This window comes from Runella sp. R5_40 (assembly GCF_057652295.1).
Window position 1 is genome coordinate 173,015 of sequence record NZ_JBYFCH010000004.1, and the last position, 57,671, is coordinate 230,685.

Annotated in this window: 48 protein-coding genes (2 of these 48 running past the window's edge); 28 read left to right on the top strand and 20 right to left on the bottom strand. The window is 44.3% G+C overall.

Annotated elements, in window-relative coordinates; all coding sequences use genetic code 11:
- A protein-coding gene (locus AC23N5_RS10025; protein WP_487755463.1) for an aldose 1-epimerase family protein crosses the window boundary here: on the top strand, positions 1-393 show its end. Its footprint begins 480 nt before the window's first position; 393 of the gene's 873 nt are visible here — the last part of the coding sequence; its start codon lies off the left edge, out of view; it ends in the stop codon at positions 391-393.
- 53 nt (positions 394-446) lie between these two features.
- Here the strand turns inward: AC23N5_RS10025 and AC23N5_RS10030 are convergent, their stop codons facing one another.
- Both AC23N5_RS10030 and mltG read right to left on the bottom strand, forming a co-directional pair.
- Positions 447-863, bottom strand: coding sequence for an acyl-CoA thioesterase (locus AC23N5_RS10030; protein ID WP_183972550.1), 417 nt, complete (start codon positions 861-863; stop codon positions 447-449).
- 9 nt (positions 864-872) lie between these two features.
- Positions 873-1,916, bottom strand: a complete 1,044-nt coding sequence (gene mltG, locus AC23N5_RS10035; RefSeq protein ID WP_183972548.1) for an endolytic transglycosylase MltG — start codon at positions 1,914-1,916, stop codon at positions 873-875.
- 164 nt (positions 1,917-2,080) lie between these two features.
- On the opposite strand from mltG, the gene AC23N5_RS10040 reads away from it, so the two are divergent.
- The 5 genes from AC23N5_RS10040 (at position 2,081) to AC23N5_RS10060 (ending at position 9,093) form a co-directional block, all read left to right on the top strand.
- Positions 2,081-2,644, top strand: coding sequence for a DinB family protein (locus AC23N5_RS10040; protein WP_028523170.1), 564 nt, complete (start codon positions 2,081-2,083; stop codon positions 2,642-2,644).
- Between the two features lie 21 nt (positions 2,645-2,665).
- Positions 2,666-3,571: an alpha/beta fold hydrolase gene (locus tag AC23N5_RS10045; protein WP_487755464.1), complete on the top strand. Its 906-nt coding sequence runs from the start codon at positions 2,666-2,668 to the stop codon at positions 3,569-3,571.
- Positions 3,549-3,740, top strand: coding sequence for a hypothetical protein (locus tag AC23N5_RS10050; RefSeq protein ID WP_183972544.1), 192 nt, complete (start codon positions 3,549-3,551; stop codon positions 3,738-3,740). Before AC23N5_RS10045 ends, AC23N5_RS10050 begins: the two co-directional genes overlap by 23 nt.
- Before the next feature lie 11 nt (positions 3,741-3,751).
- Positions 3,752-6,589 carry a TolB family protein gene (locus AC23N5_RS10055; protein ID WP_487755465.1) on the top strand — a complete coding sequence of 946 codons (2,838 nt, stop codon included), beginning with the start codon at positions 3,752-3,754 and terminating at the stop codon, positions 6,587-6,589.
- 425 nt (positions 6,590-7,014) lie between these two features.
- Positions 7,015-9,093: a T9SS type B sorting domain-containing protein gene (locus AC23N5_RS10060; RefSeq protein WP_487755466.1), complete on the top strand. Its 2,079-nt coding sequence runs from the start codon at positions 7,015-7,017 to the stop codon at positions 9,091-9,093.
- A gap of 1 nt (position 9,094) precedes the next feature.
- Here AC23N5_RS10060 and AC23N5_RS10065 read toward each other — a convergent pair whose 3' ends face one another.
- Positions 9,095-10,342, bottom strand: a complete 1,248-nt coding sequence (locus AC23N5_RS10065; RefSeq protein ID WP_487755467.1) for a DUF819 family protein — start codon at positions 10,340-10,342, stop codon at positions 9,095-9,097.
- Positions 10,343-10,958: 616 nt separating this feature from the next.
- Between AC23N5_RS10065 and AC23N5_RS10070 the strand changes: the two genes are divergently transcribed.
- From AC23N5_RS10070 to AC23N5_RS10095, 6 genes are all read left to right on the top strand, one after another.
- Positions 10,959-11,435, top strand: coding sequence for an Lrp/AsnC ligand binding domain-containing protein (locus tag AC23N5_RS10070; RefSeq protein WP_028522858.1), 477 nt, complete (start codon positions 10,959-10,961; stop codon positions 11,433-11,435).
- Positions 11,436-11,580: 145 nt separating this feature from the next.
- Positions 11,581-13,023 carry an MBL fold metallo-hydrolase RNA specificity domain-containing protein gene (locus tag AC23N5_RS10075; protein ID WP_487755468.1) on the top strand — a complete coding sequence of 481 codons (1,443 nt, stop codon included), beginning with the start codon at positions 11,581-11,583 and terminating at the stop codon, positions 13,021-13,023.
- A 12-nt stretch (positions 13,024-13,035) separates the two neighbouring features.
- Complete coding sequence (locus tag AC23N5_RS10080) at positions 13,036-13,989, top strand: acetyl-CoA carboxylase carboxyltransferase subunit alpha (RefSeq protein ID WP_183972535.1); 954 nt, start codon at positions 13,036-13,038, stop codon at positions 13,987-13,989.
- Positions 13,986-14,612 carry an HAD family hydrolase gene (locus tag AC23N5_RS10085; protein ID WP_487755469.1) on the top strand — a complete coding sequence of 209 codons (627 nt, stop codon included), beginning with the start codon at positions 13,986-13,988 and terminating at the stop codon, positions 14,610-14,612. The genes AC23N5_RS10080 and AC23N5_RS10085 overlap by 4 nt, the downstream gene beginning before the upstream one ends.
- Positions 14,613-15,767: a site-2 protease family protein gene (locus AC23N5_RS10090; RefSeq protein WP_487755470.1), complete on the top strand. Its 1,155-nt coding sequence runs from the start codon at positions 14,613-14,615 to the stop codon at positions 15,765-15,767. It begins immediately after the preceding gene.
- 47 nt (positions 15,768-15,814) lie between these two features.
- Positions 15,815-16,972 carry a pyridoxal phosphate-dependent aminotransferase gene (locus AC23N5_RS10095; RefSeq protein ID WP_487755471.1) on the top strand — a complete coding sequence of 386 codons (1,158 nt, stop codon included), beginning with the start codon at positions 15,815-15,817 and terminating at the stop codon, positions 16,970-16,972.
- Between the two features lie 17 nt (positions 16,973-16,989).
- On the opposite strand, the gene AC23N5_RS10100 is transcribed toward AC23N5_RS10095, so the two are convergent.
- Complete coding sequence (locus tag AC23N5_RS10100; RefSeq protein WP_487755472.1) at positions 16,990-17,670, bottom strand: hypothetical protein; 681 nt, start codon at positions 17,668-17,670, stop codon at positions 16,990-16,992.
- Between the two features lie 311 nt (positions 17,671-17,981).
- On the opposite strand from AC23N5_RS10100, the gene eno reads away from it, so the two are divergent.
- The 5 genes from eno to AC23N5_RS10125 all read left to right on the top strand — a co-directional run bounded on the left by eno (position 17,982) and on the right by AC23N5_RS10125 (position 22,430).
- Positions 17,982-19,259: a phosphopyruvate hydratase gene (eno, locus tag AC23N5_RS10105; RefSeq protein WP_487755473.1), complete on the top strand. Its 1,278-nt coding sequence runs from the start codon at positions 17,982-17,984 to the stop codon at positions 19,257-19,259.
- 135 nt (positions 19,260-19,394) lie between these two features.
- Positions 19,395-19,709: a septum formation initiator family protein gene (locus tag AC23N5_RS10110; RefSeq protein WP_183972525.1), complete on the top strand. Its 315-nt coding sequence runs from the start codon at positions 19,395-19,397 to the stop codon at positions 19,707-19,709.
- Positions 19,710-19,783: 74 nt separating this feature from the next.
- Positions 19,784-20,278, top strand: a complete 495-nt coding sequence (locus tag AC23N5_RS10115; RefSeq protein WP_487755474.1) for a low molecular weight protein-tyrosine-phosphatase — start codon at positions 19,784-19,786, stop codon at positions 20,276-20,278.
- A 15-nt stretch (positions 20,279-20,293) separates the two neighbouring features.
- On the top strand, positions 20,294-21,829 hold the full coding sequence (gene gpmI, locus AC23N5_RS10120; RefSeq protein ID WP_183972521.1) for a 2,3-bisphosphoglycerate-independent phosphoglycerate mutase: 1,536 nt from the start codon (positions 20,294-20,296) through the stop codon (positions 21,827-21,829).
- Between the two features lie 37 nt (positions 21,830-21,866).
- A complete protein-coding gene (locus AC23N5_RS10125) occupies positions 21,867-22,430 on the top strand; it encodes a hypothetical protein (RefSeq protein WP_487755475.1) in 564 nt (187 codons plus the stop codon).
- Positions 22,431-22,501: 71 nt separating this feature from the next.
- Here AC23N5_RS10125 and AC23N5_RS10130 read toward each other — a convergent pair whose 3' ends face one another.
- Positions 22,502-23,074 (bottom strand): DUF4136 domain-containing protein, encoded by a 573-nt coding sequence (locus tag AC23N5_RS10130; protein ID WP_183972517.1) that lies wholly within the window; start codon positions 23,072-23,074, stop codon positions 22,502-22,504.
- A gap of 101 nt (positions 23,075-23,175) precedes the next feature.
- Positions 23,176-24,204: a 3-dehydroquinate synthase gene (aroB, locus tag AC23N5_RS10135; RefSeq protein WP_183972516.1), complete on the bottom strand. Its 1,029-nt coding sequence runs from the start codon at positions 24,202-24,204 to the stop codon at positions 23,176-23,178.
- A 236-nt stretch (positions 24,205-24,440) separates the two neighbouring features.
- On the opposite strand from aroB, the gene AC23N5_RS10140 reads away from it, so the two are divergent.
- Genes AC23N5_RS10140 through AC23N5_RS10150 form a run of 3 tightly spaced genes read left to right on the top strand, consistent with a single transcriptional unit; the run spans position 24,441 to position 29,994 of the window.
- Positions 24,441-27,566 (top strand): SusC/RagA family TonB-linked outer membrane protein, encoded by a 3,126-nt coding sequence (locus tag AC23N5_RS10140; RefSeq protein ID WP_487755476.1) that lies wholly within the window; start codon positions 24,441-24,443, stop codon positions 27,564-27,566.
- A gap of 45 nt (positions 27,567-27,611) precedes the next feature.
- The gene (locus tag AC23N5_RS10145; protein ID WP_183972514.1) at positions 27,612-29,168 is read left to right on the top strand and encodes a SusD/RagB family nutrient-binding outer membrane lipoprotein; all 1,557 of its coding nucleotides are present in this window, start codon (positions 27,612-27,614) and stop codon (positions 29,166-29,168) included.
- A 43-nt stretch (positions 29,169-29,211) separates the two neighbouring features.
- Entirely contained in the window at positions 29,212-29,994 is a 783-nt protein-coding gene (locus AC23N5_RS10150) for a DUF4397 domain-containing protein (protein ID WP_487755477.1), read from the top strand.
- A 491-nt stretch (positions 29,995-30,485) separates the two neighbouring features.
- Here AC23N5_RS10150 and AC23N5_RS10155 read toward each other — a convergent pair whose 3' ends face one another.
- Both AC23N5_RS10155 and AC23N5_RS10160 read right to left on the bottom strand, forming a co-directional pair.
- Positions 30,486-31,199: a LytR/AlgR family response regulator transcription factor gene (locus tag AC23N5_RS10155; protein ID WP_028525695.1), complete on the bottom strand. Its 714-nt coding sequence runs from the start codon at positions 31,197-31,199 to the stop codon at positions 30,486-30,488.
- Between the two features lie 15 nt (positions 31,200-31,214).
- Positions 31,215-32,312 (bottom strand): sensor histidine kinase, encoded by a 1,098-nt coding sequence (locus tag AC23N5_RS10160; protein ID WP_183972508.1) that lies wholly within the window; start codon positions 32,310-32,312, stop codon positions 31,215-31,217.
- Between the two features lie 344 nt (positions 32,313-32,656).
- Here AC23N5_RS10160 and AC23N5_RS10165 point away from each other — a divergent pair, with 344 nt between their 5' ends.
- On the top strand, positions 32,657-34,915 hold the full coding sequence (locus AC23N5_RS10165; protein ID WP_487755478.1) for a S9 family peptidase: 2,259 nt from the start codon (positions 32,657-32,659) through the stop codon (positions 34,913-34,915).
- Positions 34,916-35,005: 90 nt separating this feature from the next.
- Here the strand turns inward: AC23N5_RS10165 and AC23N5_RS10170 are convergent, their stop codons facing one another.
- Complete coding sequence (locus AC23N5_RS10170) at positions 35,006-36,136, bottom strand: MalY/PatB family protein (protein ID WP_487755479.1); 1,131 nt, start codon at positions 36,134-36,136, stop codon at positions 35,006-35,008.
- A gap of 2 nt (positions 36,137-36,138) precedes the next feature.
- On the bottom strand, positions 36,139-37,347 hold the full coding sequence (locus AC23N5_RS10175) for an ATP-grasp domain-containing protein (RefSeq protein WP_487755480.1): 1,209 nt from the start codon (positions 37,345-37,347) through the stop codon (positions 36,139-36,141).
- Between the two features lie 87 nt (positions 37,348-37,434).
- Here AC23N5_RS10175 and AC23N5_RS10180 point away from each other — a divergent pair, with 87 nt between their 5' ends.
- Positions 37,435-38,655 carry an ABC transporter permease gene (locus AC23N5_RS10180; RefSeq protein WP_487755481.1) on the top strand — a complete coding sequence of 407 codons (1,221 nt, stop codon included), beginning with the start codon at positions 37,435-37,437 and terminating at the stop codon, positions 38,653-38,655.
- A 207-nt stretch (positions 38,656-38,862) separates the two neighbouring features.
- Here AC23N5_RS10180 and AC23N5_RS10185 read toward each other — a convergent pair whose 3' ends face one another.
- On the bottom strand, positions 38,863-39,711 hold the full coding sequence (locus tag AC23N5_RS10185; RefSeq protein WP_487755482.1) for a helix-turn-helix domain-containing protein: 849 nt from the start codon (positions 39,709-39,711) through the stop codon (positions 38,863-38,865).
- Between the two features lie 151 nt (positions 39,712-39,862).
- Between AC23N5_RS10185 and AC23N5_RS10190 the strand changes: the two genes are divergently transcribed.
- From AC23N5_RS10190 to AC23N5_RS10200, 3 genes are all read left to right on the top strand, one after another.
- Entirely contained in the window at positions 39,863-40,852 is a 990-nt protein-coding gene (locus AC23N5_RS10190) for a phytanoyl-CoA dioxygenase family protein (protein WP_487755483.1), read from the top strand.
- A 393-nt stretch (positions 40,853-41,245) separates the two neighbouring features.
- Complete coding sequence (locus tag AC23N5_RS10195; RefSeq protein ID WP_487755484.1) at positions 41,246-42,151, top strand: YwqG family protein; 906 nt, start codon at positions 41,246-41,248, stop codon at positions 42,149-42,151.
- Between the two features lie 224 nt (positions 42,152-42,375).
- Positions 42,376-42,822, top strand: coding sequence for an N-acetyltransferase family protein (locus AC23N5_RS10200; RefSeq protein ID WP_487755485.1), 447 nt, complete (start codon positions 42,376-42,378; stop codon positions 42,820-42,822).
- 581 nt (positions 42,823-43,403) lie between these two features.
- Here the strand turns inward: AC23N5_RS10200 and AC23N5_RS10205 are convergent.
- Both AC23N5_RS10205 and AC23N5_RS10210 read right to left on the bottom strand, forming a co-directional pair.
- The gene (locus AC23N5_RS10205) at positions 43,404-45,860 is read right to left on the bottom strand and encodes a TonB-dependent receptor plug domain-containing protein (RefSeq protein WP_487755486.1); all 2,457 of its coding nucleotides are present in this window, start codon (positions 45,858-45,860) and stop codon (positions 43,404-43,406) included.
- A gap of 129 nt (positions 45,861-45,989) precedes the next feature.
- Positions 45,990-47,684: a T9SS type A sorting domain-containing protein gene (locus AC23N5_RS10210; protein WP_487755487.1), complete on the bottom strand. Its 1,695-nt coding sequence runs from the start codon at positions 47,682-47,684 to the stop codon at positions 45,990-45,992.
- 113 nt (positions 47,685-47,797) lie between these two features.
- Between AC23N5_RS10210 and AC23N5_RS10215 the strand changes: the two genes are divergently transcribed.
- Together AC23N5_RS10215 and AC23N5_RS10220 are read left to right on the top strand one after the other, a co-directional pair.
- Positions 47,798-48,253 (top strand): hypothetical protein, encoded by a 456-nt coding sequence (locus AC23N5_RS10215; RefSeq protein ID WP_221225576.1) that lies wholly within the window; start codon positions 47,798-47,800, stop codon positions 48,251-48,253.
- Entirely contained in the window at positions 48,253-49,122 is an 870-nt protein-coding gene (locus tag AC23N5_RS10220) for an alpha/beta fold hydrolase (protein ID WP_487755488.1), read from the top strand. Before AC23N5_RS10215 ends, AC23N5_RS10220 begins: the two co-directional genes overlap by 1 nt.
- A 41-nt stretch (positions 49,123-49,163) precedes the next feature.
- Here the strand turns inward: AC23N5_RS10220 and AC23N5_RS10225 are convergent, their stop codons facing one another.
- From AC23N5_RS10225 to AC23N5_RS10240, 4 genes are read right to left on the bottom strand one after another with little or no spacing between them, the layout of a single operon-like run.
- The gene (locus AC23N5_RS10225; protein WP_183972478.1) at positions 49,164-50,216 is read right to left on the bottom strand and encodes a VOC family protein; all 1,053 of its coding nucleotides are present in this window, start codon (positions 50,214-50,216) and stop codon (positions 49,164-49,166) included.
- Between the two features lie 58 nt (positions 50,217-50,274).
- The gene (locus AC23N5_RS10230; RefSeq protein WP_487755489.1) at positions 50,275-52,560 is read right to left on the bottom strand and encodes a GH92 family glycosyl hydrolase; all 2,286 of its coding nucleotides are present in this window, start codon (positions 52,558-52,560) and stop codon (positions 50,275-50,277) included.
- Positions 52,561-52,593: 33 nt separating this feature from the next.
- Positions 52,594-53,184 carry an acyl carrier protein phosphodiesterase gene (locus AC23N5_RS10235; RefSeq protein WP_487755490.1) on the bottom strand — a complete coding sequence of 197 codons (591 nt, stop codon included), beginning with the start codon at positions 53,182-53,184 and terminating at the stop codon, positions 52,594-52,596.
- 1 nt (position 53,185) lies between these two features.
- Positions 53,186-53,665: a deoxycytidylate deaminase gene (locus AC23N5_RS10240; protein WP_122930674.1), complete on the bottom strand. Its 480-nt coding sequence runs from the start codon at positions 53,663-53,665 to the stop codon at positions 53,186-53,188.
- 64 nt (positions 53,666-53,729) lie between these two features.
- On the opposite strand from AC23N5_RS10240, the gene AC23N5_RS10245 reads away from it, so the two are divergent.
- Positions 53,730-54,830: a DUF922 domain-containing protein gene (locus tag AC23N5_RS10245; protein WP_487755491.1), complete on the top strand. Its 1,101-nt coding sequence runs from the start codon at positions 53,730-53,732 to the stop codon at positions 54,828-54,830.
- Between the two features lie 3 nt (positions 54,831-54,833).
- Here AC23N5_RS10245 and AC23N5_RS10250 read toward each other — a convergent pair whose 3' ends face one another.
- The 3 genes from AC23N5_RS10250 to AC23N5_RS10260 form a co-directional block, all read right to left on the bottom strand.
- A complete protein-coding gene (locus AC23N5_RS10250) occupies positions 54,834-55,607 on the bottom strand; it encodes an alpha/beta hydrolase (RefSeq protein WP_487755492.1) in 774 nt (257 codons plus the stop codon).
- A gap of 78 nt (positions 55,608-55,685) precedes the next feature.
- Positions 55,686-56,273, bottom strand: coding sequence for a Crp/Fnr family transcriptional regulator (locus tag AC23N5_RS10255; protein ID WP_487755493.1), 588 nt, complete (start codon positions 56,271-56,273; stop codon positions 55,686-55,688).
- Positions 56,274-56,392: 119 nt separating this feature from the next.
- Positions 56,393-57,671: the 3' portion of a SusD/RagB family nutrient-binding outer membrane lipoprotein gene (locus tag AC23N5_RS10260; protein ID WP_487755494.1), read on the bottom strand. 251 nt of this gene lie beyond the right edge of the window; 1,279 of the gene's 1,530 nt are visible here — the last part of the coding sequence; the start codon falls outside the window, past its right edge; it ends in the stop codon at positions 56,393-56,395.

Sequence of the window (57,671 nt, forward strand, 5' to 3'; positions counted from 1 at the left end):
TTTAATACAGAAGAAGAATTATGGCGTTGGCCTTTGTCCCCTGACGGACTTATTGAAACTCAACCTACGTTGGTTTCAACAACAAATAGTTTGGCTTTAACCAAGTCGCTTTTTTACGAAGATGCACTGGTATTTAAACACCTCAACTCTACTGCCGTTACGTTAAGCTCAGTAAAAGGTAGCAATTCACTTACGTTTGGCTTTCGTGGTTTTCCTTACGTGGGCATTTGGGCGGCCAAAGATGCCGACTTTGTGTGCATTGAGCCTTGGTGTGGAATTGCTGACAGTGTCGATTCTACGCAAGAATTGACGCAAAAAGAAGGAATTATTTGCCTAGAAAGTAACCAGACGTTTGAACGTACTTGGTCGGTTTCCATTGCTGAGAGAGACTAAAAAGCGCAAGCCTCCGAGTTGAAACAATTCGGAGGCTCGCCTTTTTTGTAATGCTATTTAGGTTCGTAAAACCCTTGCAGCCGCTCAATCATTTCTTTGGGAGCGCGCGTTGGGCGGTTGGTCGTTCGGCTTAAAAACAAAAGTGTCGTTTTTCCTGTGTTCAACAATGTACCTTCCTGGTTCCGTATTTCGTACTCAAAGACAATCCGTGCCATTGGTAACTCTGGAATCGTCACTTTGATGCTAAGTTCATCATCATAACGAGCGGGTTGGAGATAACGCGAATAGTTGTCATACACGGGCATCATTATGCCACTGTCCTCCATCTCGCGGTACGACATACCCAAACTACGCAAAGCTTCTACCCGACCAATTTCATAAAAACGGCCATAATTACCGTAATACACGTATCCCATTTGGTCGGTATCGGCGTAGCGAACACGGACGCCTTTGTACTCATAGACAAACATGGGCAGTGATTATTTGATGTTTAATTTATTAAGCGCTTCTTGGTATATTTTTGCGTTTTTGAGGTGATCTTCGTAGGTAACCGCGAAGTCGTGGTAGCCCAATAATTTACCATCTGGGTCGATTTTTACGCAGAAATACAAGTAATCATGCTGTTCAGCATTCAAAACGGCGTTGATGGCATCCGTGCTTGGGATGTTGATTGGCCCTGGAGGCAATCCCAAAACGCGGTACGTATTGTAAGGAGAATTGAGAGCCGAATATTTACTCGTTACCCGCTTAATGCTAAAATCACGCCACGCAAAAATCACCGTAGGGTCAGCCTGTAAAGGCATACTTTGTTTGATACGGTTGAGATACACACCCGCAATGCGCGGCATTTCGTCGGTTCGGTTGGTTTCGGCGTCCACAATCGAAGCCATTACCGATACCTCTGCTTTAGAATACCCCAACGCCTTGGCCTTAGCTATTCGTTCGGGCGTCCAAAACTTGTTATACTCATCGTGCATACGTCCCAAAAACTTATCCACTTTGGTTGTCCAAAATATCTCATACGTATTAGGCAAAAACATGCTTACGATGTTTGTGGTATCAAACCCGTACTTTTGGCATACCAGAGGATCATTCAACAATCGGCCTAACGTATCTGCGCCAAACGCAAATTTTGCCCCAATTCGCTTCACCAAATCCTCTTTAAGTCGAATATTATTGAAGGTCAACCGAACAGCATCTTGACTGCCATTGCGAAGTTTTTGGATGGCCTCTAAGTTTCCCATTTTACGGGTTAGAACATACCGTCCAGGTTTTACTTTTTCGGGTAAATCGAGCAATTTAGCCAAAAAACGAAACGACATCTGGTCATTTACTACGTCGTTTTTTTTGAGCGAGTCGAGCACCGTTTCGTAGGTAGCCCCCGCAGGAATCAACAGGGCAAAGTCTTTGTCTTTCCCTTGTTGAAAGTTGGGTGTTTTGGCCAATTGCCAAAAATAAAAGGAGAATGATGTGATGATTACCGTAACGGTAACAAACAAGCCAATTTGAAAATTACGAGACATGATAATGAGTCAATTTGAACAAATGAACGAGGCTGCCAATAGAATCTACGGTGCAAAAGTACACGTTCACTTTGGTTTTTCTACGAAAACAGTCGCAAGTTTACCGAACAAAACAAGAATTGAGTACCTTTGGAGTTTAACAAAGATTGTCTTATAACATCACAATGGACGCAAAAGAAGAGTTATTACGCATTATTGACCAATTTAATCTAATCTACGAAAGTGAAGGAGCATGGCATGGGCCATCGGTGGTAGAAGTATTGAGCGATGTATCGTGGGAAATGGCTGCCGAAAAAATCATGCCGAATACCCATTGTATCGCCGAGCTTCTTTATCACATGACCACCTGGCGCATTTTTGTCATCAAACGATTACAAGGTGACGGTGAGTATGAAGTAACAAAATCACGCGACTGGAAGACGTTCCCGATGTTTGATGAGTTTGAATGGGAAGCACTCCAAATGGAACTTAGTTTGAGCCAAGAAGAGCTTATTGCGGAGCTTGAAAAGCGGGAAGATGACGAATTTTTAGAAGAAATCGTACCAGGACGGGAGTACGATTATTATACCATGCTTCACGGAATTTTACAGCATGATTTGTACCACGCGGGTCAAATCTCCATTCTCAAAAAAGCACTTACTTACAAAGGTTTGGGCAAACAAAGCCGTAACGACGAAGACGACTATTACCGCTCAGGTGGTATTACAGACTTCAATGACATGTACTAAGTCGATATGCCTTAGCCAATTATGTATCCAACCCATCATTCACGACATTCTTTGTTGGCTTTGCTGTGTTGGCTGCTGTGTAGCAGCGTAGTTGCCCTTGCCCAATCTAAAACCGTCTCGGGTAGATTGGCAGTCAATGACACTCGGCTGTATTACGAAGCGGCAGGAAAAGGCGAAACAGTGGTCTTAATCCATGGATTTGCCCTCGACAACCGACAGTGGGATAGCCAATGGTCAAAATTAAATAAACGATACCGAGTTATTCGATACGACGTGCGTGGGTTTGGACAATCAGCCCGCGCACGCGACCCCCACGACCCCACCGACGACCTCAAGGCATTATTAGATTCATTGGGTATCACACAAACGCACCTTGTTGGGGCGGGAATGGGTGCTAACATTGCACTTCATTTTGCGGCTCGTTATCCTCAACGTGCCCTTAAAATCGTTGCTGCTAACACCGAGCTTGATGGTTTTGAGGAATATACCCCCGAATTATCGGCGTCGCTTCACAAAGCCGTTGGCATTATTTCTCAGCAAGGGTGGCACGACGAACAGCAAGAATTTTGGCTTCGTTCGCCTTTCACGCGTTTGTACGCGGCCGAAGACCGCGCGGTCATTCGACTGAGTGAAATGACCGCCGACTACCATGGTGACCACCTCATCAATCCCCGTATCAACCCGTACTTTGGCCCCCCTCATACCCTAGAACTACTTCCGCTCATTCAAGCCCAAACCCTTATTTTGACAGGAAGTAAAGAAGAGGAAACGTTTCATCGGATGGCGAAAGTGATGGCCGAGCGTATCCCGAATTCTTCTACCTTTGTCGTTAAAAACTCAGGGCATTTGTCCAACCTTGAGAAATCAACCATTTTTACTTCAACACTTCTTCACTTCTTAAAAAATGGAATTAGACAAACGCCGTAGATGGTCTAAAATCGCAGCCATTGGTATGGGCTTTGCCACCCTGGTCAGCATTTTTGCAGGCTTTTATGTAGAATGGAACTTCCCACGTATCTTGATGGTGATTTGCTTTGGCGCAAGTGCCGTTTTATATACGTACCAATACCGACAATTACAGAAAGAGGAAGAATAACATCCGCTCTTATGAAGTACACAAAACTTTATTTCGCCGCCCTTCTTAGCACAATGGGCACGTATTCGTTTGCTCAAGACCAATTTGGGGGACACATCACAGGCCAGCAGTGGCAAGTCATTTCTTCGCCATCGGCCAACATTATTTTTCCAAAAGGCATCGAACCGCAAGCTCAGCGAGTGGCTAACGTGGTGAATTTTATAGACCTTAACAACCGTCGTTCCATCGGCGATAAAAAAGGACGCATTAACATTGTTTTGCAGACCCAAACTGTTAACCCCAACGGATACGTAGCCCTAGCGCCCTTTCGGTCTGAGTTTTTTTGTACACCTCCCGCATCCAATCTCCTTTTGGGAAGCCAAAATTGGCTGGATGTGTTGTCTGTCCACGAATACCGTCACGTACTTCAAACCCTCAATTCGCGCCGAGGCATTACCAAGCTTGGTTCAATTGTGCAGGGACAAGGATTATGGGCTGTGATGAGTGCCCTGAGTATTCCTAACTGGTACAGCGAAGGTGATGCCGTTATTTCTGAAACCGCTCTTAGTAAAAACGGGCGTGGAAGAACCAGCTTTTTTACTCTTGAGCAACGTTCGTTGGCCAACGTCGGAGTAAATTATTCCTACCAAAAAAATCGGAATGGTTCTTATCGCAGTCTCGTGCCAGACCATTATCGACTTGGCTACTTGATGCTGACCCAAGCTCGTCAATTGAAAGGAAACGACATTACGGCCAAAATCCACGCCGAAGCTGCTCGCTACAAAGGAATTGTGTATCCATTTTCGAGAGCACTCAAACGTAACCTTGGCTATAATTCTACCAATTTGTACAAGCTTGCCTGGAAAGAAAATAAACAAGCGTGGCAAGAACGCCTCGATGCTACGGCGTTGATTCCAACGCAAGCCGTCACCCAAAAAAACAAGCGAACGGTGACTGACTACCGTTATCCACGGGCTTGGAAAAATGACATTCTCGTTGCTCGAAAAAGCAGTTACAAACAAACCGACCAGCTTGTCCAGCTCGAAAACGGCAAAGAAAAAGTACTGACAACCATCGGCTATAACAACGACGATTTCTTTAGCCTGAACGGAAACACTGTCGCCTGGGCCGAACTATCGCGCAACCCGCGTCGCGGTTATCAGGATTTTACCAACATCTATCTATTTGATTTACAAACCCAACAAAAAAGACAACTTACCCACAAAACCCGTTATTTTTCTCCTATCGCCTCGCCCGATGGCCGTAAAATTGCGGCGATCTATGTATCTCCGATGCTGAAAAACGAAATTCACGTGCTAGATGCCATTTCAGGAAAACTATTAGAAACCATCACTAGCCCTGACAATTATTTCTTTTCTCGGCTGGCATGGACCGAAAACGGGGACGCACTGGTTAGCATTGCCAAACACCAAAGCCAACTGGCACTTGCCAAAATTAACGTCAATGAAAAAGGAATTACACTTTTAACTCCTTGGACGTACCATACGATTGAATCGCCAGTCATTTCCAACGATAAAGTCTATTTCAATGCCTCCTTTTCAACCATCGATAATATTTATTGTACTGATTTAGCGGGGAGCAAAAAAATCTCAAAAGTCACCTCCGTTCCCGTAGCTGCTTTTGAGCCCGAAATAAGCAAAGACGGCAAAACGCTTTATTTTTCGGAGTTTACCAACATGGGCTATGTCATTTCAAAACAATCACTTGACGCCAGCAACCCTGCCGAATTTGTGGTGAAAGAACCTTTTGAATTACCCATTTTTAAAGCCTCTAATTTCCCCGAAGAAGGAGGTTCTATTTTTGAAAAACTACCGACTCAAGAATATGGCGTAAAATCTTACCGAGGGTTGTTCAAAGGCTTAAAGTTGCACAGTTGGAACATTATTCCATCACCAAGCAATCCGTCTTTAAGCGTCCAATTCGATAATTTCCTCAACGATGTTTCACTGAGTTTTGGGGGAAGTGCCAACTTTAACGAAGCGGGGAGTAATTCGTTTAATGCCTTGCTAAAAATTGCCCGTTTCTACCCTGATTTTACCTTCATGACGGAGTATGGACAACGTAGTACCGCCGTTTTGCGCAACAACCAAGTGGTTAATCAGCAGTTCAATGAGCTTGACCTTTCAGCCCAGGTAGCGATTCCTCTCCGCTGGCTCAAAGGCAATTTCTCTACGTCGCTGATGCCTTATGTCACACTCACCCAGCGAAATTTGACCAATTTTACCATTGATAACGTAGCTAGTAAGCCCGACAACTCGTTTTTGAGTAGTAATGTGGGGCTGACCTTTAGCACAGTTCGTCGTAGGGCCTACCAAAACGTTGGGCCACGACTTGGTTTTGCTCTCCAATTGGCCAGCATTTCTACCCTAAATGGGGACGACAATTCCAAAACCGTTGCTTCTAGTGCGGTGTATCTTCCAGGCATTGGTAAAAATCACGCCATTCAAGTCAGAGGAGCTTTCCAGAAAGAACTCTTGAGTAATTCTTACCAATTCTCCGATACCTTTGTCTATCCACGCGGCTACAACGCCCCTGCCAACGACCAAGTGACAAGCCTAGCGGTCAATTATGGCTTACCACTTTTTTACCCCGACGCGGGTTTGTTCGGAATTACGTATTTTAAGCGAGTAAGGGCCAATCTTTTTTACGATTACGCCATGACCGAACGACTTATAGCGAAAACCAAAACTACCTACCGTTCGGCAGGAGCTGAACTTATTTTTGACAATACTTTTTTAAATATCTTACCCCTCAGCATTGGGCTTCGGAATTCGTTTTTACTAGACAAAGACCCCATTAACCCAAGCCAATCTTTCCATTTTGGTATATTCGTTTCGACAGGTTTGTGATTTAGATTTGAAAAACAATCAAAAACAGATGTAGAAACAACACATTGTTCATAGTGGAATAGATAGATTCATATTATCTACAAACTCAATTGAATAATGGATAAGAAAATTACCATAGATTAACCATTTTCAAGCGATTCTGCCTGAAATACACTCAATCGCCACTATTCACACGTTAATTCAAGCAATATAAAATACAAGAAAACTAATTAAACATTGTATTTAGTAAATGCTTCCGTAAAATAAAATGTTACTTTCAAAGGATGCAAAGCGTCGTAAGAATAGCTATTTTTACGGCCAATAATCCATAAATATTCTTCTCAGAACCTGAACATATTTTGTTCATCAAAAAAACTATGAAGTTGTTTTATGGCTAGTCGTAATTAATTCCTTTCTGAATTGTGCTGATTATGAACCGTTTGAAGATGTACTGGAAGCTTACACTAGTTTTATTTTTTACGTATTTTATTCATTTGCACTGTTTCTCTCAGTGTAAGCAAGACTATTCTTGGGCGACGTGGAGTAACTTTAAAGGAAGGGAAGCCACTGGCACTATCCAAGTAAATGGCCGCCCTGTTAACGTCACCATGAGCGCCAATTATGAGTTTGGTTCTACTGACAAAATATATGGGTTTGAGAATTTTAGTGGGTACAGTGGCGTAACTGTAATCCCAAACGCTACTGTTCCGAGAACAGAGTGGACTGCTGGTGCAGGAGGAACAACAACCATGTGCTTTTCTGAACCAGTAACAAATCCACTCTTACTAATTGCATCGCTTGGTAGAGATTTCCCCAATACACCTGGCGAACAAATCACTCCTGTTAGTCTTCGTTTAGATCAACCATATGTAGTTGTATACAATGGTATTGGAATGAATTATACTAGTTCATATACTATTCGTGGTTTGGAGGGCTATTCCATATTACTATTTCCTGGCACTTTTACTTGTTTAACCATTTTCTCCGATACACCCGAGGATTATACAAATATCACTTGGGGGCTTCAACCTCCTATCTTTCCTGTTAAAATTACCGAAGACTCAAAATCATGCGGAAGTACTGTTTTAACTGCAAGTGGCGGCACTTCTTATAGGTGGTCTGGCGGAAAAACACCCACAAATGCAACCAACACCTTTGAAGAAAGTGGAGTTTACTCCGTAACCGCGACAGACGCTAATCGATGTACTTCAATCGCCCTAAAAGTTGTTAATGTCCCCCCCAAAGTACAAGACGCTACGATTAACAAAACCATTTGTCAAGGTGAAATCTATGATGGGTATTCCTCCAGCGGAACTTATAAAGATAACTTTAAAACAGCCCTAGGCTGCGATAGTAGCCGAACCTTGAATTTGAGTGTAATCGGTTTGCCTCAAGTCGCTTTTAACGCGACCAACGAATTCTGTGAGGGAAATATCGTAGAGTTATCACCAACTATTACTCCAAACAACCTCCCAGTTTCTTACAAATGGACGACAGGAGAGACTACTTCAAAAATCAACGTGGCAAAAACAGGAACCTATGCCATAACCGTTTCTAATGGTGCTTGTTCTAAATCATTTTCTACCACCGTTGTCGTTGGTAAACCACCTGAATTAAAACCAAATGAAACCCTTTGTTTTGCATCTCCTTCGATGGTATTAGAAGCAGGAGCACTAGGCACCAATACCTATTCGTATTTTTGGGCCTCTTCCAATACAACCAACCCTCAGTTAACTATTTTCCAACCTGGAACATACGCCGTAAAGGTGAGTACATTAGGTGGCGGATGTGTTACAAGCAGAACCATTACTGTATTGCCAACCCCACAAATTGATTTAGGACTTGACAAACTTACTTGTGAAGGCGAGGCTGTTACCTTACGTCCAAACGTCAACGCTTCTGGGGGAAACATTAACTACAGTTGGTCAAATGGCAGCACAGGTATCGAAACAAAGGTGTCTCAAAGTGGTCAATATATTTTAACAGCGACGCAAGGACCTTGTTCTGGCCGCGACACTATCATTGTTCGAAACCACCCATTACCTAATATCGCTAAAGAAGCTACTACTTGCAATGAAAAACCGCTTTTTGCTGCTGAAAACGACGATAGTGATTTGACCTATTTATGGGATTCAGGAGAGACAACGCGGTCGATACAACCACAACCCGATGGTATTTATCGCGTGAAAGTAACCAACCAACTTGGCTGTTCTCTATTCCGAACCATTACCGTTTCAGGGCCATGTAATCCCCGATTTTATGTTCCAGACATTTTTACTCCCAACAGCGACGGAGTCAACGACACGTTCAAAGCCATCATGGTAGGGGGGGAAATCGTTAGCCTTACAGTTTATAACCGCTGGGGGCATCCTGTCTATTTTGAACAAAGTAAAGATCCCCAATGGAACGGGACATTTAAAGATGCCGCCGCCCCCAATGGATCCTATGTTTACCTTTTACAATACAAAATTCAGAATAGTGAGTCAATTTCCGAGTTTAGAGGGGCAATTTTGCTCGAACGCTAGTTTATTCTGCTATCCATTGCATCATCAGTCCAGTCAAATACCCTCCGTACGTTCCCAATGCGTACCCCAATATTGCCAATAATACACCTACCGATGCCAGCGAAGGATGGAAAGCCGCGGCAACAACCGGTGCTGAAGCAGCACCTCCTACATTGGCTTGTGAACCTACTGCTGTAAAAAAGAAAGGCGCTCTTAACCATTTGGCAACCAACAAGGTAATCATTACGTGTATGGTCATCCATAGAATCCCTACTACAAATAACCCAGGGTTTTCGGCCACGGCAAAAATATCCATTTTCATACCAATGGTTGCCACAAGTACGTAGAGGAACAAACTACCAATTTTTGAGGCTCCCGCAAATTCGAGTTGGCGCAATCGGGTAAAAGAAAGCAAAATACCCAAAAATGTAACGACCGAAACAACCCAAAAAAATGATGAAGTTAAGCTAAACTTCTCAAGAGAAGGATAATTAAGTTTGAGCCATGGAGCAACCAAATCTGCCACAAAATGAGCAAGGGCCGTAGCACCAAAACCAACCGCGGCAATCATCATCAAATCATTGAGTGTTGGTATTCGCTGAGATGTTTTCTGTTCTAGTTCAAGCTTAGTTTTTAATTCATCAATGGCAGTAGCATCTGCTTTAAAATAATAATCAATTTTAGCTGCTTTTCCCGCGCCGTAAATTAGTACGGCCATCCAAATTTCCGCCACAATGACATCTACTGCAATCACTTGCGAAAAAAGACGATCACTTGGTTGAAAAACTTCTTTTAACGCCGTTTGATTTGCCCCTCCCCCAATCCAACTTCCTGCAATGGTAGATAGCCCCCTCCAAACAGCATCAGAGCCCGAGCCGCCAACCACCTCAGGAGCAAAAGTTTTAACAATCGCTACTGCTATTGGACCACCAAGCATAACTCCCAGCGTTCCTGCCAAAAACACAAGAAGTGCTTTAGGGCCTAAACGTACTACCGCTTTAAAGTCCATTCCAAGGGTAAAATAAACCAGACACGCTGGTAAAAAATATTGGGAAACCACTGAATAGAGTTTAGACTCCTCTCCTGAAATGATTTTAAAAGAATTTAAAACTCCTGGGATGAAATAACAAAGAAGTAAAGGAGGAAAAATTGCGTAAAACTTTATCCAAAGTGGGTGTTTTAAGGAAGCTGTATAAAAAACACCCGCCAAAATGATAAAAAGTAAGCCAAGAACGACGGCGTCTGAAGTAAAAACAGTGAGAAGTAACATATGTCAAGTTAAAAATCGAAAAGTTGGCAAATAAACCATTCTTTTGAGAATAACTAGGCATAGGCACAAAAAAAACACACAGGCCTCAAAGCTGAGCCTGCGTGTCGCAATTACACTTCATCAACAAACTAAAAACCAAATAGTTTTTCTTTTAAGTAAGTGTCAATTGGACACTTCATTTTATATTTTAAAAGGATAACTTGTTGAAATGAATCATTTAAACAAGCTATCCTTAGGGTCGTGAGAGGTAATTGTTTTACCATTCACATGAATGCTGTAGGAGGGGGATTCGAACCGCCCACGGTGCAGTTAGCCGCGATACAAAGTTTGGTGGTCTACCCCAGTCGACTAGAGTGCCGGCATTATATCGTGTTTATCCTGAACTCACCACCCCCGAGACAGGAGGGCATGGCTGCCAAGTTTCATCATCCTACACTATAAAGAACTAAAGTCAACTAATTTACTTGTTGCCAAGTGCCTTTTTGATTAATTGACAATGCAAAACTAATAGATATTATTTTTTGTTGCAAATTTTCCATAAATATTTTTAAAAATTTTGATTTCATTCAACAAAACAGCACTTTTGTTAAATGAAATCTAATTTTACCACTTCATCATGGAACGAAATTTAGAAATTGATAAAATTGACGCAACTGACTTAAAAATTTTAGCGCTTCTTTTAGAAGATGCACACCTAGCTTACACCGAAATTGGCAAACGGGTTCATGTTTCAGGAGGTACAGTTCATGTGCGAATGAAAAAACTTGAGCAGCTTGGAATTGTTAAAGGGGCACAATTATTGGTTGATCAAACTAAATTAGGCTGGGATATTAGCGCTTTTTTAGGTATATATTTAGACAAAAGTTCGCTCTATGAAGAAGTCGCTATTGAGCTCGAACGCATTCCCGAAGTAGTTAATATTCATTACACTACGGGTATTTACAGCATTTTTGCTAAAATCGTTTGTCGTGATACAGAACATCTGCGGCAAGTTCTTCACGATAAAATTCAAAAAGTAGGTGGTATTCAACGAACCGAAACATTTATCTCCTTAGAGGAACGAATCGCCCGTCCTATTCCGTTAGCAGAATAATGTTTTTTTAAGCTGTTTTTGATACTTTTGCAGAAACCCTTCTTCAATCGCTTATTCGCATTATTGTGTTTAAACCTTTGGAGGAAACGTAACGAACTCTCCTCTTGTTCCGCATTGAGTACATAAGAGGAATAACTGACTTCATATGAAATTAACTTTTTGGGGGGCTTCACAACAGGTTACTGGTAGCATGTACCTCCTAGAATTGGAAGACGATTATCGTATTTTGATTGACTGTGGTTCTGACTTTGAAAGCGGCGACCGAAGACGCGCGCTCAACGATACCCCACCCCCATTTCCAAACGCACTTTTCCCTTTTGAAGCTCCGTCAATTAACGTAGTATTATTGACTCACGCCCATATTGATCACTCTGGAAATATCCCAAACTTGTATCGAGATGGATACGAAGGACAAGTACTGTGTACCGATTCTACTTTTGCTCTAACCAGTATATTACTTAAAGATGCAGCAATGCTGAATCAGAAGCGAATCAATGAATTGAACAGTGCGGATTCGCAACGTAAACGAAAAAAAGGCAGAAAAAAAGAACTTCCTAAAGATTTATACCTCGAAAAACAAGTACGTCAAGCACTCGAAAACTTTGTTCCACTTGCCTTTAATCGCCGTTTTAGGGTATCCGACAACGTCATTATTACTTTTATCCCCGCAGGGCATTTATTGGGTGCAGCACATATCGTAGTTGAAGTTTGGGAAAACGGGCAGAAAAAAACCATTGGATTTTCGGGTGATGTGGGCCGTAAAGGCTACCCACTTCTTATTGATCCAGCTACTTTGCCCCAAGTTGATTTTTTGGTATGTGAAACAACCTACGGCAATCGTTTGCATGAAAAAGGCGTTTCGCCTGATTTGGCTTTGGCAGATGTTATCAAACGTACCTGTGTTGACATTCCAGGGCGGCTTATTATTCCGTCTTTTAGTGTGGGACGAACTCAGGCTTTATTATATACCTTAAATAAATTATATAATAATCATCAGCTTCCTCCCATCAAAGTTTTTGCCGACAGTCCGCTTGCTTTTGAAAGCTCGCGGGTCTATCAGCGGAACGTTCGAATGCTGAACCGCGAGGCCCGTGAGTTTAACGAAGAGAATGAATCGTTGTTTGACTTTGAAAATTTAATCTACCTCGAAAGTACAGACGCCAGCCGCGCTATTTCAAACCATGTAGAGCCTTGTATCATCATTTCTTCCTCTGGAATGGTGCAAGGTGGACGCGTCGAATACCATGTGGCTCAGAACATTAGCAATCCTTACTGCACCATATTGCTCATCGGTTATTGTGCCGAAGGAACACTCGGATGGAGGCTTCTGAATGGCCAAACAACACTACGCATTCGAGGGAAAGACGAGCAAGTATTGGCCAATATCGAAAAAATTGACGTATTTAGCGGCCACGGAGACAAAGAAGACCTTCTGACGTTTGTTCAGCAACAGGCACCTGCCGAGTTAAAAAAAATCTTCCTTGTCCACGGGGAAAAGCCAAGTATGGACCACTTTAAAAACACTTTACAATCAGTCGGTTACGAAAATATCGAGATCCCCACAAAGGGACAAACTTTTGAATTGTAAGCAACCAACTTTATGCCAACTTATTTAGATTTTGAAAAACCTGTGGCAGAGCTCGAATCCAAGCTTGCCGAGTTAAAAAAACTCGCCGATACAACACAAGTTGACGTTTCGGAAGCTGTTATTAGACTCGAAGACAGCATTATACAATTACGGAAAGATACGGCTCAAAACCTCACCAGATGGCAACGGGTGCAGCTTTCTCGCCACCCTGATCGCCCTTATACCCTCGATTATATCGAACTAATGTGTGAGGAGTTTATCGAACTTCACGGTGACCGTACCGTGCGCGACGACCCTGCCATGGTCGGTGGATTTTGTAACATTGATGGTCAAAGTATGCTCATCATTGGTCAGCAAAAAGGCCGTAATACCAAGCAACGCCAACACCGCAACTTTGGGATGGCTAACCCCGAAGGCTATCGCAAAGCCCTTCGGTTGATGAAATTAGCCGAAAAGTTCAACAAGCCTATCGTTGCACTTATTGATACCCCAGGCGCTTTTCCTGGCCTAGAAGCCGAAGAACGTGGTCAAGGTGAAGCCATTGCGCGCAACTTGAAAGAAATGTTTATGCTTAAAGTGCCCGTCATCTGTATTATTATCGGTGAAGGTGCTTCAGGGGGAGCGTTGGGAATTGCCATTGGCGACCGTGTTCTCATGCTCGAAAACACCTGGTACTCAGTAATTTCGCCCGAATCTTGTTCATCTATTCTCTGGCGTAGCTGGAATTTTAAAGAACAAGCAGCCGAAGCTCTCCGCTTAACGGCTTCGGATATGACAATGGCAAAATTGATTGATGGAATTGTAGAAGAACCACTCGGTGGTGCTCACTTAGACCATCAAGCCATGGCTAACATCCTGAAAAATGTCATTTTAGGCAGTATTAATGAACTCCAAAAGCTAACGCCCGAAGAACGAATCAATCAGCGGATTGACAAGTTTTGTTCGATGGGGGTCTTTACGGAATGAAAGCTATAAAAAACATCATTTTTGACCTCGGAGACGTCATTATCAACATTGACGTTCCACGGGCGGCACAATCTTTTGCGGAGCTAAGTCAACTTCCATTGGAAGATGTGCAACGGCTTATTCAGCACAATGAGGTTTTTAAGAAATTTGAGACGGGGCAGTTATCTGCCCCTGATTTTAGAAACTACATTCGTGAGCTCCTTGCCCATCCTGAATGGACAGACGGCCAAATCGACGAAGCTTGGAATTCACTCCTACTCGATATTCCACCCCAACGGGTTGAAACAATCGTCGCTTTAGCCAAAAAAGGCTATCGACTTTTTCTATTGAGCAATACTAGCTCAATTCACGTTGAGGAAGTAAATCGCATTCTTCACCGTACGACTGGCATTCCAAAACTAGATGTGTTGTTTGAAAAGCTTTTTCTTTCGTACGAAATGGGCGTGATGAAACCTCACCACGACATTTACCACGGTGTATTAACAGACGCTGGAATTTTACCGCAGGAGTCTTTGTTTTTGGACGACAATGCCGATAACATCAGAGCCGCAGGCGAAGTTGGTATTCAGACCATTCATGTTCAAAAACCAACCTCGATTGTCGAATACCTAAAAGATTTTTAAGTGAACTCTACCCGCACCTTACTCCTCCAGCTCCTTCTGTTTGTACTCACCATCATAAGTACGTCCTTAGCAGGCGCCGAATGGATGTTTGGGCGACCTTTTGACCTTCCATTTTACCAGATTGAAAATCCATTAGGCTGGGAACATTTTTGGCAAGGTTTCCGATTTTCGATTCCTTTTTTGGGGATTTTGACCGTTCACGAGTTCGGGCATTATTTTGCAGCCAAATACCACAAAGTCAAAGTTACCCTCCCCTACTACATTCCGCTCTGGCTTGGAATTGGACAAACCATCGGTACACTTGGGGCATTTATTCGTATCAAAGAGTTTATTCGCTCACGCGAAAAATACTTTGATATTGGGATAGCAGGGCCACTTGCGGGGTTTGTGGTTGCCGTCGGCGTTCTTTGGTATGGTTTTGCCACCCTTCCTACCCTTGATTACATCTTCAAAATTCATCCCGAATACCAAAAATATGGGATGGGCTTTGCACGCGTTGTCTATGCTAAAAACCAAGCTGGAAATATTTTATTGGGCGATAATCTGCTTTTTACTTTTTTTAAAACCTACGTCGCCGATCCAACTCGCCTACCTCCTCCTCAAGAAATCATGCACTATCCGCTACTTTTAGCGGGCTATTTGGCACTATTTTTCACGTCGCTCAACCTTATTCCCATTGGACAACTTGACGGTGGACATGTGTTGTACGGGCTTATTGGCAACAAAAACTACCGGATAGTTTCTCCCATTTTGTTTTTTGTTTTTATTACTTACGCAGGGCTTGGCATGTACCGTGCCGACGAGTTTGCCATTGCCAATGCAAACTTATTTTGGGAACAACTCGCCTCTCTGGGGATTTACATTATTTTCCTTCAACTATGTTATAGTCGAATCGACGAAAATAATGCGCTCACCAAGTGGATGTTAGCTCTTTTAACGGTCACCATTCAACTCGGGCTGTCTCTCCTATTTCCAACCGTAGAAGGTTACTCAGGATTTTTAGCGTTCGGGTTCTTGATTGGTCGTGTTTTAGGCGTTTATCATCCCTCAACAGACGACATTGCCCCGTTAAGTAACTCCAGAAAAGTCGTGGGTTGGTTAGCTTTGATTATCTTTGTACTCTGTTTTAGTCCAAAACCTTTCGTTGTATTGTAAAATAAACGACGTTGTTGAAACATTTCGACGCAACGTTGCACCCATCCATGGTTATTTCTCTTGCAAAACGCGCCACTCAAGCGCAGGAATACTACTTCTCGGTGAAGCTCGCCGAAGTTCGAAAGCTACTTGCCGCAGGACATGATGTCATCAATATGGGGATTGGAAACCCTGACCAAGCTCCCTCAGAAGCAACCATTGAAGCATTAAAGAATACGGCTTCACTTACTGATACCCACGGGTATCAATCGTATAAAGGCATTCCTGCCCTTCGTCAAGGTATATCAAAATGGTATGAGCGTGTCTATGGCGTACAGCTCGACCCCGAACACGAAATCTTGCCCTTAATTGGTTCCAAAGAAGGCATTACGCACATCAGTTTGACTTTTTTAGACGAAGGGGACGAAGTGCTTGTTCCCGAACTAGGCTATCCTGCCTATCGTGCTGTAAGCGAAATGGTGGGGGCAACGGTCATTGAATATCCCCTTCAAGAAAATAACCAATGGCAGCCCGATTGGGAAGCTATGAAAGGTATAGTAAGCGCCAAAACAAAAATTTTGTGGCTCAACTATCCACACATGCCTACGGGCGCACCCGCCACGCGCGAGCTTTTTGAAAATGCCGTTCGTTTTGCCAAAGAGCATGGCATTTTATTATGTCACGACAACCCTTATAGCTTGATACTCAACCAAAAGCCTCCCATTAGCTTGCTTTCAATTGAAGGGGCGAAAGAGGTGGCCATTGAGCTAAACTCCATGTCCAAGTCGCACAACATGGCGGGCTGGCGAATAGGCTGGTTATCAGGGGCTAAAGAATACGTGGATGCGGTACTTACCATAAAAAGTAACGTGGATTCTGGGATGTTTTTAGGCATTCAACAGGCCGCTGTAGCCGCCCTTAAAAATTCAGAAGAATGGCACGCCGCCCAAAATGCCGTGTATCACAGTCGATTGGATGCCGCCAAAACATTTTTAACAACCCTAAACTGCACCTTCGATTTGGCCCAAGAAGGTATGTTTCTGTGGGCCAAACTCCCTGATGAGGTTGCCTCGGCAGAACAGCTTGTGGACGATTTATTATACCAAAAACATATTTTCATTGCTCCTGGATTTATTTTTGGTCCTAAAGGCCAACGCTACATTCGGGTTTCACTTTGTATGCCTGCCGAACGAATTTGGCAAGCCATTGAGCGTCTGAAAAGCTAGAAAAAAATGGGCAACTTCTAATTTAAGTTGCCCATCAAAATAAAAGACGCACCAACAGATGGACTGCCTTCGTATTCCTTTGGATTATGATCCGCTTCTAACACATTATAGTATATAAGTACCTTGAGCCAACTCGCAATGCCGTTGTCTAGGTTGTTGTAATAACGGTATTCTTCCAATTCTTTTTCCCATCTTTTGGTTGATGTCGAAAACCTTCTCCGTAAGAAGTGCTCTAGGGTCATCAATTGCTCCCCATCTTGAACATAATACTGATAGCGCCCATGTTCGTGGGCTGTTTCAGGAGCATCATCGGTGGTGATTGAAGTAAAAGTAAGAAGCCGTTTTCGCGAATAAGGCTTGAGGAAACGTTGAATTTTCAAAGCCCCATCAGCCACATTTTCAAAAAGCACTTCACGCCCACTGTGCGGCAAATGGCTTTTAACAAAATGACGAGTCTGTTGTTTTTTGGCATCCCAAAATGAAAACGACAACAGCTGTCGGCTTCCATAGGCGCGGTGGCGGCCATCGTCAAGTTTTATTGATACGACCTCAACTTCGGGAGCATACAGCAGCTCTCCTTTCATTCGTTCACCCGTAGCGAGCTTAATTTCCCCTCTTGACCAATTATTCTTTGGTCGGGCTTCCACGGAAAGCAATACCATCCATGCCAAGCCAAGGCTCAGTAAAATTTTCTTCATGTAACTAATAATGTGCGTGTGTGTTGTGTGTAATCGACCAACTATTATACCAAATATAACAACTTTGACAATACAATCAACACCTATATTCTACTTTTTTAGAATTTTATTTGCTTAAAACAACAAGCTCTTGGCAAAATACAATTGGTATGTTAAATCGTTGGGTATGAATCTACTTTCGCCAATAAAATCACTCACAAAATTCATTTATAGTACTGATTCTTTTTCCCTCACGCTTTTTTTGCGTTACTTTGTATGCTAAACTATTTAACAGGCAACGTTTTATTATTAACAAAACCTACCTAACAAAGATGAGTACAATCCAATCGGTACACGCCCGTCAAATCCTTGACTCTCGCGGTAATCCAACAGTAGAAGTAGATGTTCGCACCGAAAACGGCTTCCTTGGCCGTGCAGCCGTGCCATCTGGTGCCTCTACAGGTATTCACGAAGCAGTCGAACTACGTGATGATGACAAGAGCGTATATCTCGGAAAAGGTGTATTGAAAGCCGTTCAGAACGTAAACGAAATCATCTATCCTGAACTTTTGGGACTTTCTGTATATGATCAAAATCTGATTGACAAAATCATGATTGAGCTCGATGGCACTGCCAACAAAGGCAAGTTGGGCGCAAATGCTATTTTGGGCGTTTCGTTGGCCATTGCTAAAGCCGCAGCGCAAGAAGCAGGTCTTTCATTGTTCCGTTACGTAGGTGGAGTAAATGCAAATACGCTACCTGTGCCAATGATGAACATCATGAACGGTGGTGCACACGCCGACAACGCCATTGATTTCCAGGAGTTTATGGTTATGCCTACCAACGCTACTTCGTTCTCTCAAGCACTTCGCATGGGTACGGAAGTTTTCCACGCGTTGAAGGGTGTTTTAAAATCAAAAGGTTATTCAACAAACGTAGGTGATGAAGGTGGTTTTGCCCCTAACATCCAATCAAACGTTGAAGCCCTCGAAACTATCCTTGTAGCTATCGAAAAAGCAGGATACCGCCCAGGTGAAGATATTTCAATCGCCATGGATGCTGCGGTTTCTGAACTTTGGAACGAAGAAAAACAACGCTATATCTTCAAGAAATCAAGCAAAGAAGAGTTGACTTCTGCTCAAATGGCTGATTTCTGGACAGAATGGGTTAACAAATACCCTATCATTTCAATCGAAGACGGTATGGCCGAAGACGATTGGGCTGGTTGGAAATTGCACACAGATGCGATTGGTTCTAAATGCCAGCTCGTAGGTGATGACCTTTTCGTAACCAACGTGAAACGCCTTGAAATGGGTATCGAGCAAGGAGTTGGTAATGCCGTTTTGATTAAAGTGAACCAAATCGGTTCATTGACCGAAACTATCGACACTGTTAGTTTGGCAAAACGCAATAGCTACAAAAACATCATGAGCCACCGCTCAGGTGAAACGGAAGATTCGACCATCGCTGACTTGGCAGTGGCGTTGAACACTGGCCAAATCAAAACTGGTTCAGCTTCTCGTTCAGACCGTATGGCTAAATACAACCAATTGCTCCGTATTGAGGAAGAATTGGGCGAAACAGCTTACTTCCCTGGAAAGAAATTTTAATTAGTGTCGAGTGTCAAATGCAGAATGTCGAATGAAAATAATTAATCGACATTCTGCATCGTACGGGTAACTCCGTCGGCACTCGACATTCTCTTTCTGCATCAAACAGGTGTCACCTTTTTATCTTCTACACTTATGCAGTTCCTCCAACGTTTCCGTTTTCTCAAAGATTTCTACAAAGCAAGTGCGCTAGGTTTGCTTATCTGGTTGATGTTTTTTGAACTGAATAGTATTCCTGACCAACTTGGGAACTGGTGGGAACTTCGAGAATTAAAGGCCCAGAAAGAATACTACGAGGAGCAAATCGTCTTGCTCAAAAAAGAACAAGCATCCACCCTTGGCACCGACAAACTTCTTGAGAAATATGCCCGTGAAAAGTATTTCATGAAAAAAGACAGTGAGGAAGTGTTTGTGTTGGTCGATAAAAATGGGGAACCATTTGAAAAATAATTCGTTCATTTGGTCAGTTGAAAATGACGAGGTGTGCTAATTTTCATTTTCAAATTGGCCCATTTTCAACTTTCGTGAAACTTCAAGTACTATTCGTCTGCCTCGGCAATATCTGCCGCTCTCCCCTTGCAGAAGGCGCTTTTCGTGAGCTCGTTGCTCAAAAAGGGCTATCAGATAGCATTTCTTGCGACTCTGCTGGTACGCATGGTTACCATATTGGTGCCCTCCCCGACCGTCGCTCTCGCCGTGTTGCGGCCGATTATGGCATTACCCTCACCCATCACGCCCGAAAACTTTCTAGCGACGATTTTGCCAACTTTGACTACATCGTTGCCATGGATGAATCCAACCTTGAAAACATCCAAACCCAAAGCTATCGCTCCACGGGTTTTTATCCCGAAGAAGGGCGCGTGCTTCTTTACCGCGATTTTGACGACCACGCTGATTCTCCCAATGTACCTGACCCTTACTACGATGACATGTCAGCCTTTGAAGATGTCTTTCAAATCGTAAGTCGGTGCGGTGAACATTTCTTGGAATACTTAATAAAGGAACATAATTTAGTGTAAAAAATAAAACCCACAATGAGTCAAAAAGTAATTCTTATCATCATGGATGGTTGGGGTATCGCTAAAAATGGCGAAGAAAACCGCTCGGCCATCATCGCCGCCAACACGCCTTTTTACGACCGAATCCTTCAACAATACCCACACAGCAAACTCGAAGCAAGCGGATTAGCCGTTGGGCTTCCTGACGGACAAATGGGAAATTCGGAAGTGGGTCATACCAACCTTGGCGCAGGTCGTATCGTGTATCAAGACCTGGTTAAAATCAACTTAGCGGTCGAATCAGGCTCTATTGCCCAAGAACCAACGCTGGTTGAAGCTTTTGAATACGCAAAAGACAATCAAAAGAAAGTTCACTTTATCGGTTTGGTGTCCGATGGCGGGGTTCACTCTCACATCAACCACGTCAAAGGGCTTTGCAAAGCCGCGCAAGAAGCAGGACTTAATGACGTATATGTTCATGCTTTTACCGACGGCCGCGACTGTGACCCTAAAAGTGGCGCAGGCTTTTTGACCGATTTGCAGGCTTCATTGGCAACCACAACGGGCAAAATTGCCAGCGTAACGGGGCGTTTTTATGCCATGGATCGCGACAAACGTTGGGAACGCGTGGCCAAAGCCTATAACGTGATGGTCAACGGCGTGGGTCAATCGGTTGTCGATAGTCAAATTGTATCGGCAATTGAAGCTTCTTACGCAGCAGGTGTGACCGACGAATTTATTGAACCCATCGTAGTTGTGGACGAAGCAGGTGCTCCCGTAGCGACCATTGCCGAAGGCGATGTTGTATTGTGTTTCAATTTCCGTACCGACCGTGGGCGCGAAATCACCGAAATGCTCACTCAGCAAGATTTCCCAGAACAAGGAACAACTAAATTGAATTTGTATTACCTCACCATGACCAACTACGACGATGCGTTTGTTGGAGTGAAAGTGATTTATGACAAAGACAATCTCAAAAACACCCTTGGTGAAGTCATTGAAGGAGCAGGGAAAACCCAAATACGTATTGCGGAAACTGAAAAATACCCGCACGTAACTTTCTTCTTCTCAGGAGGCCGTGAAGTACCATTTGAAGGCGAAAAACGACTTTTGTGCCCTTCGCCCAAGGATGTAAAAACCTATGACTTGAAACCAGAAATGGCCGCTTTCGACATTCGCAATGCCATTCTTCCTGAAATCGAAGCAGAAACCGCTGATTTTATTTGTCTCAACTTTGCCAACCCTGACATGGTAGGCCACACGGGGGTTTTTGAGGCCGTTATCAAGGCTTGTGAAACCGTTGACCAATGCACCGAAGCCGTTGCCACTGCGGGTCTGGCACACGGTTATACTTCCATCATTATTGCTGACCACGGCAACTCTGATTACATGAGAAACGACGATGGAACACCAAACACCGCCCACAGTACCAACCTAGTTCCTTGCATTTTTGTAGGCAACGAATACACTGGGCAACCGAAAGATGGCAAATTAGCAGACATTGCACCAACCATTTTAGCACTTTTGGGCGTTGCTCAACCAGCCGAAATGACGGGTGTAAGCTTGTTGTAATACCGAACTTTTTGCAGGCGGTGAGGGTTATTGAGCCATGAAACCACTTTTTTGTATTTTCGTCGCGCTCGTTTTCCTCGCTGCCTGCCAGCCCCAAACCGAAACTAACCAAGTTAAGTCCTATTTTGATTTAAAAGGCTTCATTGAATCACAGCTTCGTGAATTAGAGAAACGCAAACCGACGGTTGACAAAAAAATGTCGCTTGATGGTGAAAGCGAGTCAAAGCAAACAAATGAAATTAATTGGGCCAAAGAATTAGACCTGTTTATCCAAGCAGATATTAACAAACAGGCGTATCAATCTAGCTACGAAACCACGCAACCGACGCCCAAAACTAACCTTTATACCCTCAAAAAAGGCGAAAATCAGCCCGTTCAATCTTTGAAGGTGACCTTCGATGATAAAACTCAGATGCCTTCCATCATCGAAGTTTCGTTGAAGGAAGAAAATAAACTGTACGATTCAGAGAAACAGCTTCGCCTCACCTGTGGAATGCGACCAGAAGGGGTTTGGCTAATAAAAACATACGAAATTTCTGGTTTTCAGCACCTGTCTTTAACCGATAAAAAATCGTTTTCCATTGTAGGAACTATCTATTAGTTAGCTTACCAGAAAACGTTAGCATAAAAAAAGGACGCCGTCGGGCGTCCTTTTTTTATATATCTCAGCTACTAGCGACCATTGGACTGGCCACCGCCGCCTCGTGGATCATAGCCCGAAGCAAACAGCGGATATTGGTCAAAAATTGTACGTACTACGTTTCGATAATAATTATTGGCAGCATTGGGATTCTTAAAAATACCCGCCGCATATCCGCGCCAAACAACCTGATCCGTATCTGCATCAATCAGCGATACAATGATTGTACCTTTGTCGAGCGAATAGCGAATAGGTTCATATTTAAACGAATCATCTTCCGTATCCACCCAGTTTTTAATCACGGGCTGCATATACCCTTGGTAGCGCAAGTTATCGTAGAAAATACCGTAATTGACCAACAACGAAGGTTTGTTGGTGGTAAGTCGGTATCCACGCGCCTGCATCTGTCGGTGGATGGCATTATAGACTTCTGTACACACATTACCCGTATCACGTTCACATTCCAAGAAAGCGTACGTGCTGTAGGCTTTGAAATTAGTTTCGTAACTGTAATCGTGTTCAACAAAAATTTTCTGACTCGTGTTGCAACTTGCTGCCACAATAACAACAACACATCCAAGCAGTAAAAGTTTGACAAGCTTCATAGATAGTTCGTGGTTTGGGGTGTTTGAGAGAATATTTGATTAAAAATACGAAATTTTCTACAAAAGCAAATTTTTTACTGCAAAACTTACTATCACCCAAATTAACCTACGTAATAAGCGATAGCTTGTTGGATTTCAGCTGGTGTCACTTTCACATCATACGCACACGTTCCGATACCATCTAGAACTGAAAAACGCAACTCTCCTCCTCGGTTCTTTTTGTCTTGCTGCGCCAGTGCAATCACTGTTGGCGCATCCGAAAGCTGGACATCGGCTTTGCCAAACACTGAAAATATAAACTCCTCAACCTGCTCAAGTGTTTGCAAATCCACCATTTTTTTGCGGTAGGCCAAATAGGTTTCCATAATCATTCCCGCCGCAATCGCTTCCCCGTGCAACAACCGCTCTTTGGGTGGTTTGCTTAAAAAATAGGTTTCTACCGCATGACCTATGGTATGTCCAAAATTCAAGATTTTGCGAAGCCCTTTTTCCGTTGGGTCAGTAGCCACAACTTTTTTCTTGATTTCAACCGAATGCGCAATCAGATCTGTCCAATTTTGTTGTTCAAAGTCTTTTTTACGAATTTCTTCCCATTTGGCCGCATCTGCAATCAAACAATGCTTCACAATTTCGGCAAATCCAGAGCGCAATTCTATATACGGAAGGGTTGACAAAAAGGATGCGTCAATCAAAACATTTTTTGGTTGGGTAAAAACCCCCAAATGATTTTTAAAACCTTGGAAGTCGATTCCTAATTTTCCACCCACGCTGGCATCCACTTGAGAAAGCAGTGTCGTCGGGATTTGAACAAAATCAATCCCTCTTTTGTACGTAGCGGCACAAAACCCGCCCATGTCTCCAATCACTCCTCCACCCAAGTTAAAAACAACCGCGTGACGGTCGAGTTGCGCTTTGGTCATTTCGCCCCAAATCTTTTCACAGGTTGCCAGGGTCTTGTGCTGCTCTCCCGCTGGAACAACGATAAGGTCATGTTTGGGCAAAAGAGGCTTTACCTTTGCGTAGCAGTGTTTTTTGGTATTTGTATCGGCAATAACGACAACTTTGGAGTACTGATGCGCTGAAAGGTACGCAGGGAGACTCTCCTGAATCGGGGCAATGGTTACAGACATAGTGAGTTCGGAATTTTAAAAACCAAAAAGGATATACATTTACCGCGAATTTACACCCGTACTTTCATCCGTGCAAAAATCCGCACAAATCCGCATCATTTACGCCTTTAAACCGCATACTCATGCAATTTTATTCGGAAAAACATTGCAAATCCGAACGTTTTTGATTTTTTTTGAAGTAAATCCGAACTTAGTTCACCTCAACTTATCATTTCTAACAACCAAATTCACTAACTATGAAAAAACTTCTTCATCGAAGTATGGCTTTTCTAGTTGTTTTTGGCATATGTCTTACGACATGGGCACAAGACCGACTCATTTCAGGAAAAGTCACCAGTTCATCCGACAACAGCGTGCTTCCAGGTGTAAGCATCGTTGTCAAAGGAACCTCCAAAGGTACCACCACGGATGCCAACGGAGAATTTAAGGTAAATGCTCCTACCAATGCCACCCTTATTTTTAGCTACATCGGCTACATTCGCCAAGAAGTTAAAGTTGGGAGCAACAGCACCATCAATGTTTCGCTAGAAAACGACGAAAACATCTTAAATGAAGTCGTGGTAACTGCCCTTGGGGTAAAACAAGAGAAACGCGCGCTGGGTTATGCCGTGCAGGAAGTAAAAGGTCAAGATTTGTTGGACTCTCAGCGAGACAACTTCATGATGGGACTTCAAGGACGGGTAGCAGGTCTTCAAATGACCCCAACCAGTGGTACTGCGGGTGGATCGGCCGTTATTCAGTTGCGCGGTGCGGGTTCGATCGGAAATAGCAACCAACCGCTTTATGTCGTTGATGGTTTGCCTATTTCAAACAACACCTTTGCCCAAGGAGCGTTGGTTTCTGATCGCCCCAACCGCGACATGGACTACCAAAACCGTGCAGCGGATATTAACCCCAACGACATTGAGACAGTCACCATCCTAAAAGGGCCAGAAGCCGCTGCCTTGTACGGTATCGAAGCTGCCAACGGTGCGATTGTTATCACCACCAAAAAAGGCGGCACAGGTCGCGGAAAAATCACCTACAATGGTTCGTTGAGTATTCGTGATGTGTATCGTTTCCCTGAAGGCCAAACCACCTACGGACGTGGTTTCAACGGCGTCTTTAACCCAAACAACTTTTCTTATTTTGGGGGTGAAGTGTCCCAAATCGGCGAAGGTGGCGGTAAAGTATATGACAACGTTGGTAATTTTTTCCAACAAGGACTTCGTCAGTCGCACAACGTAACTGTGGAAGGTGGAAGTGAAAAAGCGACTTATCGCTTATCGACTTCGTATATTTCGGACAAAGGAGTGGTACCTACCAACCAAATGGACCAGATTAACATCCGTTTGACTGGGGTAGGACAAATTACCAAGAATTTGCGGGCAACTACCTCCTTCAATTACATCGGAACCAACAACCTCCAACCACTTCGTAGTGCCCAAGGTTTTCTCATTGGCATGTTGGCTTTCCCGTTTTATTTAGACGCACGGCAATACCTCACGGCAGACGGCCGCCGTTTCCGTACTTTTGGAGAAGATGCCAACGACTTGGACAACCCGTTCTTCAACGTGTATAAGAACATCAACAGCAACCGAATCAACCGTACTGTTGGTAACATTCAGTTGGATTATAACGTAACGCCTTGGCTTACTTTAGCGGGAATCTTAGGAGCCGATATTTTTTCAACGCGTTACAACCGTTTCCAACATCCAGAATCTAATGCGGGTATCACGGCCAAAGGATTTGTGGAAAATGCCACGGAAAACAGTCAATTGCTCAACGGTAACTTCCGCGCTACCGCTAAAAAAGACTTTGGCAAGCTAAAAACTTCTCTCATGGCGGGGACAACCATAGATGACCGCCGCTACGAAACAACGGCTATTTACGGGGAGCAGCTTTATTTGCCCGACTTTAACAGTATCAACAACACCTTGAACAGCACCCAACGTAACAAGTCAACCCTTCTTCAACGTCGTTTGGTGAGTGTGTTGGGCTCGCTCAATTTGAGCTATGCCGACATGTTGTACTTAACCGTTACGGGGCGTAATGACTGGTCATCGACCTTGCCTGTTCAGAACAACTCCTTCTTCTATCCATCGGTTAGTTTAGGGTTTGTTTTCACCGAACTTCCTGCGTTTGAACAGCAACAAATTTTGAGCTATGGAAAAGTTCGCTTTGCCTACGCTGAAGTTGGTAACGACGCTACCCCTTACCGTACGCGCCCTCGCCTGGTGCCACAAACCACAACGGGTGGTGGCTTTTTGTATGACTTCTACGGCGGCAACGAAAACTTACGCCCAGAGCGTGGTCGGAGTTTTGAAACTGGCTTAGAGCTACGTTTCTTCAAAAATCGCGTAGGATTGGATGTAACTTACTTCAACAAGAGCAATTTTGACCAAATCACGACCCAGCGTTTGAGCTACGGTACTGGGTTTATTTTTGGTTTGTTGAACGGTGGTGAAATTCGCAACAGTGGACTTGAAGCCCAATTGAACATTACGCCCATCAAAGCCAAGAATGTTCAGTGGGACATGAACCTCAATTTTACGCGTCTTCTGAATGAAGTAGTGAGCCTTCCTGGCGAAGTGGCGGAGTATTACAACTCGGACACATGGTTGTACGGAAACGTTCGGGCAAGTGCCATGGCACCCAACCAAAGCTCTTTCTACCCTAACTTATCGTACGTAAACACCCGTGGTGAGGGAAAAACTACCGCATTGGCAGGGTACAGCTACTTGCGCAACAAACGCGGCGATATTCTTGTCAGCCCAAGCACAGGTCTGCCAATTTCAAACCCTGTTTTCTTGCCCATCGGTGATCGTAACCCTAAATTTATGGTAGGATTTCAAAATTCAGTTCGTTACAAAGACTGGTCACTTTCGGTGTTGTTAGACATTCGTAGAGGCGGTGACGTTTTCAACGGGAACGAAATGTACATGTTCCGCAATGGTCTTTCTACGCGCGTTCTCGACCGAGAAAATCCTTATGTTTTCAAAGGCGTATTGCGCGATGGCCGCGAAGACAGCGACGCACCAACGCCAAATACCATCCAAGTTACGCCTCAATTCCGTTCTGATTTTTACGGGGCGTTCACGGAAGAAAGTTTTGTTGAAAAAGACATTAACTGGGTTCGTTTGCGGGATGTAACGCTCCGTTATAGTTTCCCTCAGTCTATCTTGGACAAGCAGAAAGTATTCCGCTCAGGAAGCATCTTTGTTTCTGGAAATGAACTATTCCTCTTGACCAATTATACAGGCGCAGACCCCGATGTAAACGGTACAAGTGCTGGAACGTTAGGTATCGGAGCACGTGGTTTTGACTATGGAACGTTGGCCTTGCCACGCACCATTACCGCAGGTTTGAATTTTTCTTTCTAAGCGATGCTTGCGCACAGTTAATTGAGATTTTAAACAGACTTTAAAATGAAAAAGATAAAACTTATATCGCTTGTTACCCTGCTAGGGGTGGGACTGACAAGTTGTGAAAAATACTTAGATGTAAATTTTGACCCTAGTTTTCCTCAAGTATCCCAAGGTTTTGCGTTGCTGCCTCCCATGCTGGGGCAAATGGCCCGTGCCGAAGCTTTCGACGGCCGTTTTACGGGACAATATTGCCAGTATTGGCTAGCAACTGCCGCAGGAAATGCCTGGGATCGTCACGGCTACGTCGCAGGAAGCGATAACGGCGGCGAAATGTGGCGTTCACACTATTGGTCAATCGGTAAAAACGTGGATTTGGTCATCGAAGATGCAGTAGCCAAACAACAATGGGATTACGTGGGTGTGGCCAAAGCCCTCCGTACTTGGGGCTGGCAAAGTACCACCGACGCCAACGGCGAGATGATTTTGAAGCAAGCTTGGGAGCCAAACCGTTACGTATTTGAGTACGATTCGCAAGAAGACGTTTACAAAGAGGTAGTCCGACTTGGAACAGAAGCCATTGCTGACCTTTCCCGTACCGACGGTGGTGTATCTGTTGCTTCCCTTAGCCGTGGCGACTTGGTTTATAAAGGAGACCGTACCAAATGGATTAAGTTTGTAAATGCGATTTTGGCGCGTAATGCCAACCACATCAGCAACAAAAAAACCTATAATCCTGATGCCGTAATTAAGTTTGTTGATGCTTCATTCAGTAGCAATGCGGATAATTTTTACATCCCACAGGCAGGAACCAATACCGCCGACGCTAACTTCTGGGGACCTCTTCGTAACAACATGAACTCGTTTCGCCAAAGTAGCTATTTGGTTAGCTTATTCAATGGTACATTATTTCCGAATGCCATTGATCCACGCATGGCGGCTATGCTTACCGCAAGCGACGACAAAGTATATAGAGGGGTAAACGTGAACCTTGGTGATGCCAACAACGTAGCGGGACGTACCAATCGGGTGGCCAACTTCTGGGGGCAATCACAGCCTACCGCCACCACACCTGCCACTGGAAAATCTATTTTCGATAATGGCACCGCCCACCCGCTTATTACTTACTGGGAAATGCAGTTTGTGAAAGCCGAAGCAGCTTTTATCAAAGGCGATAAAGCCATGGCCTTCGATGCTTACAACAAAGGCATCAATGCTCACTTGGACTGGGTGTTTTCACTAATGTCCTCAACCGACGCAGCGGGTCGTGCAGCTTTTACTACAGAGCGTGCAGCCTACCTCAAAAGTAGTGCCGTTGCTCAAACATCCGCAGCATTGACACTCAGCGACATTATGACCCAAAAATACATTTCAATGTTTGTGCATGGCCACATGGAAAGCTGGGTTGATATGCGTCGTTACAAGTACAGTCCTGATATTTTCAAAGGATTTACAGCGCCAACAGGCTCTACTTTATTTCCAGACAACGGTGGCAAATTGGCGTATCGTTTGCGTCCACGCTACAACTCCGAATACGTTTGGAACCGCGCAGCATTGGACAAAATTGGCGCATTAAACGCGGATTATCACACCAAAGAAATTTGGTTTATGCAACCTTAATCGTAGGTTTTTCAACCAAGTACGAATCCAAAAGAAACAAACAATGAAGAAATTTCAATCCATAACAAAAAGCATTTTGCTCGCAGGTGCGCTTTCCGCTGGACTTTTTGCGTGTATAGGTGAATCAAGTGACCAATTAACGATTGTTACCCCTGCCACTGGAGCACGCGTAAAATTCCACCACATGGTTTCGGACGGCCCAGGTGTGAGTATTTTGGTAAACGACCGTCAATTTTCAGGAGTGCTTACCGTCGCCCCTGCCTCACCAGGCGTTATTACCTACGGGAATATTTACCCAGCTGTTGACTATGCAACGATTGATGCGGGCAGTGCCAAAGTTGAGGTAGTAGTTCCTGCCAGTGGAACTACCCAACAAGTTTCACTTCTGACAGGGACTGTTCCGCTAGAAGCCAACAAATATTACTCGGTTTTTGCGGTGGGTTCTGCAGCTACTGCCACGCTTGAGCCATTGGTGGTTGAAGACAAACTTACGCCAGCGGATACCTCTAAAGCGTATTTTCGGGTTGTCAATACCATTGTTAATACAACGACGGGCTACGACGTAGGTTACAATGGCACTTATGCACCAGCCATGACCAACATTGGTTATAAAAAAGCCTCTGATTTTGTGGCCATCACGCCTGTTCCAACAGGTGGAGCCGCTTTGCCCGTTCAAGTTCGGGTGAATGGTACCACCACCAATCTTGCTCCTGCCACGTTTACCCTTTCTCCCATCAAAGGACGTTTTTACACCATCATTTTACGTGGTAGAGTTGGCGGTACAGGTACGCAAGTATTGACCATAGGAGCAGTAACAAACCGATAGTTTTGCAGCAAAAGTCGCATATCACTTCAACAACTTTAGTTAGTACCCAATAAAAAACTCCTTCTTGCTCTTTGAGGTACTACCTCATCGAAACAAGAAGGAGTCTATTTTTTACTTAAAACTATCCCTGTTCACCTAGAAAAGAACGGGCTTTTGAAACAAAAATCATCTCGTTATCTGAGAACAAAGTTCAAAAAACCATTGGGTTACCCGCTCTGTATGTTCATCTAAAGATACCAATCAATAGTTTGACAAATAGCCCCTAAATCAGTACAATTCATGAAAATGTACAATTTAGAGGGGTTTGCAGAATTATGGTCGAAGGCTGTATCTTGCATTTGTATTTCAGTTTTGTCGCAAAAACCAAATGCACAAAAACCCCGAAAATGGCCAATTTTGGCTTTTTTCGGGGTTAATTTATTTATAAAAACTGTATATCAACAGGTTAAACCTAAAAAGGAAAGCCTTTTTTTGCGCATGCAAGCATTGTTTTATTCGCCAATTGCTTTCATAAACTCCTCAACATATTGCTCTCCCACTGGAATGACGGCTTCGCCGATGTGGATTTTTAGGTTACGTACCGATTGGATTTTGTCAAGAGACACAATGTACGACTTGTGTATCCGCATAAACTCATGGGAAGGAAGTTTTTGTTCGATTCCTTTGAGGGTCATTCTGGTAATCACTGGATGACGTGCGGAAGAAAGGTAAATCTTCACGTAGTCTTTCAAACCTTCGATGTACAAAATTTCGTCGTAACGGATTTTTACCAAGGCGTAGTTGGCATTGACAAAAAAATGCGTCGCGGTTTGCTCAGTAGGTGTTTGTTGGTGCAGTTTAAACAAATCGTAGGCTTTGTTGACCGATTTCAAAAACCGCTCAAAGGCCACTGGTTTCAACAAATAATCTACAACGTCCAACTCAAATCCTTCTAACGCATACTGTTCATAAGCCGTTATAAAAATCACCATCGGGGTTGTGTTTTGCCCCTGAATAGATTTTAAAAACTGAACGCCCGTAATGCCAGGCATTTGAATATCCAAAAAAATCAAGTCGGCTCCTTGTTCGTGCAAAATATCCATGGCCTCAAACGCATTATGACAACTTGCTACTAGCTCCAAAAAAGGTACTTGGCGAATGTTGTCTTCTAAAAGTTCGAGGGCTAGGGGTTCGTCATCAACCGCTATGCAACGTAGCTTAGGCATGTTCATTGTTTGTTTTTACTTCAAAACTATTTCTAAATCTGTCACAAACATAGCCTTATCTTTTGAAATTTGTAATGTATGGGTTTCTGGATAGAGTAATTCGAGGCGGCGTTTTACGTTGGCTAGTCCAATTCCCGAACTATTGTCCTTGGCTTCCACAAAGTCGGAATTGTAGCGATTTTGTACTTTGAACCGTATTTTATTGTCACCCGACACCAACATAATCTGAATAAAAGGTTCACGAATAAGCCCCGTACCGTGTTTAAACGCATTTTCTACAAATGGAATCAGCAGCATAGGCTCAAGCGCTAAGTTATTGTAGGACGTATCAAAAACCATGTCCACTTTCACTTTGTTTCCAAAACGCAATTGTTGAAGTTCCACATAACTTTTCAAATAATTTATTTCTTTGTCCAAAGGGATTTTTGAATCGTCCGAATCGTACAACATGTAGCGCAGCAAATCCGACATTTTGACAATCATTGGCTCTAGCAAATCTGATTTTTTTCGGGCCAATGCCGCCAAGCTATTCATCAAATTAAACATAAAATGCGGGCTAATCTGCGAACGCAAAAACGACAATTCCGACTGTAGCCGCACCTTCTCTTGTTCGTTTTGCAAGCGATGTTCGCGTTGATAATCGCCCAATAATCGAAAACACGTACTAATACCAAACGCCGAAATCAACGAATAGAAAGTAGTGTAGCTAAACCAAGTCTGGGGAGGCATTCCCCACATCCAGTACCGAAAAAAATACGTAATCGTAAGGACTAAAATCAGGGCAAGCACAATCACCAAAATATACACCCCAAGCCCTCGCTTTTTGAATAACCTTGGTAGTAAAATTTCAGAGTTGGTGTAAAATAACAATACGGAGAAGAACTGACTAAAATAAAAAATTGTCTGCCAAATTCGGTCTTTTTCTTCTTGTGATAACTTAAGTTGAGAACTCGCTAAGGCGTTGGCTTGCTGCTGCGATTGTATCAACAAAAAGGGCAAAAAGATGAAACAAGCCCAGAAAAATATATGGGTAACCACCACCAAAACTTGCCTCCAGCGGATTTGCTTGGTGCCTGGTGGTACTGGTAATGAAAGAGTCGTAGTAGATGTCATGGTAAGTCAGTAAGAGATTTTAAGCTTATGAGGTTAAGAGAGATATTCTTCAAAAATTATGTAATGGTCGTTTTATCTTTTTGAAAATTAGCAAATAAAAGCCACGATTTCAATAGGAAGCGACGTTTCGGGAAAATGATTAGACAAAGTAGGGCATCATGCCACCCATTCAGGTATTTTAGCATTAAAAATATGCCTAATCTTCAAAAAGGGCGCTTATTCCCATCATTTTGATAGGTAATTTCATGCCAAGTAGCTAAAATAGTACTACTCTGCGACAATTAGGACGCCACAAAAAAGCGAAAAGATAGCTAGGTTTGTAAAAACTTAAACCCACTCCAACCATGCAAACTTTAATTAGGCGCGTTTACCAAGGCTTGGTTATGCTTCCCCTTTTAACTGGGCTGTTGTCCCCTATTTCAGCCTTCAGTCAAGGAACGGCAGAAGACTACCAACGCTCGGAGACGCTTAAAAACAAGCTAAAAGACAAAGTCTATAACGCTCCCGCTCAGGTATTTTGGTCAAAATCAGGCAAAATCGTTTGGTACGCCATTCAAACCCCTCGCGGAAAAGAATTTATTTCGATAAACCCGCAAAGCAAAACGCGCCAGTCGGCCTTTGACCATGAACAATTAGCCCAACAGTTGGCCACGTTATCAAAAACCGAAGCCAAACCTTTCAGCTTACCTTTCAATTCCATTGCTTACGTCAAAGACGACCAAGAAATTGAGTTTAGCGCAGAAGGATTTGTGTGGACGTACGGGCTCACTACCAAATCGTTACGCAAAAAAGAACCCGTTCGTAACGACCCACAACGGTACTGGGCAGCCGCTACCAGCGACCAACCCGAAAAACCCGTTTTCTCTCCCGATAGTTTGTGGACGTCGTACATCAAAAATCATAACTTGTACGTTCGTTCGGAGAAAACAAAAACAGAATCACAACTTACCTTCGATGGCTCAGAAGGCGAATACTATTCAGGCTATGTCCAGTGGTCGCCCGATTCTAAAAAACTGGTAGCCAACAAAATACGCCCAAACCAAAAGCACCTTATCTATTTTGTGCGTTCGTCGCCCGAAGACCAGCTACAACCCAAACTCGAAAGCCGCGAGTACCTCAAACCTGGCGATGCGTTGCCGATTCGTCGCCCGCATCTTTTTTTGGTTGAAGAAAAAAAACACATTCCCATCGACGACGCGCTGTTTAATCATCAGTACAACATTTCGAGGATTGACTGGCGCAAAGACAGCCGCGCTTTTAGCTTTGAATACAACCAACGGGGGCACCAAGTGTATCGGGTGTTGGAAGTCAATGCTGCCAATGGGGCAATTCGTGCGCTCATCGACGAGCAAAGTCCCACCTTCATTGATTACAGCGGGAAAAAGTATCGCTACGATGTGGCCGACGGCAAAGAAATCATTTGGGCTTCTGAACGTGACGGCTGGAATCACCTTTATTTGTACGATGGTGTGACGGGTAAAGTAAAAAAACAGCTAACCAAAGGTGAATGGGTGGTGCGTAACGTGGTGAATGTCAACGAAGAAAAGCGAACCATTACTTTTGCTGCCAGCGGAATGAACCCAAAACAAGATCCGTATTTCACGCATTACTACCGAATCAATTTTGACGGAACAGGGCTTACGCCGCTAACTTCCGAAAACGCTAACCACACGGGCGTATTTTCATCTGACAATCAACTGTTTGTTGACACCTATTCGCGGGTAGATATGCCTCCTGTTACCGTACTTCGCTCGGCAGCCGACGGTTCGGTGGTGATGGAACTGGAAAAAGCGGACATTTCGGAATGGTTGAATGCAGGTTGGAAAGCACCTGAGGTTTTTACCGCAAAAGGACGTGACGGAAAAACGGACATTTGGGGAATCATTATCCGCCCGACCAATTTTGATCCCACCAAAAAATACCCCATTATCGAAAACATCTACGCGGGGCCGCACAGCTCGTTTACACCCAAAACGTTTATGACCTACAACCGAAGCATGTTTGAATTGGCCGAACTTGGGTTTATTGTGGTTCAACTAGACGGCATGGGTACCTCCAATCGTTCCAAAGCTTTTCACGATGTATGCTGGAAAAACCTCAAAGATGCGGGCTTCCCCGACCGAATTTTGTGGATGCAGGAAGCCGCTCGCAAATACCCTTCGATGGACGTAAGTCGAGTGGGAATTTATGGAACGTCGGCGGGTGGACAAAGTTCGACGGGAGGATTACTGTTTTACCCTGATTTTTACAAAGTAGCGGTTTCTTCTTGTGGCTGCCACGACAACCGTATGGACAAAATTTGGTGGAACGAACAATGGATGGGCTACCCCATTGGCCCACACTACGAAGAGTGTTCTAACGTGGTGAATGCCAACAAACTACAAGGAAAACTGATGCTTATTTTGGGAGAAGTCGATGACAACGTTGACCCAGCATCGACGATGCAGCTCGTCAATGCCCTCATCAAAGCCAACAAAGATTTTGATTTTCTGATGGTTCCCAACATGGGTCACTCCACAGGCGGCGAATACGGTGAGCGCAAACGCCGAGACTTTTTTGTCCGCCATTTGTATAAAACCGAACCTCCAGCTTGGAAAGAATAACAGTTAGTATCGAATGTATAATGTCGAGTGTAGAGTGGAGAATGTCGAATTTAATACCCTTATTCGACACTCTACATTCTGCACTCGACATTAAAAAACAGTTTTTATTCTCCGAACTACTTCTTCTAACGTAGCTCGTGGACAGGCAAAATTGAGGCGGATAAAACCTGCGCCGTCAAATTGTACCCCGTCAGATACACCAACGCCGACGGCTTCCAATTTTTGGGCAAAATCAGCGATACCCGACTCCCGCGTATCAATCCATGCCAAATAGGTCGCTTCCAATGGCACCATTTTCATGCCCTTCAACTGGTTGATTTCAGTCAGTAAAAACTGGTGATTTTGACGAAGATAGTCCAACAGTTCTTCGTGCCAAGGAGCGCCATCGCGGTAAGCTGCCAAGGCCGCTTCGTAGGCATAGGCAGAAAGCATAGGCATAAGGCCCGCTTTGGTTTTGATAAATTTAGCCCGAAGTTCATCATTCGGAATGATAGCCATTGAACAACCCAAACCTGCAATATTGAACGTCTTGCTCGGTGCTAGCAGCGTAATTGTATGCTGTGCTGCCTCGGGGCTAAGGGTAGCAATCGACACGTGGTTTTTGGTTTTGTCGAGTAATAAATCACAGTGAATTTCGTCCGAACAAATGACAATGTCGTTTTTAAGACAAATTTCTAGCAATTTTTCTTGTTCTTCTTTGGTAAAAACCGTTCCTGCGGGATTATGGGGATTGCAGAGTAAAAACAATTTTGTTTGGGGTGTAACCGATGCTTCTAACGTCTCGAAATCAATGACCCAACGGTTGTTTTCTAGTTGTAAAGGTACTTTTTGTAACGTACGACCCGCTGCATGGGTTTCCAGCATAAAAGGATGATAAACAGGTGTCGCAGTCATCACTGCCTCCGCTTCGGTTGTAACCGTTCGGATAGACAAGCCGATACCTGGCACCAAGCCTGGCAACCACACAATCCAATCTTTTTTTACGTCCCAGCCATGGCGGTTTTTCAAACGTTCAATAACGACGTCATAAAGTTCATCGGGGCATTTGGAATACCCAAAAATGCCGTGCTCGGTCACTTTTTGTAGCGCCTCCAAAATCGGCGGGGCGGCTTGAAAATCCATGTCTGCTACCCAAACAGGAATCACGGTTGGGTCAGCGTATTTGTCCCACTTGTAACTATTGGTATTTTTTCTGTCAATAACTTGGTCAAAAATGCTCATTATTAATGCGTTGGTTTATCTTGGGCGGGTGCTGAGGCGTGATAATCGTGGCGAATCATCTCAGCATATTTATCCATCAATTCCATGACGCGGTTCCGACTTGGCGATTGCACAATCAGTCCGACATGGTATTCTTCTTTCATTTGCCACACAATTTCGGGGTCATTAAACGGCGACATATCGGGCCATTGCTGACGCGCCAAAGAAATAATGATACCCGAGTATAAATTCTGAACTTCTGGCAACACATAGTCTGCATTAAGTGCCTTGGCATGTTCGATGTGCGCCCATTCTTTCCACAAATTAATCCCCGACGAAAAATCGACCATTTCGGCCAAGTGCGCTCCACCTACCCGAGAGGCTGTTTCAAGGAAATAAAACTCCCCATCTTCGTAACATTTAATCACCTCCGTGTGTGAAGCACTGTAATTCATCTGGAATGCTTTCAGCACTTGTTCGTTTACTTTTTTGAGCGCTTTGGCATCTTTGGTACCAAACTCCACCGTTACCGAACGGAAAATACCGCCCCCGTGTGCTACTTCAAATGGGGTATTGAGGTATTGGCTACTTCGTTCAAAAATCACTTTTTTGTCCAACGTCAGCGCATCTACGTGATAGACATCGCCAGGCTTAAATTGCTCAATCAGAAACATGTGCCGTTCTTCCCCGAGGCTGTGAATGGTATTCCAAGCTTCGTCAAAACTATGCACTTTTTTGATGCCTGCCGCCGAGGCTTCGGCACGCGGCTTGATTACCCACGGCGCTTGGGTAGCGCGCAGGTACTCCGTAATCTCTACGTCGTTGAACAATCCAGTAAAAGCGGGCACTTTAATTCCAGCATCACGGGCTTGTACACGCATCGCCAATTTGTCCCTAAAAAAACGGGCGGTGGTTTGCCCCATGCCTGGGATTCGGAAATGTTCGCGCAAGATGGCTGCTTTTTCCACATCAAAATCATCCAAAGCTACCACGCGGTCTATTTTTCGCGTGCGCATGAGGTACGCCATTCCTTTGATGATGTTTTCAAAGTTTGACAGTGTATTCGCGTCATCCTCTAAGTAAAAAAACTCATCAATCGACTCGTAAGGCCATTCTTTCCCTTCCGTTCGTCTGGCGGTCAACAAATAAACGGTGTTGCCAGCCTCTTTACAGGCCCGCAAAAAATCACCGCCTTTAAAATAACACGTAATACACAAAAACGTTAAACTCATGGGTAGTTAAGGTTTAATCAGAAAACGTTAGTATTGTAGGAACTTTTCAAACTTACAAACTATCAAACATTCAAACAAACACCACTTGTGAATTTCCCCTTTTTCGTAGCTCGTCGTATTAGAGAGCCTCAGCAAACCACTTTTTCTGCGACGGTGTCTCGCGTCGGAATCGTTACCATTGCCTTGGGTGTAGCAGTCGGAATTGTTGCATTATCGGTCTTATTTGGCTTTAAAGATACTATTTACCAAAAAGTCTTTCTCTTTGGCTCGCACCTTCAAGTAAACAAACTTTCGCTCAATCAATCTTTTGAAAGTGCACCCCTCCCCCTTCATACCAAGCCTTACGACCAATGGCAACAAATCAAAGGGATTCGACATCGGCAGGCGGTGGCGCACAAAGCTGGCATCCTAAAAACGCCCGACGAACTTCAAGGCGCGGTTATCAAGGGCGTGGGGCGCGATTACGATTGGAAATTACTCGCCGAAAATTTGGTGGAAGGTCGGGTGATTCAGTATTCTGACACCGCCTATGCCAACGAAATCATCGTCAGTCGCATCATTTCTCAAAAACTCAATTTAAAACTCAATGATGAGGTCTTGATGTACTTTGTACAAAATCCACCCCGCGTTCGCAAACTGAAGATTGTCGGCGTGTATGAAACAAACCTCGAAGAATTTGATAATCAACTGGTTTTGGGTGATATTGGGCTGGTTCAACGCCTCAATGGCTGGGGGCCTGACTCGGTAGGGTCGTACGAATATTTTGTCAAAGACTTCGCCCAACTTGAGCCTACCGCCAAGGAACTTTACGCCCAATTGCCTAGCTACATGCGCCTCGAACGGGTCACCGACAAATACCGCCCGCTGTTTGAATGGCTGCAATTGCTCGACCAAAATACCATGGTCTTGCTCGCTTTGGTATTTTTTGTGACTTGTTTCAACATCGCTTCTGTGCTGTTGGTAATGATGATGGAGCGCACACCCATGGTGGGGCTACTCAAAACCCTCGGCAGTCCCGACAGCCAAATCCGTCGCATTTTCTTTTACGTAGGGCTGCAATTGACCCTGAAAGGCTTAATTATTGGAAATGTCGTCGGTTTGGGGCTTTGTTGGCTTCAAAGTAAGTTCCAAATCATCCCGCTCGATCCCGTCAATTATTTCATGAACACCGTTCCAATCGTTTTTGATTGGCCCTCTTACTTGTTTCTCAATATCGGAATTTTGAGCGTCATTACGTTAATTTTACTCATTCCAACCCTCATTATCAGCCGCATTCGTCCAGCTCAATCCTTAGTTTTCAAAAAATAGAAACATCGGGTGTACGAACAAATCTAGGATATGGTAACATTCTTTTAAAACACATAGAAAATAGTAGAATAAACACATATGTAAACATAGCTAGTCTTTTGTGTGCTATGTGAAAATTCTATATGGACTATGTGTTTACATTTTCCTAGTCGCCTGCAATGTTTCGCACCCAAAAATCAAGATACATGGGTAAATTTGTCCTTAAATCTACTTGCTCAAATATCTTTTCTTAAACGACAAGGGGTTCTCGCCTGTTACTTTTTTAAAGGTTCGGTTAAAATAAGACAAGCTATCAAAACCACACTCAAAGCAGGTTTCCGTCACATTTTTGTCCATCAAAAGCAGTTTTTGGGCTTGATTGATGCGGTAATGGTTTAAAAATTCGGTAAAGGTTAAACGGGTCATTTTTTTAAAATACCGACAAAACGCAGGAATACTCAGGTGGCATAAACTCGCCACCTCTTCCATCTCTATTTTATGGTGAAAATGCTCGTCGATAAACCCGTAAAGTCGTTTTAGACGCTCCTGGTCTTTTTTAGTATATTGATTTTCAACGGGTTGGTCGTGCAACAAAGTAATATCCGAGGCATTGGCGAGCCTTTGTAGTATTTTCAATATTTCCAGAAACTGCTCAAAAGGTGGCAACCCCGTCAAGTGTCGCATTTGTTCTCCAATCAGTTGCTTGGTATCAGCCCCAAATGCCAAACCATGCTGTGCTTTTTGAAAAAGATGGGCAATGCTCGACAATTCGGGTGTAGTCTCGAAAGCAGCCCCCAAAAAATCACTTTTAATGTGTAAAACGACTTTTTCGTAGTCAGATTTGATACCATAATCGAAGTTAAGGTGCGGGATATTTGACCCAATCAGCACCAAATCGCTGCCAATAAAACGCGAAATGTGTTCTCCAACGTGCCGCATTCCACTTTCTGCTTCAATATACACCAGTTCCAACTCAGGATGAAAGTGCCAATAAAACACATCACTAAGGCGCGGGTTTAGAAGTAACCGAAATGAGCTATTTGAATCGGGAACGAAAGCCTCAAAAACAACTTTCATACGAAGCAGTTTGTCTGTTTTTAACTTTTATATTGCTTAAAATTACTATTTATATCAATACAATTCAAATTTATGCAACTATTGGCGAAGATTTTAGCTGCTTCATTGCGCTACCTTTGTATCATTATTTTCATTCAAAATAGTACATATCATGGAAGCACATACAATGACCCCAACCATGGCCCCAGTTAAAATGGCCAATACCAACCACGAGGACATTCCTGGCAACCCATCAACTGCGACAAGTAGTCATTTGACCCTCAACGACCGTTCCAATGGAGAACCTTTGCGGGTGTTGAGCGAAGAAGATTGGCAGTTTTGGATGCACAACGGCTACATTGTCATCAAAAACGCCGTTCCCCGCGAACAAGCACTCAAAACCGCCGAGTTTTTGTGGGAGTTTGAGGAAAAAAATCCTAACGACCCCGAAACATGGTACGCCCCCCCTCGTGCGGAAATGAAAATGAAGGAATTGACGGGAACGGGAATGGTGGAAGTATATAACAACCAACACCTTTGGAACAATCGCCAAATGCAACGGGTCTATGATGCTTTTGTTGACATTTGGGGAACAGAGAAACTGTGGGTGACCATTGACCGTGCCAACTTAAACTTTCCCATTCGTCCAGGTTTTGAATACAAAGGCTTTATTCACTGGGACTATGACCCCGAAACAAAGCCTCAAAACGTACAAGGTGTACTGGCTTTGGCCGACCAAACCGACGAAAACATGGGAGGCTTTCAGTGCATTCCTGAGCTGTATCGCACTTATGATACGTGGAAATTGACCCAACCCGCCGACCGTAATCGTTTCCAACCCGACACCACAGGCTTAGAAGAGCACATCGTCAAAGTAAAAATGGAAGCGGGCGATTTATTGATTTTCAACAGCACGCAGCCCCACGGCATCCGCCCCAATTTATCAGGAAATAAAGTTCGGATAGCGCAATACATCTCCATGATGCCCGCCGAGGAAGAAAACGAGGCCCTACGCAATTGGCGCGTCAATTCATGGAAAAATCGCATTTCGCCCGAAGGGTATGCCTTCCCAGGCGACCCCCGTCACTGGGAACAAACCAAGTACGATGTAGCCGAATTGAACGACCTTGGCAAAAAACTGCTAGGACTTGAAAAATGGTAAGTAGGTGCTAACGCAGAGTTAATAGATAGCCTAAAGCCCGAGCAAAACGCTCACGCTTTAGGCTTTTTTGTCATTTCAACGACAGGAGAAATCTACAACAACCTCCGATAGCGCGAGTGTCACACTCGTGCTATTTATTTTTAGGCTTCTAGCCTTTTCGACATTATCTAATCTAATAGGCTGGATGCCTTTGAATAGTGAGCACGAGCAGGGACGCTCGCGCTATCAAAACGCTCGTACCATCAAATTGCTTAAATCAAAAACAGTCAAATCACTTATTTTCAGCCCAATATGGCAATTCCTTGGAAGTTAGTGAGAACTTTTATATTTTGGTAATACCAACGCAAAGTTGCGTATATTTGGGAGTTGGTGGTAATTCTATAAAACTAGCACATGGACAGTAAAGAGCAACTTTTTGAGAAACTCAAAACAAATGGACTAGGCAAGTATTTTGACAAGATAGAGCCAATGGTTTGCAACACAATCAGGCTTTATCTTACTTCATGTAGTGAGGACGATATTCCTATTGGGCAGTCTAAAATTGGAGGACAACCAGATTTGCCAGCAGGCTTTTCATGGTTTACTGAAACCAATACTGTAACGACGAAGAAGAAATTTTGGATTTTTGGAAAAGAAACTCAACAGATAATAACAAAATCTCTTTCATTTATTGCCCAAATTAACTTGTTAGAAATTTCACAGTTTGACAGCGAAAATCTTTTACCTAAAAATGGAATACTTTATTTTTTCTATGCTGAGGGACAAGATGCTTGGGGGTTTGACTTTAAAGATAAAAATAAGTTCAAAATTTTGTTCTTTGATGGAGACTTGACAACATTAAAACGTTTTGACTTTCCAGAAGATTTGCAAAACTCAAGGTTTAAGCCTTGTTCGATAGTAGCAAAACAAGAAATCAGTTTACCATCTTACGGTTATGGATTAGATGAAGATTTAAACTTGACAGACGATGAAGCTGACATTTTCTATGATAAAATATACGAAGACGGAAATCTAAATAAACTTCTCGGTTATGCAGACAATATTCAAGGTGAAATGGAATTGGAATGTGAACTTGTAACTAATGGTCTCTATTGTGGAGACCCCTCAGGTTATAACGACCCAAGAGCGAAAACACTTGAACCCAACGCAAAGAATTGGCGACTTCTATTACAAGTTGACAGCAATGAAGAAAATGAAATGATGTGGGGCGACTGTGGACGGCTTTATTTTTGGATAAAAAAAGAGGACTTGATAAATAAGCAGTTTGACAAATCTTGGTTTAGCTTACAATGCAGTTAAAATATAAAGACCACCAATAACTAAGCTTTCGTAGTGGCTGAAAGCCACGCCATAAAACTCCCGATAGCGCGAGTGTCACACTCGTGCTATTTATTTTAAGGCTTCTAGCCTTTTCAACATTATCTACCTTGAAAAGTCAGCAGAATAAAGCGACACAGCGCCAACAAACAGTTGACAATTTAGGATAACCCATTGGCAGAAAAATAAACAGAATGAAATAAATTATGACTATTAGAGAAGCTACCATTGACGACATAAAACAAATTCAGATCGTAAGAAATTCTGTAACTGAAAATACATTGTCAAATCCTAACTTGGTGACAGACGAAGATTGCGAAGAGTTTATTACAAAAAGAGGAAAAGGATGGGTTTGCGAAATTGACAAACAAATTGTGGGTTTTGCTATTGCTGACTTGAAGGAAAATAACATTTGGGCGTTATTTTTAGACCCTAAATTTGAGAAAAAAGGTATTGGAAAACTATTGCACGACACAATGTTAGGGTGGTATTTTACACAGACAAAGGAAAAAGTCTGGTTAGGAACTGCTTTTAATACAAGAGCAGAAAAGTTTTACAGAAAAGCAGGATGGACAGAAGTTGGAACACACGGAACCAAGGAAATTAAATTTGAAATGACGTATGATGACTGGACAACAAGCCCGAACCGCTAACAGTAGTTTGGCAAAATGGCGGGTCCAGTGCTAAATTTAAGTAGTTGCGCATAAATTTTAGTGTATTGGTAGTTTATATCGCTTCGGAGAAGCGTAACCTTTGTAGTAGTAGTAGAGAGCTATCCTTAAAACCCTCCTGCTTCGGACAGGGCCGCCTGTACGGAAGCATAACAAAGCACCAAGTTATGCTTCCGCTCGGGCGGCCCCGTCCGAAGCAAAAATTAAAAAATCACATGCTGTTACTACTACAAATGTTGCGCCTCTACCGAGGCTAATTTGAATTACTCTAAAACTTTTGCTTTATTACTTAACAGTAGTTATTCGGTTGAAAAACGTGGTTGGAGGACACACAAAGGCGGCACATAATAACTAAGCTGGTGGCTGAAGGCCAAGTCATGAAGGCGCTGTTGAACGAAACCTTCGGTGGCGGTGAGTGCCCCCAAATCCTTTTTTGTTTTGGAGTTATCGTTGAAAGTACAACTACCCCAATCGCACACGTCTCCCGCTCACACCCTCACCCCCATTCACGCAAAAGCCGCCCTCGATGAATTGTCGGGGCGGCTTTTTTGCTTTTCAGCTACCTAGTTAACTTTAAACGTACTTTCTTTTACACCCATTGCCCCCGTAGAATTCATGCCTTCTACCCGAACTTTTACGTCGGTTTGGGCGTCTGAGGCAAAGAAAGAAACCTTGGCTTTTCCGTCCTTGTCCGTCTGTATCATGGGCGACCAAAATACCGTAGCCCGAAAGTCGGGTTGAACGTGTTCGGGAATTGCTTTATCGTATTTGGGTGCGTAAAATTCCCGCACGGGGCTGTAGCCCAGTATTTTCTCCGTAATCACCCCTTCGGCTTTGTCTTTGGTCCAGTCGTAAGATGAGCCACCCCGCTTGGTTAAAATCGCTACCACTCCCCCGCCACCTTGGCTACCATAAATAGCGGCGTTGGCGCCCTTCAAAATGTCAACCGCCTCCACATCGCTGGGTGGAATTGAAACAATGGCATCTTTGCTCACAGCCATGCCATCCAGCAAAAACAAGGGCTCAACCGCTCCGCTAAAGTTGGCTGCTCCTCTGATTTGGATGGAGCGGTTCATGCCACTTCCCGTCACTTGAACCCCAGGTACTCGCCCCTGAATAACGTCAAAAATCGACATCGCTCCCGCCGTATTCATGTTGTCAAATTTTACGGTATTGCTAGGCTCCCCATACATGGCACGGCGCGAATCGTCTTTGATTGGGTCGGGGCGTTTGGCTTTTACTACTACTTCATTCAACAATTGCTCCCGACTCGCCCGAATTTGGCGCTCAATTCGCAAGTACTCTTCCGTACGCTTGAGGTATTCAGCCAGTTCGTTGGGGTCAAATTCGATGGGATTGAAGGGTATTTTTGTAAAAGATACTTTGGCAGGTTGAAATGGATTGAGCATGATGGATAAGTTTCGGTTTCCACGCTCTGTCATAGCCTGCACCAGCACCGTTGTTGTGTCGCGCACATCGAGGTCATAGACCAAAAACTCACCCGTTTCGGCCGTTTCTCCCATCAACACCGACCGCGTGCTGTCCTTCTGAACCAGCATGTAGGTCAATTTCACCTTTCCAGGTTGCTTTTTATTCATACGCGCTACTTTTCCCGAAAATGAAATGCCTTGTTCTACGTAAAAAGGAGCAGGCGCTAACGAATCTTTCAATACTTCACTCCAGTTAAAGCGACGCCACCCTTGCGTCATCAGCAAAATGTCCAGTTGCGCCGCCGCATTTGGGTTTGTTTTGTCGAAATAATAACTTGGTTGTTCAATGCTTCCTTTGACATCTGACGCAAGCAGAAAATACGAGCGAATCGACAACGCATTGGGCTCTTTATCAAGCACTTGTTTTACGTCTGTAGCGGCCAATGAAAAGTTACCCATTACAGGATTACCCTCGGAGTCTTTTGCCGTAATCTCCAATTCCACTTTTTCCCGTGGTTTGTACGCATTTTTATCACTTGCGATTTGTAACTCAATCTCCCGATTGCGCTGAATATACACCAGACGCTCTGCCGTCGGAAGGTTATTTTCGTCAAAAACCGTGATGTGCGTAATTCCGTCGTTCAAATTAGCACGTGGGATATTGAATAAAACCGTTTTTTTGGCCAATGTTGCCTTGGCAGCGTAGCCCACGGCCCCACGGGTATGAACAAAAATCGACATTTCTGCCGACGGATTCAGCGGTTTGTTATGGCGCACAATCACCCTCACGTTGTCTTTGTTGGACAAATTATCGACCGTCACCGTAAACCCTTCTTTTTTAACCTTAGGAATAGGGTATTTCACGTACTGTCCGTTAGGTTTTCGTACTTCGATGCGGTACTCTTGACCAGCTTCGGGCATAAAACTAAAAAATCCCATCCCGAGGTGCGAGGTCGAAAACCCTGCCAAGGTATCATTGGTTTGACTGACTACCGCCCCTGTGATTCCAACGCCTTTCCCAAGTGCGTTGACAGCTTTGAAAGCCACCCGACCTTCTAATCCTTGCACCAAATCTCCACCTTCGGGCATAAATTGCACGTCAATGTCATCCGCATTGTGGGGCAAAGAAGTAACTGGTTTGTTGGACTTTAATACGCGGACGTCGCGGTGGAAGTAAAAATCTTCCGAAAAATTGCGCATCCATTGGGTGTAAGCACGAAGTTGGTATTCTCCCTCCTGCAACGAATCTGCCAGGGCCATCTCGCCGTGACCTATTCCCCCGTTAAGGGATACTTTTTTGAGTAACACCACTTTTGACGTTGTTTTGTCCACCAAATCAACGTACAAAACGCGGCTGACCGAATCGGCGGCATGGCTGATTCCGTACACTAAATAGGCTTTAAACCAAATCGTTTCCCCCGTTGAATAATAGGGACGGTCAAGGTGCAAATACGCCTTTTCGGCAGGATAGGTTTGTTGGTATTTTTCAAACTTGGCGACCAATTTGTCTAACCACTTGTCTTCCCACGGAAGAACTTTGGCCCCCAGCAACACCGAGCTAAGGGCAATCAGAATAAAACTACGATACATGGCTGTACACTATTTTAGTTTGGGTTTTAGAAATAACGCAAGTATAACTAACAATTGTGTACTTCGCAACAAAAAAAACTAACCGAATAGTAAACTGGCAAAAACGTACCGCAAACAGCCCAAACTATGTCACTTAATAAGTACCCGTTCGGATAGTCGCCGCCCATTCACTTCTACGTGAAGTAGGTAAGTACCCGTTGGTAATTTTGAAGCATTGATTTCACGTTCGTTGATGCCCTCTTTAAGCACCGCTTCTTCTTTTGAATGTACTTTTCCTACGAGGTCGGTCAGAAAAATGGAGGCCGCTGCACTCGACGCGCTTTCCACCCGATAGTAAATTTTTTCGTGGGCGGGATTAGGCGTCACTTTTATGTCTTTTAATCCTAGCGTTTCCTCCACCGACGTAATGGTATTCAAATCAAAAGAACACAGAAACACTTCGCGGCCTTTGAGGGTGATTGTTTTTTGCCAATTTTGAAAACTTACATTGATTGTTGTTTCTTGGGTATCCGACGAAACATAGGGGTTTTGGGCCGCAATAAGAATGTTTGAGCCTTTAACCACGCCACGCCAAATGGCTGATTTTGCCTTCGATGATTCAAGGGCAGGCGTGGGAATGACCAATTGATTGGCCCCCTCAAAAAACTCCTTAAACTGCGATAAACGGTACAAACCACCAATAAAATATTCATAACTCGCGTAGTTATCTTGGCGAGTATCGTCAATGGGGGCCTCCCAAAGCCAAAGCCCTTTCGCCCCCGAAAAGAAAGGAAAAATGGCCGTAGCCTCTGCCACAAACGAAGGAACAAAAGGCACTGTTGGGTTAAACGCATCGTGGTAACGCATCCAGATGTAAGGAATCACGGGCTTGTCGGACCACACCCGATTGGCCTCAATAACAAACAGCAAATAGGCCAAATAATCTTTGCCCAAAGGAGAGGTATTGTAGTCGTAATAGTAATAACAAGAAGGTGTGAGCAGGTTGAGTTGGTTGTAAAAAGGCCCTCCAGGTTGGCCCGACGTCGAGTCTTTCATCACGTGCAGTAACAAATTGGAGTTGGTCGTCCAATCTTTCCAAGTTGTCAAGTCCATAGCCAGCCAATTGGTAAAACTTCCCCGAACCAAAGCATCGCTGTAACTCCCAATTTTGGTAGTCTCCACTGATTTTTTACGCAAAAAATCAACGGGTGCGGCATATTGACGCTGCATATCGCGCTTGTATCGTTCCACAAACTGCGCGTCGCTCAAGGAACGGTATGCCTCGGGAATCCTTGGTTGGGTTTTTATGGCTGCTATTTCGCGGTCAGTATCAAAAATCCGTTCGATGTCGAGACCAACAATACTATAAGCCAACGGCTTTCCGCCCTGTGAATCTTGAAAAGCATCGGCGTGCCCACGAAGCTGATTTTCCCAAATCGAATTGTACAAGTTTTGATCATTTCCCCAAGGACTTCTTATCGCCCTGTCGGCCCAAGGTTGGCTACCCGCTTCGGTGGCTACGTGGTACCAAGTCACTGCTCGCTGCTCGAAGGGCAAGGTCGCACTTTCATTTCCCGAAAAAGTAGCTAAATGGCTAAACCCGCGACTGAGTGGGAGTGATTTTGTGTCGCCAAAGCGCGGGCCTTCGTAGATAATTGTAAACGGCAGCGAAAAGGCAGGAAATTTTTCCCATTCGATAACGTTATTCGTTTTGACGGGTGTCCATTGAAACGACGAAGTACATTCTTGTGCTTTTAGCTCCATTCCTCCAAACCCTGCCAGCACACAAGCAATTTTAACAACTAAATGGGTGACTCGAAACGGTATATTATTCTTGTTTTTCAATCGTATAAAGTTTAAAATGATTCCCCAACGTCCGTCAACCAATATCCTATCTCAGCGGATTGTCTTAGAAAAACGCTAAATTTGAGCACAAATTTAACCCGTAATCAAAAGCTATGAAAAAGTGGTCGGTTCTTTGTTTCGTATTCGTGTCAATTTTTCTTGCAAATTGTAAGAAAGTAGAGGTAACTGACACCCCAACTACGCCCGATGCAACGATTAGTGTATTAACAACCAATCCTTGGAAAGTTAACAAAATCACCGACTTAAACGGCAATACCATTGACAAAAACTTGTTGCCTACCGAAGTTAAAAGCTTTTTTGAAGTATATATTTATTTTAAGGAAGACAAAACAGTACGCGCACTCGACCCCGTCGCCCTGACGGTGCAGCAAGGTGGTGCTTGGGATTTGTTGGACAATTCTAAAACGTTGTACATCGACTTAGGCAAAACATTTAAGGGCAACTACCCCATCAATAAACTTGACCGCGCTCGGATGAGTTTACGTCATACTGCTGTTTATAGTGGCCTCAATTTTGACGTGTTTTTAGAACTTGTCCCCGCAATTTAATGCCATCTCACCCGATTCGGTTTGAAACAGAACCTCATTTTTTTCTGTCGGCAGAAGGTTGGGGAAACCCAGCTCATCCACCCTTAATTTTACTTCATGGTGGCGGGCAAACGCGTCATTCGTGGGGAGATACCGCCCAAAAATTAGCAGACCAAGGTTGGTACGCCATCACTTACGACGCCCGTGGGCACGGAGAAAGCGATTGGTCAGCCACGGGCAACTACTTGGTGGACGGTCTGGTCGCTGATTTAAAAGCAATTATTCGTCAACTTGGCACCAAACCCGCCCTTGTTGGCGCTTCCATGGGCGGGCTCACCGCCATGGTGTTAGACGGCGAATCGGACGAATCGCTCGCCTCAGCCATTGTCTTAGTGGACATTGCACCCAAAGCCGAACAAAAGGGAATTGAGCGTATTTTTGCCTTTATGAGCTCACACCTCGAAAGTGGTTTTGGCAGCTTGGAAGAAGCCGCCGCTGCCGTATCGGCCTACTTGCCACAGCGCTCAAAAAATTATGACCCCAGTCGGTTAGAAAAAAACCTCCGTTTTCGTGAAGGACGGTATTATTGGCATTGGGATCCACAAATGCTCCACGTGTGGAAAAATGCTACCCCCGACCAACAAATTGCGTACGAAGAACGTCTTTATCAAGCCGCCCAGCGGCTAAAAGCGCCCACGCTTATCGTTCGTGGTGGCATGAGCGACGTGGTGAGCGAGCGGGTGATGGCGGAGTTTTTGGATGCAGTGCCGCACGTTCGGAGCACCACCGTTTCGGGCGCAGGTCACATGGTAGCAGGCGATTCTAACCACGCTTTTACCAATGCCGTTATTGCTTTTTTGGAGGAAATATATCCTCCTCATCGCTCTTAAAACCAAACGCCACCGCGTTGTGCGATGGCGTTTGACAACTATTAATCTTTTACTTTGCCCCAACCCAAGGTCGCTACCATCCAGTCGGGTAAGTGTGTTTGTTTCTTTCTTTTTTTCAAGTTGAGATAAATTCCCAATTTCTTCACAATAGGCACTTTGTGCGTTTCGACAAACTCAATAAGTGTTCCGTCGGGGTCTTCTACGTATGAGAATCGTCCTGCGGCTTCGCCCATGTCAAACGAATCGGCGCTATCGACCGTAAACGGGAAACCATTGGCTTGGCACTGATTCTTGAGGGCATCCATGTCAAGGGCATCAAAACAAAGGTGAATAAAACCTGCATCGCCCCAATCGCGGTCTTCAAAAATTTTGCGCGGAGTCCGATCTAACGCTTGTACCAGCTCGATTTCGATACCGCCGAGTAGCTTGCCAAATGCGCCTACTTTGCCCAACGTTTTGCGCAACAACACCCGACGAAAACGTTGCTTCTCGACGCCCAAAAACGCAAAATCCTCGAAAGTGCCCGTTTTATCATAAACGATTTGGTCGATTTGAAGCGTTCCTGCGTAAAAAGTAATGGCTTTGTCCATGTCACTTACCCCGATAACTGCTCCGCACACACCCCCTGTTAGGTGGCCATTGGGACGAAACCACGAGTCGTTGGGCACAATTTGAAGAATGTTATTACGGAAATCGCGCAGCCAAAATTGCTTGCGGTTTTCGGGAGAAGCACCTAAAGCCGATTTTTTCTCCTTGCTGCTGAGTTGTGTATAAAACGTAGGAACGTCAAGGCATTTAATTTTGATAGAAAAAATCCCTAAATCACCCAACACAGGCTCAAAGGTGGGTTCGACTGGAATGCGATTTTTGTACTGCCAAATTTCGACACCTCCGCCGCCCGCCATGTTTAAGGCCATGATGGCATGACGACGACGAACTTCCCCTGAAGTATAACACGTCATCAATTTCGCATCTGCTTCATCATTAAAAATGGGAACATTCAGACCAAGTGTTTTTCGGTACCACGTAAAGGCATCATTGGCGTTTGGAACACCAATGCCCACTTGTTGAATTCCGCTAATTAGTGCATTCATAAAAGTAGAGAAAGAGGGGGTTGGGTTATTTGATGATGGCTAATATAAGAAGTTTTTTTTAATATGAAGACAACTTATCGACCTCTTTCCCCCATTTGAGGTTTGGAGTTTCGCTCATTTCTAATTCTAATACGCCACCATTTTGAAGTTGTTCGTGGGTCAAAAACGCTGTTTTTAAAGGTTTTCCATTCAGCACAGCCGACCGAATATATCTATTTTTAGGGCTTTGCTTTTTGGCAATAAGTTGAAAAGATTTCCCATTGGCCAACCGTAACGTTGCTTCTTCCACACTCGGGCTTCCCAGCACGTAGTAGGGCTTTCCAGGACAAACTGGGTAAAATCCAACCATGCTAAAAACCAACCAAGCCGACATTTGCCCGCCGTCTTCGTTGCCGCTCAAACCGCCCGCGTCTGTCGAGTACTCCTCTTCTACCAGCTGCCGCACCCATTTTTGGGTTTTCCAAGGTTCGCCGCCGTAGGCATACAAATACACCGTGTGGTTGCCAGGTTCGTTGCCGTGCCAATATTTCCCTTGTTCAAACATGGTATCCAACTTTGAGATAAAACGCTCACGTCCACCCACTTGTGCAATTAAACCTTGGACATCGTGCGGAACAAACCAAGTGTATTGCGCAGGCGAGCCTTCCGTAATAAATGGTACCCTCGTGGCATAGGGGTCAAAATTTTTGCTCCATTGGCCGTTGGCATAACGTCCTCTTGCCCAGCCCGTTGCGGGGTCAATAACGTTTTTATAATTCAATGCTCGGCGGCGAAGTGCCTCATAATCTGCCGTTTTGCCCAACGCCTTTGCCAATGTGCTCAGACAAAAATCGTCGTAGGCATACTCCAGCGTGCGCGAAGTTTGTTCGCGCTTGTGAAACGCTTGCCACACGGAGTCTTCGAGCGGAATGTAGTTGTATTTCAAATAACTCACCAACGCCCTGCGCCCCTTGCCAGCTTCGTAGCTTTTGGGGTCGGCATTGGGCTTAAAGGCATTTTGATGTAAATAGTGATACCCTTTTTGAACATCAAAACCTCGAATCCCTTTGGCATAAGCATCGGCCATGGCCGACGCCACGTGGTCGCCAATCATGGCGGCCGTAAAATGATTCCAACACGGAAATATCGGCATCCATCCGCCTTGTTCGGCTTTGGTCACCAGCGACTGCATAAAATGCGACGAACGCTGGGGTTCTAACAACGTATGGAGCGGCATTCCAGCCCGAAATGTGTCCCAAAGACTGAAGTCACAATAGTAGTCAAAGCCGTTGGTTGTATGGATTTCGCTGTCATCGGCAAAACCTGGATAGCGCCCATCCACGTCCGAAAAAAGCCGAGGTGTATGCTTGGTATGGTACAAGGCCGTATAAAATAACGTTTTGGACTGCTCGCTGCCTTTGATGGCAATACGACCCAGTTCTTTGTTCCATGCCTCGGCAGCTTGTGCCTTGACTTTATTCAAGTCCCAATGAGAAAGCTCATTTGTAAGGTTGGTACGCGCCCCAGCGGCATCCGTAAAGGAAGAGCCCACCCGAACGTTGACCACGGGATTGGTCGTTATATCTATTTCAACATAAGCCCCAACCGACACCCGATTTCCTGCCCCTTTTACTTTTTGGCTACGGGGCTGAATTTCGTTGCCTTCCCACGTTCCGAAATTTTTAAACGGTTTTTCAAACTGAATGACGTAATACCCGCTAAAGCCAGCCGATTGTCCGCTGCCTTGGTAAATACGATGCACAGGATTATAAACAACCAGTTCGTTGCGGTCGGGCACAATTTCGACGTAGCCTTCGCCTTCATCGCTGTTGGGTTCAATCAATAGGTACGCAGGTGCTTTGTCCTGAAACGTAAATTTCAACAAGCCCGAACGCTTCGTTGCCGATACTTCTGCTTTGATGTGCGCGTCGGTTAGTTCAACCGAATAGTACGACGGCGACACTACTTCTTGGGCGTGCGAATACGAAGCAGCACGGTCAGCAGCGGCAATGCGAAGTTTGCCCGAAATCGGCATCAACGTCAGGCTACCATAATCTTGTACGCAGCTTCCATTAAGCCAGTGTGTCGCACGAAAACCGTTGATTTTGGGGTCGTTATAATAATAGGGAGCTATACATTTGGTTTCGGTGGCGCGGGTTTGTGGCGTCCAGGTCGTCATGCCGTGTGGATGGCCAATGGCAGGTGCAATTTGCCCGCGCAACTCGCTTGCTCCTTCACTGTGTCGGCGGGCACTTTCGGTGGTAGAAGGCGCCGAGCCAATCAAGGGATTGACGTAATCCACGGGTGTTTTTTGGGCAAAACAAACAAGGGGCAAAAGCCCCACCAGTAGTAAAAGACGTTTCATTCTAACTAGCAAATGGTTCAACTATACCAGTATCTAAATAAGAAAATCTTCACAACTACTCACCAAATCAGGAAAAAACGAGCGAAAATAGCTTTCGTACTGCGATTCTTTCTCCGCTAACTCCGCTCCTGCGTGTTCGATGCCTTTTAAAAAAGCAAACCGACGCGACATACCCTGAAACGAACGATTCATTCCTTCAATAAACTGGTAATGATATAGCCAATCGTATTTTATCATCGAATCGACCAGTAGCAAGGCTTCGGCGGGTAAAATGGCTCTATTGGCTTCCAATGTTTGATATACTTCTGCTACAAAGTCAGGCAGGGGTTGGGCGTGGTAGTCGTTAAAATGTTTGGCCAAAAAATAATCAAAGTACATGTCCATCACAACGCCCCGATACTTACCAAAACTGGAAGGCAATGCTTGGCGGCAAGCCAACCCCACGGGATGCGCATCCGTAAAAGAATCTATGTGTCGGTGCAGCAAAATGCCCTGTCGGATGGGTGTTGTGTAATGTGCATTCCGAGGGTGGTCGAGGCGACCTCGCACAAAATCGCCCAGTAAATTGCCCACAACCAGCGGTTTTTGACCGAACGACAAATAAAAATGTGCGAGATAGTTCATTTTATTGTGCGATAACCGCCGAGTGGTGGCGTTCTACTTGTACCCCAAATTTGCGCAAAAACTCCACGCCTTCGTCGATACCAATGCCTTTATAAGCCGCATACGAGTCCAAAAAAATGACCCGTTTTATTTTCATGGTATAAATCACCCGCGCGCACGCAATGCAGGGCGAAAGCGTTACGTAAAGCGTTGTTCCTTCGAGGTTTGCGCCGTTTTTGACAGCATACAAAATCGCATTTTGCTCGGCATGTAACGCCAACGAGCAACTTCCCTTCGAATCGCGCGGGCAGCCCGTTTCAGGAAACTCTTCGTCACAGTTGTGCGTTCCTGACGGTGGGCCGTTGTATCCAATTGAAATAATCCGTGTATCTTTGGTAAGGACAGCCCCCACTTGCGCTTTAATACAATGCGAGCGCCGTGCTAAATTTTGAGCCAATTCCATAAAAATATCGTCGAATGCGGGACGTTCCTGTGAAGCCATAAAGTTTGAATAGAATACCGTGATTGAACCAGCGAGAATCTGCAAAGTAACAAAAAGAAGAGGTATGAAGCATGTTTTAAAGGCAATTATGCACTGCCTTTTCTTGGGATGTTTGTTTCCAAACGTGATTTTGGCACAGGTTCAAACCTTGACACTTCAACCTGAACGCTTGAGTATCAGGCCCAATGGCTACTATATTGCGCAAGTAGTGGACGAGCGCGCCGTCACCTCCAACATTGGCAAAATTTGGAGTCGGCCCCAACCCATTACGGCCCTGCTACAAGGAGGAGCGGCCAAGGCCATTGAGACTTTTTTGAATCGTACCTTCAATCCTACCAAAACCGACACCTTGGTTCCTATCATCGTCGTTATCAAAGAATTACGCATCAGCGAAACCCTCACTCCCGCCAACCGTGTCAACGGTGAAATCAAATTAGGACTCAACTTCGAGACGTATCGAGAAGGTAAACGAACAGCCCTGACGGGTGCCAGTGCCGCAAGCACCTACACGCGCTCGGGCGTAACACCTGAGGATGTCATCGAATCCATGTTACGAAAACTCATTGAAAACCAACTCAAAGGCTTTAATAGCTGGTTCTCAAAAGGCATAAAAACGTCCGACGTCTTTGTACGGGAGCTTAAACTTATTTTTGAAGATAATTTACCCATTTCCGACGGTGACACGCTGTACTATCATTCTGAACGCCCCTTGGTATGGAAAGACTTTATGGGCGCACCCAGCGTATTAAGCCGCTGGGCCGCCCAAATATTCACCAGTTTTGGTTTTGAAGCACGGTCTTCGGTCAACAATCGGGTGCTGGAACTCAGGGTTAAGACCAAAGTTTGGATGGACAAAACAATTTCGTGGGTACGCCAAGATTCCAAAAATGACTATGTCCTTGACCACGAACAATTGCACTTTGACATCACCCGCTTGGTTTCGGAGCGCTTTCGGCGGCATTTAAAAACAATGGCCATTTCGCCCGAAGATTTCAGCAGCGAAATCCAGTATCAGTACATCGAATTTTACCGCAAGCACACTGAACTTCAGCAACAATACGACGAAGAGACGGCCCACGGCATCAACAAACCCCAACAAGCCGAATGGGTCAAAAAGGTGCGGGACGAGCTTCGCAGTTACGGCATCAAACCCGCCCATCCCTGAGCATTATGCCACTTTTTTTATCCAATTAAGCACATACGCAGCCACTTCTTCCCAGCCTTTTTCACCCGCTATGAAGTGACTTCTTCCCTCAAACTCCTTGAAGTCAACGAGGCTGTTTTTGTCTTTGTACGAACCTGCGATACGTTTTGTAAACGAGGAAGCAAAAATCGCATCCTTCGCTCCTCCAATAAACAACAAAGGTTGGTGTGGTTTTTTGAAGTCAATCGCCGAAAATGAACTCAACAGCGTATCACGGGCAATTTTTCTACTTTCAGGAACTGCAATTTGGTCGTACAAACAGTCGCTTTCTTCTTTGGAATAGTTGTTAAAAAAGGCTTTGTGATACCATTCTTTTGTGCCAAGATAAGGCTGGTTGCCTTTAAAGAAATTCACTACTGGCAACACAATTTTAACTGTTGCCCAAGGTGCCAAAACGTTTTTTGGAGGTGCTCCGTCGATGCTAACACCCGCCACGGCTTTGTCCAGTTCAATTAATTTTTGGACAACAAGCCCCGCCAAAGAATGCCCAACGACGATGGGTTTTTCTGGTAACGTATCAATGAGCTTTACGATGTTCATTACCACATCCTCAAAACCCGTTTTGGTCAGGTCGGGGTGAACCGTCGTGCGCAGTTCCGAAGGCACACCTTCGTGGCCTGGGTTGGCAGGGGTATAAACCTTGTAGCCTTGCGCTTCAAAAAAGGTTTTCCATTGCGCCCAGCTTGTGTTATTTACAAAAAGTCCGTGAATAAGTACGATTGTTTTGGTCGATTTCATTTTCGTAAGTGTTTGATTTTGATGACACAAAGGTCTCACTCAGGGTTGACAATAATTTTAACCTGAGTTAAAATCGAATCACTTACGCGATAATCTTTTTCGGATACGGCTCAAAGACGGCCCTTGAATTCCTAAGTAAGAAGAAATATGATAGAGTGGCACATTATTGAAAATGTCGGGGTGGTGTTCTATTAATTCAAGGTAACGTTGTTCGGGCGATTTAAACAAAAAACCTTCCAGTCGCCCCATGCTGACATTGAACGCTTCCTGGGCCAGCAGCCTCCCAAACTTTTCCCATGCGTGAGACTGCTTATACAAGCTTAAAAGGTCAAGAATATTGATAAAAATAACCGTCGCATCGGTCAGTGCTTGGGTATGGTAGTCGCAGGGGGCTTGGTTGATAAAACTTTTGAAGGACACCACAAAGCCGTTGGCCGAATACAAAAAAACGTTTTTCTCCTCCCCCGTTGCCTCATCCACCGTAAACGACCGAAACACCCCAGTCGTAACAAAACCTAAATCTTTGCAGATGGTACGGTGGCGGTTGTAGTATTCGCCTTTTTTATAGGTTTTTTGTTTCCAATACCCCGCCGAAAGTCCAAAATCGTCGGCGGTGAGCCCTGCAAAATGTTGGAGTGCCATTTGTAATTTTTCACTATCTGTCATTTCATTGGGTGATTTAGGAACGATGGCTTTTTGATTAAAAATAAGCGTTGATGGCCATAAAAACAACAACCCGCACGAGAATCGCGCGGGTTGTTGATACTATTGGAAACCTTACAATTTTATTGAAGAATCCACATCGGTTTGTTGTAGTCGTCGTTTCCAGCGTACTGCGACTGAATCGCGCTGTTTACGTTCGCTGTGTTGTAATCCAATTCTTTTTGTGGATAAATCCAACGAACTGGAAACTTGTCAGCAGGTACGTTCAAGTTTGACTTAGGGTTCAATGGGAACACAGGGAAACCTGTACGACGGTTTTCAAAAAACGCATCAAACGGCGCGTGGAGCATAAATGTGCTCAAATAACGCTGCGTAATGATTTGCTCCAACTGCACGGCTTCACTAGCCGTCGTTTTCAACTTCACTTTGTCTGAAGCGACATAAGCATCAATGTAAGCATCCGTCATTTTACGTTTGTGGTGAAACATCTCGTTGTCAGGTGTAAAACCAGCCGTAAACTTCATACTCGCTTTGATACCATCCGTATAGTGCGTGCTTGCCGAGCTAGTAATCCAGCCACGAAGCGCACCTTCTGCCAACATAAATTTGGCCATGGCGTAGCTAAGTATATATACAGGCTCTGCGTTGGCAAGTTCGAGGTAGCGGCTATTTACGTTTGAGTAATCCTTGCCCCCAAAAATGGTTGTCAAATCTCCGTAAACCATCGAAGGATCATAACCCAAGTAAGAATCCCAGCTATCAATCGCTGCTCCTTTGGCGATTTTCACTGGCGAAGGATCGGCATAGTAGAACAAACGGTAGTCTTCCAAATCTTTAAGTCTATCCACAACCACGTTTGTCATCATGGTGTATAAGCGCGTCGTGTTACCTAGTTTGTAGAACGGATAACGTTGACCCGCCAAGTCCGAATAGGTCACTTGGAAGTTGTCAGCGTTGCTTTCAAAGATAGGCTTGGTGGTAACGATGGTGTTAAAACGCTCTTTTACTTTCAAATCTGCCTCGCCCGTTTTGCGGTACAAGTGCAACAATACTTGAAGTTCAAATGTATTCACCAATTTTCTCCACTTTGTGATGTCTCCACCGTAGATAGGGTCACCGTCGAATTTGATACCGCTGGCAAACAATTTGTCGGCTTCTTCTAGTTCGTTCAATACCCCCGCCATTACTTCTTTCTGGGTCGAATATTTAGGGTTCAATGTCCCTTTTTCACCCAACAAAGCCTCGGCATAAGGAATATCTCCCAACTGCATCGACAACCAGAAAAACTTATTCGCTCTTACAAATTTTCCGAGAGCGGTATATGAGTTTTTGTACGCGCCATCGGGCGATAGTTCAATCATCTTTTCGACGTTGTTCAACACCGCCAAGCCGTCAAAGTTT

Bases quoted from the DNA above. Each gene is read 5' to 3' on its own strand.
- AC23N5_RS10030 (WP_183972550.1), bottom strand. From the start codon at position 863: ATGTTTGTCTATGAGTACAAAGGCGTCCGTGTTCGCTACGCCGATACC.
- mltG (WP_183972548.1), bottom strand. From the start codon at position 1,916: ATGTCTCGTAATTTTCAAATTGGCTTGTTTGTTACCGTTACGGTAATC.
- AC23N5_RS10040 (WP_028523170.1), top strand. From the start codon at position 2,081: ATGGACGCAAAAGAAGAGTTATTACGCATTATTGACCAATTTAATCTA.
- AC23N5_RS10045 (WP_487755464.1), top strand. From the start codon at position 2,666: ATGTATCCAACCCATCATTCACGACATTCTTTGTTGGCTTTGCTGTGT.
- AC23N5_RS10050 (WP_183972544.1), top strand. From the start codon at position 3,549: ATGGAATTAGACAAACGCCGTAGATGGTCTAAAATCGCAGCCATTGGT.
- AC23N5_RS10055 (WP_487755465.1), top strand. From the start codon at position 3,752: ATGAAGTACACAAAACTTTATTTCGCCGCCCTTCTTAGCACAATGGGC.
- AC23N5_RS10060 (WP_487755466.1), top strand. From the start codon at position 7,015: ATGTACTGGAAGCTTACACTAGTTTTATTTTTTACGTATTTTATTCAT.
- AC23N5_RS10065 (WP_487755467.1), bottom strand. From the start codon at position 10,342: ATGTTACTTCTCACTGTTTTTACTTCAGACGCCGTCGTTCTTGGCTTA.
- AC23N5_RS10070 (WP_028522858.1), top strand. From the start codon at position 10,959: ATGGAACGAAATTTAGAAATTGATAAAATTGACGCAACTGACTTAAAA.
- AC23N5_RS10075 (WP_487755468.1), top strand. From the start codon at position 11,581: ATGAAATTAACTTTTTGGGGGGCTTCACAACAGGTTACTGGTAGCATG.
- AC23N5_RS10080 (WP_183972535.1), top strand. From the start codon at position 13,036: ATGCCAACTTATTTAGATTTTGAAAAACCTGTGGCAGAGCTCGAATCC.
- AC23N5_RS10085 (WP_487755469.1), top strand. From the start codon at position 13,986: ATGAAAGCTATAAAAAACATCATTTTTGACCTCGGAGACGTCATTATC.
- AC23N5_RS10095 (WP_487755471.1), top strand. From the start codon at position 15,815: ATGGTTATTTCTCTTGCAAAACGCGCCACTCAAGCGCAGGAATACTAC.
- AC23N5_RS10100 (WP_487755472.1), bottom strand. From the start codon at position 17,670: ATGAAGAAAATTTTACTGAGCCTTGGCTTGGCATGGATGGTATTGCTT.
- eno (WP_487755473.1), top strand. From the start codon at position 17,982: ATGAGTACAATCCAATCGGTACACGCCCGTCAAATCCTTGACTCTCGC.
- AC23N5_RS10110 (WP_183972525.1), top strand. From the start codon at position 19,395: ATGCAGTTCCTCCAACGTTTCCGTTTTCTCAAAGATTTCTACAAAGCA.
- gpmI (WP_183972521.1), top strand. From the start codon at position 20,294: ATGAGTCAAAAAGTAATTCTTATCATCATGGATGGTTGGGGTATCGCT.
- AC23N5_RS10125 (WP_487755475.1), top strand. From the start codon at position 21,867: ATGAAACCACTTTTTTGTATTTTCGTCGCGCTCGTTTTCCTCGCTGCC.
- AC23N5_RS10130 (WP_183972517.1), bottom strand. From the start codon at position 23,074: ATGAAGCTTGTCAAACTTTTACTGCTTGGATGTGTTGTTGTTATTGTG.
- aroB (WP_183972516.1), bottom strand. From the start codon at position 24,204: ATGTCTGTAACCATTGCCCCGATTCAGGAGAGTCTCCCTGCGTACCTT.
- AC23N5_RS10140 (WP_487755476.1), top strand. From the start codon at position 24,441: ATGAAAAAACTTCTTCATCGAAGTATGGCTTTTCTAGTTGTTTTTGGC.
- AC23N5_RS10145 (WP_183972514.1), top strand. From the start codon at position 27,612: ATGAAAAAGATAAAACTTATATCGCTTGTTACCCTGCTAGGGGTGGGA.
- AC23N5_RS10150 (WP_487755477.1), top strand. From the start codon at position 29,212: ATGAAGAAATTTCAATCCATAACAAAAAGCATTTTGCTCGCAGGTGCG.
- AC23N5_RS10155 (WP_028525695.1), bottom strand. From the start codon at position 31,199: ATGCCTAAGCTACGTTGCATAGCGGTTGATGACGAACCCCTAGCCCTC.
- AC23N5_RS10160 (WP_183972508.1), bottom strand. From the start codon at position 32,312: ATGACATCTACTACGACTCTTTCATTACCAGTACCACCAGGCACCAAG.
- AC23N5_RS10165 (WP_487755478.1), top strand. From the start codon at position 32,657: ATGCAAACTTTAATTAGGCGCGTTTACCAAGGCTTGGTTATGCTTCCC.
- AC23N5_RS10170 (WP_487755479.1), bottom strand. From the start codon at position 36,136: ATGAGCATTTTTGACCAAGTTATTGACAGAAAAAATACCAATAGTTAC.
- AC23N5_RS10175 (WP_487755480.1), bottom strand. From the start codon at position 37,347: ATGAGTTTAACGTTTTTGTGTATTACGTGTTATTTTAAAGGCGGTGAT.
- AC23N5_RS10185 (WP_487755482.1), bottom strand. From the start codon at position 39,711: ATGAAAGTTGTTTTTGAGGCTTTCGTTCCCGATTCAAATAGCTCATTT.
- AC23N5_RS10190 (WP_487755483.1), top strand. From the start codon at position 39,863: ATGGAAGCACATACAATGACCCCAACCATGGCCCCAGTTAAAATGGCC.
- AC23N5_RS10195 (WP_487755484.1), top strand. From the start codon at position 41,246: ATGGACAGTAAAGAGCAACTTTTTGAGAAACTCAAAACAAATGGACTA.
- AC23N5_RS10200 (WP_487755485.1), top strand. From the start codon at position 42,376: ATGACTATTAGAGAAGCTACCATTGACGACATAAAACAAATTCAGATC.
- AC23N5_RS10205 (WP_487755486.1), bottom strand. From the start codon at position 45,860: ATGTATCGTAGTTTTATTCTGATTGCCCTTAGCTCGGTGTTGCTGGGG.
- AC23N5_RS10215 (WP_221225576.1), top strand. From the start codon at position 47,798: ATGAAAAAGTGGTCGGTTCTTTGTTTCGTATTCGTGTCAATTTTTCTT.
- AC23N5_RS10220 (WP_487755488.1), top strand. From the start codon at position 48,253: ATGCCATCTCACCCGATTCGGTTTGAAACAGAACCTCATTTTTTTCTG.
- AC23N5_RS10225 (WP_183972478.1), bottom strand. From the start codon at position 50,216: ATGAATGCACTAATTAGCGGAATTCAACAAGTGGGCATTGGTGTTCCA.
- AC23N5_RS10230 (WP_487755489.1), bottom strand. From the start codon at position 52,560: ATGAAACGTCTTTTACTACTGGTGGGGCTTTTGCCCCTTGTTTGTTTT.
- AC23N5_RS10235 (WP_487755490.1), bottom strand. From the start codon at position 53,184: ATGAACTATCTCGCACATTTTTATTTGTCGTTCGGTCAAAAACCGCTG.
- AC23N5_RS10240 (WP_122930674.1), bottom strand. From the start codon at position 53,665: ATGGCTTCACAGGAACGTCCCGCATTCGACGATATTTTTATGGAATTG.
- AC23N5_RS10245 (WP_487755491.1), top strand. From the start codon at position 53,730: ATGAAGCATGTTTTAAAGGCAATTATGCACTGCCTTTTCTTGGGATGT.
- AC23N5_RS10250 (WP_487755492.1), bottom strand. From the start codon at position 55,607: ATGAAATCGACCAAAACAATCGTACTTATTCACGGACTTTTTGTAAAT.
- AC23N5_RS10255 (WP_487755493.1), bottom strand. From the start codon at position 56,273: ATGACAGATAGTGAAAAATTACAAATGGCACTCCAACATTTTGCAGGG.